Annotated in this window: 47 protein-coding genes and 1 pseudogene (2 of these 48 running past the window's edge); 25 read left to right on the top strand and 23 right to left on the bottom strand. The window is 72.5% G+C overall.

The genetic code is table 11. The features are described from left to right. On the top strand, positions 1-171 hold the 3' end of the coding sequence (locus IE260_RS06475; protein ID WP_189869504.1) for a bacterial proteasome activator family protein. It extends 384 nt beyond the left edge of the window; 171 of the gene's 555 nt are visible here — the last part of the coding sequence; its start codon lies beyond the left edge, outside the window; it ends in the stop codon at positions 169-171. An 87-nt stretch (positions 172-258) separates the two neighbouring features. Here the strand turns inward: IE260_RS06475 and IE260_RS06470 are convergent, their stop codons facing one another. Further along, positions 259-1,911 carry a Stk1 family PASTA domain-containing Ser/Thr kinase gene (locus IE260_RS06470; protein WP_189869503.1) on the bottom strand — a complete coding sequence of 551 codons (1,653 nt, stop codon included), beginning with the start codon at positions 1,909-1,911 and terminating at the stop codon, positions 259-261. Between the two features lie 339 nt (positions 1,912-2,250). Here IE260_RS06470 and IE260_RS06465 point away from each other — a divergent pair, with 339 nt between their 5' ends. Further along, positions 2,251-3,876, top strand: a complete 1,626-nt coding sequence (locus IE260_RS06465; protein ID WP_189869502.1) for a protein kinase domain-containing protein — start codon at positions 2,251-2,253, stop codon at positions 3,874-3,876. A gap of 22 nt (positions 3,877-3,898) precedes the next feature. On the opposite strand, the gene IE260_RS06460 is transcribed toward IE260_RS06465, so the two are convergent. From IE260_RS06460 to IE260_RS06450, 3 genes are all read right to left on the bottom strand, one after another. Further along, a complete protein-coding gene (locus IE260_RS06460; protein ID WP_189869501.1) occupies positions 3,899-4,957 on the bottom strand; it encodes a phosphotransferase in 1,059 nt (352 codons plus the stop codon). Positions 4,958-5,043: 86 nt separating this feature from the next. After that, the gene (locus IE260_RS06455) at positions 5,044-5,466 is read right to left on the bottom strand and encodes a pyridoxamine 5'-phosphate oxidase family protein (protein WP_189869500.1); all 423 of its coding nucleotides are present in this window, start codon (positions 5,464-5,466) and stop codon (positions 5,044-5,046) included. Between the two features lie 124 nt (positions 5,467-5,590). Further along, a complete protein-coding gene (locus tag IE260_RS06450; protein ID WP_189869499.1) occupies positions 5,591-6,247 on the bottom strand; it encodes a response regulator in 657 nt (218 codons plus the stop codon). Between the two features lie 322 nt (positions 6,248-6,569). Here IE260_RS06450 and pdhA point away from each other — a divergent pair, with 322 nt between their 5' ends. Genes pdhA through IE260_RS06435 form a run of 3 tightly spaced genes read left to right on the top strand, consistent with a single transcriptional unit; the run spans position 6,570 to position 10,147 of the window. Then, positions 6,570-7,760: a pyruvate dehydrogenase (acetyl-transferring) E1 component subunit alpha gene (pdhA, locus tag IE260_RS06445; protein WP_189869498.1), complete on the top strand. Its 1,191-nt coding sequence runs from the start codon at positions 6,570-6,572 to the stop codon at positions 7,758-7,760. A 16-nt stretch (positions 7,761-7,776) separates the two neighbouring features. Beyond that, positions 7,777-8,742, top strand: coding sequence for an alpha-ketoacid dehydrogenase subunit beta (locus tag IE260_RS06440; RefSeq protein WP_189869715.1), 966 nt, complete (start codon positions 7,777-7,779; stop codon positions 8,740-8,742). A gap of 19 nt (positions 8,743-8,761) precedes the next feature. Further along, entirely contained in the window at positions 8,762-10,147 is a 1,386-nt protein-coding gene (locus tag IE260_RS06435) for a dihydrolipoamide acetyltransferase family protein (protein ID WP_189869714.1), read from the top strand. Between the two features lie 67 nt (positions 10,148-10,214). Here the strand turns inward: IE260_RS06435 and IE260_RS06430 are convergent, their stop codons facing one another. Then, positions 10,215-11,117, bottom strand: coding sequence for a D-alanyl-D-alanine carboxypeptidase family protein (locus IE260_RS06430; RefSeq protein WP_189869497.1), 903 nt, complete (start codon positions 11,115-11,117; stop codon positions 10,215-10,217). Positions 11,118-11,339: 222 nt separating this feature from the next. Here IE260_RS06430 and IE260_RS06425 point away from each other — a divergent pair, with 222 nt between their 5' ends. Both IE260_RS06425 and IE260_RS06420 read left to right on the top strand, forming a co-directional pair. Beyond that, complete coding sequence (locus tag IE260_RS06425; RefSeq protein ID WP_189869496.1) at positions 11,340-11,990, top strand: GntR family transcriptional regulator; 651 nt, start codon at positions 11,340-11,342, stop codon at positions 11,988-11,990. Next, on the top strand, positions 11,987-13,297 hold the full coding sequence (locus tag IE260_RS06420; protein ID WP_189869495.1) for an MFS transporter: 1,311 nt from the start codon (positions 11,987-11,989) through the stop codon (positions 13,295-13,297). The genes IE260_RS06425 and IE260_RS06420 overlap by 4 nt, the downstream gene beginning before the upstream one ends. 124 nt (positions 13,298-13,421) lie before the next feature. Here IE260_RS06420 and IE260_RS06415 read toward each other — a convergent pair whose 3' ends face one another. Next, positions 13,422-14,246 (bottom strand): maleylpyruvate isomerase family mycothiol-dependent enzyme, encoded by an 825-nt coding sequence (locus IE260_RS06415; protein ID WP_189869494.1) that lies wholly within the window; start codon positions 14,244-14,246, stop codon positions 13,422-13,424. Between the two features lie 218 nt (positions 14,247-14,464). On the opposite strand from IE260_RS06415, the gene IE260_RS06410 reads away from it, so the two are divergent. Beyond that, positions 14,465-15,259 (top strand): carbon-nitrogen family hydrolase, encoded by a 795-nt coding sequence (locus tag IE260_RS06410; protein ID WP_189869493.1) that lies wholly within the window; start codon positions 14,465-14,467, stop codon positions 15,257-15,259. Between the two features lie 10 nt (positions 15,260-15,269). Here the strand turns inward: IE260_RS06410 and IE260_RS06405 are convergent, their stop codons facing one another. Both IE260_RS06405 and IE260_RS06400 read right to left on the bottom strand, forming a co-directional pair. Next, the gene (locus IE260_RS06405; RefSeq protein ID WP_189869492.1) at positions 15,270-15,776 is read right to left on the bottom strand and encodes an LURP-one-related/scramblase family protein; all 507 of its coding nucleotides are present in this window, start codon (positions 15,774-15,776) and stop codon (positions 15,270-15,272) included. After that, positions 15,773-16,777: a GlxA family transcriptional regulator gene (locus tag IE260_RS06400; protein WP_189869491.1), complete on the bottom strand. Its 1,005-nt coding sequence runs from the start codon at positions 16,775-16,777 to the stop codon at positions 15,773-15,775. The genes IE260_RS06405 and IE260_RS06400 overlap by 4 nt, the downstream gene beginning before the upstream one ends. Positions 16,778-16,829: 52 nt before the next feature. On the opposite strand from IE260_RS06400, the gene IE260_RS06395 reads away from it, so the two are divergent. After that, positions 16,830-17,234, top strand: coding sequence for a cupin domain-containing protein (locus IE260_RS06395; protein ID WP_189869490.1), 405 nt, complete (start codon positions 16,830-16,832; stop codon positions 17,232-17,234). Between the two features lie 94 nt (positions 17,235-17,328). Next, complete coding sequence (locus IE260_RS06390; protein ID WP_189869489.1) at positions 17,329-19,194, top strand: NHL domain-containing thioredoxin family protein; 1,866 nt, start codon at positions 17,329-17,331, stop codon at positions 19,192-19,194. 20 nt (positions 19,195-19,214) lie between these two features. Here IE260_RS06390 and IE260_RS06385 read toward each other — a convergent pair whose 3' ends face one another. The 3 genes from IE260_RS06385 to IE260_RS06375 form a co-directional block, all read right to left on the bottom strand. Beyond that, entirely contained in the window at positions 19,215-19,469 is a 255-nt protein-coding gene (locus tag IE260_RS06385; RefSeq protein WP_189869488.1) for a DUF6458 family protein, read from the bottom strand. A 127-nt stretch (positions 19,470-19,596) separates the two neighbouring features. Then, positions 19,597-20,895, bottom strand: a complete 1,299-nt coding sequence (locus IE260_RS06380) for a M18 family aminopeptidase (RefSeq protein WP_189869487.1) — start codon at positions 20,893-20,895, stop codon at positions 19,597-19,599. Between the two features lie 111 nt (positions 20,896-21,006). After that, positions 21,007-22,833 (bottom strand): acyl-CoA dehydrogenase, encoded by a 1,827-nt coding sequence (locus IE260_RS06375; protein WP_189869486.1) that lies wholly within the window; start codon positions 22,831-22,833, stop codon positions 21,007-21,009. Positions 22,834-22,976: 143 nt separating this feature from the next. Here IE260_RS06375 and IE260_RS06370 point away from each other — a divergent pair, with 143 nt between their 5' ends. The 3 genes and pseudogenes from IE260_RS06370 (at position 22,977) to IE260_RS06360 (ending at position 25,466) form a co-directional block, all read left to right on the top strand. Next, positions 22,977-23,444: an SseB family protein gene (locus IE260_RS06370; protein WP_188184587.1), complete on the top strand. Its 468-nt coding sequence runs from the start codon at positions 22,977-22,979 to the stop codon at positions 23,442-23,444. 134 nt (positions 23,445-23,578) lie between these two features. Next, positions 23,579-24,283 (top strand): annotated as a pseudogene (locus tag IE260_RS06365) (pirin family protein); the annotation flags it as partial. 109 nt (positions 24,284-24,392) lie between these two features. Next, positions 24,393-25,466 carry an AI-2E family transporter gene (locus IE260_RS06360; protein ID WP_189869485.1) on the top strand — a complete coding sequence of 358 codons (1,074 nt, stop codon included), beginning with the start codon at positions 24,393-24,395 and terminating at the stop codon, positions 25,464-25,466. Here the strand turns inward: IE260_RS06360 and IE260_RS06355 are convergent. After that, entirely contained in the window at positions 25,409-27,553 is a 2,145-nt protein-coding gene (locus IE260_RS06355) for an ATP-binding SpoIIE family protein phosphatase (protein WP_189869484.1), read from the bottom strand. The genes IE260_RS06360 and IE260_RS06355 overlap by 58 nt on opposite strands. A gap of 144 nt (positions 27,554-27,697) precedes the next feature. Here IE260_RS06355 and aspS point away from each other — a divergent pair, with 144 nt between their 5' ends. Beyond that, on the top strand, positions 27,698-29,461 hold the full coding sequence (gene aspS / locus IE260_RS06350) for an aspartate--tRNA ligase (RefSeq protein WP_189869483.1): 1,764 nt from the start codon (positions 27,698-27,700) through the stop codon (positions 29,459-29,461). A gap of 67 nt (positions 29,462-29,528) precedes the next feature. Here the strand turns inward: aspS and IE260_RS06345 are convergent, their stop codons facing one another. From IE260_RS06345 to IE260_RS06325, 5 genes are all read right to left on the bottom strand, one after another. Then, entirely contained in the window at positions 29,529-30,956 is a 1,428-nt protein-coding gene (locus IE260_RS06345; RefSeq protein ID WP_229880461.1) for a VCBS repeat-containing protein, read from the bottom strand. A gap of 20 nt (positions 30,957-30,976) precedes the next feature. After that, entirely contained in the window at positions 30,977-34,102 is a 3,126-nt protein-coding gene (locus IE260_RS06340; RefSeq protein ID WP_189869481.1) for an FG-GAP-like repeat-containing protein, read from the bottom strand. 117 nt (positions 34,103-34,219) lie between these two features. Beyond that, positions 34,220-34,585 carry a PH domain-containing protein gene (locus tag IE260_RS06335; protein ID WP_189869480.1) on the bottom strand — a complete coding sequence of 122 codons (366 nt, stop codon included), beginning with the start codon at positions 34,583-34,585 and terminating at the stop codon, positions 34,220-34,222. Positions 34,586-34,700: 115 nt separating this feature from the next. Continuing rightward, positions 34,701-36,317, bottom strand: a complete 1,617-nt coding sequence (gene metG, locus IE260_RS06330; protein WP_189869479.1) for a methionine--tRNA ligase — start codon at positions 36,315-36,317, stop codon at positions 34,701-34,703. Between the two features lie 121 nt (positions 36,318-36,438). Beyond that, a complete protein-coding gene (locus tag IE260_RS06325) occupies positions 36,439-38,160 on the bottom strand; it encodes a VWA domain-containing protein (protein WP_189869478.1) in 1,722 nt (573 codons plus the stop codon). A 276-nt stretch (positions 38,161-38,436) separates the two neighbouring features. Between IE260_RS06325 and IE260_RS06320 the strand changes: the two genes are divergently transcribed. Continuing rightward, positions 38,437-40,515: a PhoX family protein gene (locus IE260_RS06320; protein ID WP_189869477.1), complete on the top strand. Its 2,079-nt coding sequence runs from the start codon at positions 38,437-38,439 to the stop codon at positions 40,513-40,515. A gap of 38 nt (positions 40,516-40,553) precedes the next feature. Here IE260_RS06320 and IE260_RS06315 read toward each other — a convergent pair whose 3' ends face one another. From IE260_RS06315 to IE260_RS06300, 4 genes are all read right to left on the bottom strand, one after another. Then, positions 40,554-41,561 carry an endonuclease/exonuclease/phosphatase family protein gene (locus IE260_RS06315; protein ID WP_189869476.1) on the bottom strand — a complete coding sequence of 336 codons (1,008 nt, stop codon included), beginning with the start codon at positions 41,559-41,561 and terminating at the stop codon, positions 40,554-40,556. A gap of 102 nt (positions 41,562-41,663) precedes the next feature. Beyond that, positions 41,664-42,023, bottom strand: coding sequence for an ADP-ribosylation/crystallin J1 (locus IE260_RS06310; protein ID WP_189869475.1), 360 nt, complete (start codon positions 42,021-42,023; stop codon positions 41,664-41,666). Between the two features lie 62 nt (positions 42,024-42,085). Then, positions 42,086-42,997 (bottom strand): hypothetical protein, encoded by a 912-nt coding sequence (locus IE260_RS06305; RefSeq protein ID WP_189869474.1) that lies wholly within the window; start codon positions 42,995-42,997, stop codon positions 42,086-42,088. 96 nt (positions 42,998-43,093) lie between these two features. Next, positions 43,094-43,537: a hypothetical protein gene (locus IE260_RS06300; RefSeq protein ID WP_189869473.1), complete on the bottom strand. Its 444-nt coding sequence runs from the start codon at positions 43,535-43,537 to the stop codon at positions 43,094-43,096. 67 nt (positions 43,538-43,604) lie between these two features. Between IE260_RS06300 and IE260_RS06295 the strand changes: the two genes are divergently transcribed. The 5 genes from IE260_RS06295 to IE260_RS06275 all read left to right on the top strand — a co-directional run bounded on the left by IE260_RS06295 (position 43,605) and on the right by IE260_RS06275 (position 50,940). Next, entirely contained in the window at positions 43,605-44,831 is a 1,227-nt protein-coding gene (locus IE260_RS06295) for a PP2C family protein-serine/threonine phosphatase (protein WP_189869713.1), read from the top strand. A gap of 615 nt (positions 44,832-45,446) precedes the next feature. After that, entirely contained in the window at positions 45,447-46,514 is a 1,068-nt protein-coding gene (locus tag IE260_RS06290) for a serine/threonine-protein kinase (RefSeq protein ID WP_189869472.1), read from the top strand. 115 nt (positions 46,515-46,629) lie between these two features. Then, positions 46,630-46,992, top strand: a complete 363-nt coding sequence (locus tag IE260_RS06285) for a hypothetical protein (RefSeq protein ID WP_189869471.1) — start codon at positions 46,630-46,632, stop codon at positions 46,990-46,992. Between the two features lie 4 nt (positions 46,993-46,996). Then, positions 46,997-49,573 carry a caspase family protein gene (locus IE260_RS06280; RefSeq protein ID WP_189869470.1) on the top strand — a complete coding sequence of 859 codons (2,577 nt, stop codon included), beginning with the start codon at positions 46,997-46,999 and terminating at the stop codon, positions 49,571-49,573. Beyond that, entirely contained in the window at positions 49,573-50,940 is a 1,368-nt protein-coding gene (locus IE260_RS06275) for an extracellular solute-binding protein (protein WP_189869469.1), read from the top strand. The genes IE260_RS06280 and IE260_RS06275 overlap by 1 nt, the downstream gene beginning before the upstream one ends. A gap of 3 nt (positions 50,941-50,943) precedes the next feature. Here IE260_RS06275 and IE260_RS06270 read toward each other — a convergent pair whose 3' ends face one another. After that, positions 50,944-51,213, bottom strand: coding sequence for a hypothetical protein (locus IE260_RS06270; RefSeq protein ID WP_189869736.1), 270 nt, complete (start codon positions 51,211-51,213; stop codon positions 50,944-50,946). Between the two features lie 95 nt (positions 51,214-51,308). On the opposite strand from IE260_RS06270, the gene IE260_RS06265 reads away from it, so the two are divergent. From IE260_RS06265 to IE260_RS06250, 4 genes are all read left to right on the top strand, one after another. After that, on the top strand, positions 51,309-52,652 hold the full coding sequence (locus IE260_RS06265; protein ID WP_189869468.1) for a helix-turn-helix domain-containing protein: 1,344 nt from the start codon (positions 51,309-51,311) through the stop codon (positions 52,650-52,652). Positions 52,653-52,723: 71 nt separating this feature from the next. Beyond that, a complete protein-coding gene (locus IE260_RS06260) occupies positions 52,724-53,743 on the top strand; it encodes a permease (RefSeq protein WP_189869467.1) in 1,020 nt (339 codons plus the stop codon). Further along, a complete protein-coding gene (locus IE260_RS06255; RefSeq protein WP_189869712.1) occupies positions 53,740-54,465 on the top strand; it encodes a TIGR03943 family putative permease subunit in 726 nt (241 codons plus the stop codon). The genes IE260_RS06260 and IE260_RS06255 overlap by 4 nt, the downstream gene beginning before the upstream one ends. Positions 54,466-54,898: 433 nt before the next feature. Beyond that, positions 54,899-55,639, top strand: a complete 741-nt coding sequence (locus IE260_RS06250; RefSeq protein WP_229880455.1) for a GAF and ANTAR domain-containing protein — start codon at positions 54,899-54,901, stop codon at positions 55,637-55,639. 461 nt (positions 55,640-56,100) lie between these two features. Here IE260_RS06250 and IE260_RS06245 read toward each other — a convergent pair whose 3' ends face one another. Further along, positions 56,101-56,868 (bottom strand): hypothetical protein, encoded by a 768-nt coding sequence (locus tag IE260_RS06245; RefSeq protein ID WP_189869466.1) that lies wholly within the window; start codon positions 56,866-56,868, stop codon positions 56,101-56,103. Between the two features lie 277 nt (positions 56,869-57,145). On the opposite strand from IE260_RS06245, the gene IE260_RS06240 reads away from it, so the two are divergent. Beyond that, a protein-coding gene (locus tag IE260_RS06240) for a nucleoside hydrolase (protein WP_189869465.1) crosses the window boundary here: on the top strand, positions 57,146-57,477 show its start. 628 nt of this gene lie beyond the right edge of the window; 332 of the gene's 960 nt are visible here — the first part of the coding sequence; the start codon lies at positions 57,146-57,148; the stop codon falls past the right edge of the window.

The following is a 57,477-nucleotide window of genomic DNA, read 5'->3' as shown; positions in this document are numbered from 1 at the left end:
CTGGAGGGCCTGTTCCACGGGATCCAGACCACGCTGTTCGCCCAGCAGATGGCCGCACGCGCCCAGCTGGAGCAGATGCGCCGCGCCCTGCCCCCGGGCATCGGCCACGACGGCGACGAGGGCCAGGCGGGTGGCCGCTCGGCCGGCCGCTCGGGCGGCCCGTACCTGTAACCACCACGGCCGAAGTACCTGTAACCACCCCGGTCGAAGCGGAAGGGCCCGGCAGCACCGGCTGCCGGGCCCTTCGCCGTGCACGGGTCAGGACGACGCGGGATTGCCCGTCGAGACCTTGAGCTGGATCTCGGGCATGTCCTCGGGGTCGACGTCCGTACCGGGCGCGGGGAACTGGTCCCGGATCGAGCCCTCGCCGTAGGTGTTCTCGTCGACGTCGACGACCTTCATCGTCCAGCCGGCGGCCTGGAAGCACTCCTTGACCGAGCCGATGTACTTGAAGGTGAAGTCCGGCACCTTGATCTTGTCGGGGTCGTTGTACGACTCCTCCGGCTCGGTGCACTCCTCCTTCTCGATCGTCTTCGTCGTGTCCGGCCCGCGATAGCCCGCGGCCTTCGACGGCGAGGCGGACGTGCCGGCGGTGCTGCCGCCGCCCTGGGGATCGTCCCCGCCGCCGTTGTTCATCAGCAGGGCCCCGATCAGGCCCCCGACCGCCACGACGGCGACCACGATCGAGCCGATGATCACCGGCTTGTTGCTCCTGCCACCGCCGCCGGAGCCGGAACCCTGGGACGCGGGCGTGATGTTGTACGGCGGCGGCGTCGACGCGCCCTGCTGCGGCGCGTACGCCGACGCGGCCGGTGTCTGGTAACCGCCCTGCTGCGGATAGCCGTACGCGGGGGAGGGCGCCGCCGGGGCCGGGGTGCCGTACGGGTTCGGGGCCGGAGTCGGCTGGTACGGCGTCTGGACGGGGCCGGTGGGTGCCGGGGCGGACTGGTCGACCGGCGGGAACACCGCGGAGCCGACGCCCGCGCCGCTCGGCGTGTGGGCGCCGGGCACGATACTCGGCGGGGCCGCGTGGAAGGACTGCGCCACGCGCAGGCACTCGTCGCGCATGGCCTCGGCGCTGGGGAAACGCTCGTTGGGGTTCTTCTTCAGCGCGCGGGCCACCAGCGCGTCCACGGCCGGCGGCAGGGAGCGGTTGACGGAGGAGGGGGCGACCGGCTCCTCCTGCACGTGCGCGTACGCGATGGCCAGCGGCGAGTCCGCGTCGAACGGCAGCCGTCCGGTGACCAGCTGGAAGAGCATGATGCCGACCGAGTACAGGTCGGAGCGGGCGTCCACACCGCGGCCGAGGGCCTGTTCCGGCGAGAGGTACTGGGGGGTGCCGACGACCATGCCGGTCTGTGTCATCGACGTCACACCGGACTGCATGGCGCGCGCGATGCCGAAGTCCATGACCTTGACCACGCCGCGCTTGGTCATCATCACGTTGCCCGGCTTGATGTCCCGGTGGACCAGGCCCATCTCGTGGCTGATCTCCAGGGCCGCGAGCACGTCCGCGGTGATCTTCAGGGCCTTGTCGGCGGGCATCGCCCCGAACTGCCGGACGTCCTCGTCGAGCACCGAGCCGAGCGGCCGGCCCTCGACGTACTCCATGACGATGTACGGCGTCGTCATGCCGTTGAGGTCGTCCTCGCCGGTGTCGAAGACGGAGACGATGTTGGTGTGCGTGAGCTTGGCCACGGCCTGGGCCTCGCGGCGGAAGCGCTCGCGGAAGGCCTGCTCCCGGCCCAGCTCGGTGTGGAGCGTCTTGATGGCGACCTGACGGTCCAGCACGGAGTCGTACGCCAGGTGCACCGAGGCCATGCCGCCCTCGCCGAGCAGGTCGCGCAGTTGATAACGGCCGCCGGCCAGTGCCCGCCCCGCGTACCGGCCCTGTCCGCCGTCCTGGCTCATGTCTCTGCGTCCCCCATAGGCGCCGGCGGCAGCGGCCCGAGCGCACGTTGATCCAAAGTGTTATTCCCGGCCAAGTCTGCCCCAGGGCACTGACACGTCAAGCGCGGTGCCCGTTCCGTGACCGTACGCGAAAGAAGCGTCGCGCAAGCGTTACAGCGGGCGTACGGCCGGTACACAGAATTTGCACGACAGTACGGAACCAGGGTTTCATGACCGGTCCGTCTCGTGCCGGTCGGGGCGCCCATCTCGGACCGGAGGCTTGCGCCAAGGCTGTAGCGTGGCCGACGGAGACCGTAACAACACCGCGCGCACCGCGGGCAGAAACGACGGCGAGGACTGATGGCACAGCAGCAGCGCGCTCAGGGCCCGTCCGACCCCGAGGCGACTGGCGGCGGTATGTCGGACGCGCCGGAGACCTGGGGCAACGGCGGGCTTGTCGGCGACGGCCGGTACCGGCTGACCCGCAGGCTCGGGCGGGGCGGCATGGCCGAGGTGTTCGCGGCCGAGGACGTCCGGCTCGGACGCACCGTGGCGGTCAAGCTGCTGCGCGCGGATCTCGCCGAGGACCCGGTGTCCAAGGCGCGCTTCACGCGCGAGGCGCAGTCGGTGGCCGGGCTCAACCACCACGCCATCGTGGCCGTGTACGACTCCGGCGAGGACTTCGTCGGCGGCCAGTCCGTGCCGTACATCGTGATGGAGATCGTCGAGGGCCGCACCATCCGCGACCTCCTCCTCAACGCCGAGGCACCGGGCCCCGAACAGGCGCTGATCATCGTCTCGGGCGTCCTGGAGGCGCTCGCCTACTCGCACCAGCACGGCATCGTGCACCGCGACATCAAGCCGGCGAACGTCATCATCACGCACAACGGCGCGGTGAAGGTGATGGACTTCGGCATCGCCCGCGCCCTGCACGGGGCGTCGACCACGATGACGCAGACCGGCATGGTCATGGGCACCCCGCAGTACCTCTCCCCGGAGCAGGCCCTCGGCAAGGCCGTCGACCACCGCTCCGACCTGTACGCGACCGGCTGCCTGCTGTACGAACTGCTCGCGCTGCGTCCGCCGTTCACCGGCGAGACACCGCTGTCGGTGGTCTACCAGCACGTGCAGGACATCCCGACGCCCCCGTCCGAGGTCTCCGACGCGTCCCCGCCGGAGCTCGACGGCCTCGTGATGCGCTCGCTGGCCAAGGAGCCCGACGACCGTTTCCAGACCGCCGAGGAGATGCGCGGTCTGGTGCAGTACGCCCTGCAGATGCTGTACGACCAGGGCGGCCACACCGGCACCTGGAACACCGGCCCGGTCGGCATGCACGACGGCCGGCACACCCCGGCGGCCGGGATGGCGGGCACGACCGTGCTGCCGCACCCGGACCACGCCTCGGGCACCCAGCAGATCCCCCAGCCGATCCTGCCCAACGGATACGGCGGTGGGGACGACGGCGGCTTCGAGGGCCACGGCAACAAGGGCAGCGGCCGGGGCAAGTTGTGGATCCTGGCCGTGCTCGCGGTCATCGCCGTCGCCGCGGGCGTGGCGCTGGCCCTGAACGGCGGCGAGGAGGGCAAGGGCGGCGACCCCGGCACCAGCCAGTCGCCCACCACCGCGCCGAGCACCGAGGACAACTCCCCCAGTGAGTCGCCCAGCGACGAGGCGACGCAGGAGACCACCGACCCGGGCACGGACGAGGACAACAGCGGCGGAGGCACGGGCGACGACGACTGGTCGCCGCCGTACACGCCCTCGTACACGCCTTCGCAGAGTGTGACGGAGGAGCCGACCGGCGACCCGACGGGCGACCCGACGACGGACCCGACGACGCCGACGGGCGACCCGACGGGCGACCCGACCGGCGAGCCGACGGGCGGCACCGACGGCGGCGCCACCGGGGACCCGACGGGCGGCACCGACGGCGGCAGCACCGGGGACGGCGGCCTGACCAGCGGCACGGTGGGCCAGGGCGGCTGACCGGACCCGGGCCCGCCCGCGGTCACTCCACGAACGCGTCGCGCACCGCGTCGTACTCCCGTGTCCACCACACCGCCAGCGCGGAGGCGGCCGGGAACTGGGGGTCCGCGCGGGTGTCGCCGCGCTCGTAGTGCCAGCGCAGCATCCAGAAGTCGTTGAGCCGTTCCCACCACACGCGGTGCACGGCCGCCGCCAGTTGGGAGGGCGTCGCCCCGGCGGTCCGCCGGTACGCGCGCGCGTAGGCCCGTACCCTCGGCAGGTCGAGCGGGCCGCCCGGCCGGACGAAGAAGATCGCGGCGGCTCGTACGGCCTCTTCCGCGCGGGGGCGCACGCCGAGCCGGTCCCAGTCGACGATGGCGGCGGGCGCGTCGCCCTTGTAGAGCAGGTTGAAGGGGTGGAAGTCCCCGTGCACCCAGCCGACCGCGCCGCCGCGCGGTGGACGCCGGTCCGCGTGGCGGGCCAGCAGCGCGCGGCGTTCCAGGAGCCGGTGGCGGGCGAGTTCGTCGAAGGAGTCGGCGGGGCGGTGCCGGCGCACCCGGGCGAGCAGGTCGTCGATCAGCGCGAAGGTGTCGGCGGGGTCGGCGCTCTCGGCCGGGTCGGCACCCGAGGTGCCCTCCGCACGGGCCGCGGGCGCCCTGCCGTGCGCCGGCATCACCTGTTCGAGGCCCGCGTGCACGGCCCCGAGCAGCGCGCCGAGCCGTCCGCACTGGGTGGGGGTGAGCTGGCCGCCATGGCGGTGCCGGCCGTCGATCCACGGGTGCAGGGCGTAGGCGTGCCCGCCGACCACGGCGACCGTGCGTCCGTCGCGGCCGGGCAGCGGCGGGGCGACCGGGACACCCAGGTCGGCGAGGCGCCGGGTGGCCCGGTGCTGCCGGTCGATCGCGGCCGGGTGGGCGGTCTCGGGGTCGAAGTGGTGCTTGAGGAAGTAGCGGCCGCGGGTCGTGCACAGGCGGTAGCCGCGGTTGAGCAGGCCCTGGTCGACGGGCTCGCACGTGAGCGCGGAACCGGCGCGGTAGTGGCGGAGGAGGGCGCCCAAGGGGGGCGCGTGAGGTACAGGGGGTGGTACACGTAAGCGCGGCACGCGGCAGATGCTAGGGCACGGAACGATGCTGTGAGCTGGGCGTTGTCACAGACAGTCGCCAGTGGTCGCTTTCGGTCGCGTGGTCGTCACACGGCGCCCTGGAAGTGGCGTCCGAGGCTGCCGTCCATGGCGTGCACGGTGCCGAACCGCGGCTCGATGCGCAGGTAGACGGGCTCGAACGGCACCCCGTCCACGGCGCGCGGTGCGGGACCGAACCGCTCGATCTCGGCGGCGGTCGGGTCGTGGGCCTCGCACGTGCCGACGACCTGCACGGCCCACAGCCTCTCGCCCGGCCGGGCGGAGTCGAGGTTGTCGGACCCGTACGCGACGACGCTCCCGGCGCACGCCCGGTGGTACCCGGAGCTCCGGGGCATGCGCAGCAGGACCCGGCCGTCGACCACGATGTGGCGTGCGAACGCCAGGAAGGGCAGGGCACGCATGCTGGTGGCCGCCCGGCCGTGGTCGGTGCGGCCGAGGAGGCCGACGGCGAGCTTTTCGTCGGTGGACATGCCCTTACTGTGCGGGAGCGGAAAAAGGGGGGAACAGAGTCGCCCGCCCCGGTTCGACGGGACGTAAGTCCCGAATAAATGTGCGCGGCCCGATGAGCGCGCCGCGCGGACACAGGGTGTTTTCTCAGCGGTTCCCGGCCTGCAGCCGCGCCACGTAGGCGGCGGCCTGGGAGCGGCGCTGCATGCCGAGTTTCGCCAGCACACTCGACACGTAATTCTTGATCGTCTTCTCGGCGAGGTGCAGCCGCTCGCCGATGGCGCGGTTGGTCAGGCCCTCGCCGATCAGCTCCAGGATCCGGCGTTCCTGTTCGGTCAGGCGGGAGAGCCGGTCGTCGGTCCTGGCCCCGCCGTCGCGCAGCCGCTCCAGCACGCGCGCGGTGGCCATCGGGTCGAGCAGCGACTTCCCGGCGGCCACGTCCCGTACGGCGGTCAGCAGCTCGGCGCCCCGTATGTCCTTCAGGACGTATCCGGAGGCGCCGGCCATGATCGCGTCGAAGAGGGCCTCGTCGTCGGCGAAGGACGTCAGCATCAGGCACCGCACGGACTCGTCCTGGGAGCGGATCTCGCGGCACACCTCCACACCGCTGCCGTCCGGGAGCCGGACGTCGAGCACCGCGACGTCCGGACGGGTGGCGGGGATCCGGGCCAGCGCGTCGGCCGCCGTGCCGGCCTCGCCGACCACCTCGATGCCGTCCTCGCCCGACAGCAGCTCGTGGACGCCCCGGCGGACGACCTCATGGTCGTCGAGGAGAAATACCCGGATTTTTCCGTCTTCACCCACGCGCTCAGTCTCACACACGAACTCTTCCCGTGCCCGGGGTGCCCGGGATAACGTGCCGTTGTTCCGGCCCCCTGCGAGGCTGTGACCAGTAAGACTTCCTTACTTTCGCGATTTACTTGGAAACCCAAGTAAAAACGCAGGTCAGGAGGGGTTTCACAGAAATGTGGAGCACTGGGTAACGTGCCTTTTGCAGGACGCTCGCCGGGGCACCTGTCACGCCTGTTCCCGACCGGGCCGCACCCACCCTGTGCGACCCAAGGGCCACAGGTGAGCCGCACTGGCACCCGGCGAACCCGGGGGCCGGACCGACGGAGGAGCACACGTGACCGTGGAGAGCACTGCCGCGCGCAAGCCGCGACGCAGCGCCGGAAGCAAGGCCGGCACCACCGGCACCAAGCGCACCACTCGCACCACCAAGAAGGCACAGGGCACCGACCCGGAACTCGTGCAGCTGCTGACGCCCGAGGGCGAGCGCGTCGAGAACGCCGAGTACGACGGCTACGTCGCCGACATCACCGCCGACGAGCTGCGCGGCCTGTACCGCGACATGGTGCTCACCCGCCGCTTCGACGCCGAGGCCACCTCCCTGCAGCGCCAGGGCGAGCTGGGCCTGTGGGCGTCGCTGCTCGGCCAGGAGGCCGCCCAGATCGGCTCCGGCCGCGCCACCCGTGAGGACGACTACGTCTTCCCGACCTACCGAGAGCACGGCGTCGCCTGGTGCCGCGGCGTGGACCCGACCAACCTCCTCGGCATGTTCCGCGGTGTGAACAACGGCGGTTGGGATCCCAACGGCAACAACTTCCACCTCTACACCATCGTCATCGGCTCGCAGGCGCTGCACGCCACGGGCTACGCGATGGGCGTCGCCAAGGACGGCGCGGACTCGGCCGTGATCGCCTACTTCGGCGACGGCGCCTCCAGCCAGGGCGACGTGAGCGAGGCGTTCAACTTCGCCGCGGTGTACAACGCCCCGGTGGTGTTCTTCTGCCAGAACAACCAGTGGGCGATCTCCGAGTCCAACGAGAAGCAGACCCGCGTGCCGCTCTACCAGCGCGCCCAGGGCTTCGGCTTCCCCGGCGTCCGCGTCGACGGCAACGACGTGCTGGCATCCCTCGCGGTGACCCGCTGGGCCCTGGAGCGCGCCCGGCGCGGCGAAGGACCCGCGCTGATCGAGGCGTACACCTACCGCATGGGCGCCCACACCACCTCCGACGACCCCTCCCGCTACCGCCACGACGACGAGCGGGCCGCCTGGGAGGCGAAGGACCCGATCCTGCGCCTGCGCCGCCATCTGGAGGCCGCAAACCACGCGGACGAGGGATTCTTCGGGGAACTGGAGGCGGAGAGCGAGGCGTTGGGCAAACGAGTGCGCGAGGTGGTCCGTGCCATGCCGGACCCGGACCGGTTCGCCATCTTCGAGAACGTGTACGCGGACGGGCACGCGCTCGTCGACGAGGAGCGAGCCCAGTTCGCCGCCTACCAGGCGTCGTTCGCGGACGCAGAGGGGGTCTGACATGGCAGTGGAGAAGATGGCTCTGGCCAAGGCGATCAACGAATCGCTGCGCCACGCCCTGGAGGCCGACCCCAAGGTCCTGATCATGGGCGAGGACGTCGGCAAGCTCGGCGGTGTCTTCCGGGTCACCGACGGCCTGCAGAAGGACTTCGGCGACGACCGCGTCATCGACACCCCGCTGGCCGAGTCCGGCATCGTCGGCACCGCCATCGGCCTGGCCCTGCGCGGCTACCGCCCGGTGGTGGAGATCCAGTTCGACGGCTTCGTCTTCCCGGCCTACGACCAGATCGTCACGCAGCTGGCGAAGATGCACGCCCGCTCGCTGGGCAAGGTCAAACTGCCGGTCGTCGTCCGCATCCCCTACGGCGGCGGCATCGGCGCGGTGGAGCACCACTCCGAGTCCCCCGAGGCGCTGTTCGCGCACGTGGCGGGGCTGAAGGTGGTCTCCCCCTCGAACTCCTCGGACGCCTACTGGATGATGCAGCAGGCCGTCCAGAGCGACGACCCGGTGATCTTCTTCGAACCGAAGCGCCGCTACTGGGACAAGGCCGAGGTCGACACCGAGGCCATCCCCGGCCCGCTGCACGGCGCGCGCGTGGTGCGCGAGGGCACCGACCTCACGCTGGCCGCGTACGGCCCGATGGTGAAGCTCTGCCAGGAGGTCGCCGACGCGGCCGCCGAGGAGGGCCGCTCCCTGGAGGTGCTGGACCTGCGCTCCATCTCCCCGGTCGACTTCGACGCGATCCAGAGCTCGGTGGAGAAGACCCGCCGCCTGGTCGTGGTGCACGAGGCGCCGGTGTTCTTCGGGTCGGGCGCGGAGATCGCCGCCCGCATCACCGAGCGCTGCTTCTACCACCTGGAGGCCCCGGTGCTCCGGGTCGGCGGCTACCACGCCCCGTACCCGCCGGCCCGCCTGGAGGAGGAGTACCTGCCCGACCTGGACCGGGTGCTGGACGCCGTCGACCGCTCGCTGGCGTACTGAGGAGAGGGTCGTGACGACGATGACTGAAGGGTCCGTACGCGAGTTCAAGATGCCCGACGTGGGCGAGGGACTCACCGAGGCCGAGATCCTCAAGTGGTACGTCCAGCCCGGTGACACGGTCACCGACGGCCAGGTGGTGTGCGAGGTCGAGACGGCGAAGGCCGCCGTCGAACTCCCCATCCCCTACGACGGAGTGGTGCGCGAGCTGCACTTCCCCGAGGGCACCACGGTCGACGTGGGCACGTCGATCATCGCGGTCGCCGTGGGCGACGCGGCGGCCGGCGAGCAGGAGCCGGCGCAGGCGCCCGTGGAGGACGTGCCCGCACAGCCGCAGGAGCCGAAGCCGGAGGGCCGCCAGCCGGTCCTGGTGGGCTACGGCGTGGCCACCTCCTCGACCCGCCGCCGCCCCCGCAAGGGTCCGGAGGGCCCGGCCCAGGAGGTGGCGGCCGCGATCCAGTCCGAGCTCAACGGCCACGGGCAGGTCACCCGTGGGCGTCCACTGGCCAAGCCTCCGGTGCGCAAGCTCGCCAAGGACCTCGGCGTCGACCTGACGACGGTCACCCCGACCGGTCCGGACGGCATCATCACGCGCGAGGACGTCCACGCGGCCGTGGCGCCCCCGCAGGCCCCGGAGCCGGCGGAGGCACCCGCCGCGGTCGCCCCCGCGGCCACGGTCCCGGCGCCCGCGGTGTCGTACGACACGGCGCGCGAGACCCGCATCCCGGTCAAGGGCGTCCGCAAGGCGACGGCGGCGGCGATGGTGGGCTCGGCGTTCACGGCGCCGCACGTCACGGAGTTCGTGACGGTCGACGTGACGCGCACGATGAAGCTGGTCGAGGAGCTCAAGCAGGACAAGGAGTTCGCGGGTCTGCGGGTGAACCCGCTCCTGCTGATCGCCAAGGCCCTGCTGGTCGCGATCAGGCGCAACCCGGACGTCAACGCGTCCTGGGACGAGGCGAACCAGGAGATCGTGGTCAAGCACTACGTCAACCTGGGCATCGCCGCGGCGACCCCGCGCGGTCTGATCGTGCCGAACATCAAGGACGCCCACGCCAAGACCCTGCCGCAGCTGGCCCAGTCCCTGGGCGAGCTGGTGTCGACGGCCCGGGAGGGCAAGACCTCCCCGGCGGCCATGCAGGGCGGCACGGTGACGATCACCAACGTCGGCGTCTTCGGCGTCGACACGGGCACGCCGATCCTCAACCCGGGCGAGTCCGCCATCCTCGCGGTCGGCGCGATCAAGCCGCAGCCGTGGGTCCACAAGGGCAAGGTGAAGCCGCGTCAGGTGACCACGCTGGCGCTGAGCTTCGACCACCGTCTGATCGACGGGGAACTGGGTTCGAAGTTCCTCGCCGACGTGGCGGCGATCCTGGAGCAGCCCAAGCGGCTCATCACCTGGGCCTGACCGGCCGTGAGCGGCCTGCGAGGGGGCCGGCCGGCGCCGACCGGCCGCCCCCCTCGCGCGTCGGGCGTCAGCCCGCCGTGGCGAAGCCGTGGTCCAGGAGCTTCTTCGCGTCCGTCGCCCGCTGGGCGGCGGACGAGGAGGCGAGGACCGTGCCGATGACGGTCTTGCCCTTCCGCGTGGCGGCGAAGACGAGGCAGTACTTGGCCTGCGGGCCGGAGCCTGTCTTCACGCCGATGGCGCCGCTGTAACTGCCCAGCAGCGTGTTGGTGTTCGTCCACGGCGCCATCGTCCGGGTGCCGCCGGACTTGGTCGTCGTCTTGGCGGTGTACGACTTGGTCTTGACGATCGTGCGGAACGTCGAGTTCTTCATCGCGCTGCTCGCGATCTTCGTCAGGTCGCGCGGCGTCGAGTAGTTCTTGCCGTTGCCGATGCCGTCGAACGAGTCGAAATGGGTGTTCTTCAGGCCCAGGCTCTTGGCGGTGGCGTTCATCTTGCCGATGAACGACTTCACCCGGTCGGCCCGCGTCTTGCCGGTGCCGAACTTGTCGGCCAGCGCGTACGCGGCGTCGCAGCCGGACGGCAGCATCAGGCCGTAGAGCAGCTGCCGGACGGTGACCTTGTCGCCGACGATCAGGCGGGCCGACGAGGCGTTCTTCGACACGATGTAGTCGCTGTACGCCATCTGGATCGTGACCTTGGCGTCCAGGTTCAGCTTGGGCTGCGCGAGCACCACCTTGGCCGTCATGATCTTGGTGGTGGAGCCGGTGGAGAGCTTGGTGTCCGCGGCCTTGGTGTACAGCGACTTGCCGTTCGCGTCGTTCATCGCGTAGCCGCCCTTGGCCACGATCTTGGGCGCGGCGGCGGCCTGCGCGGGCGCGGTGGAGAGGGCTCCGGTCGTGAGCACGGCGCCGGTGGTCACGGCGACGGCGACGGCTCTGCGGAGGCGGATGCCCTGAATGCCGTTTATCAAGTGAGATACCCCGATTGTATTGAATGCCCCGATCCTGCGGCCGAGTTGTGGTCGATACGGCATGGGGCTGCGTCTGTGCGACTCGTAAGTAGCACGGATGGTTGTGCGGTCGGTGGGAGCGAGGGCGGTGCGTCCCTCTTATGGGTGGCCGTGTCGGGTCGGGGCGCGTCCGCATGCTGGACGGGGTCCCCCTTGCGTTCCTGTTGTATCTATCCTGTGGGCATGACCATGGCCGTGAAGCAACCTCCCGCCGCCGACCGCGTCTACACCCACGTCAAGCAGGGCGTCCTAGAACGCCGTTACGAGGGCGGGACCCTGCTCACCGAGGGCGAGCTCGCCGACGCCGTGGGGGTCTCGCGCACGCCGGTGCGCGAGGCACTGCTGCGGCTGGAGGCCGAGGGGCTGATCCGGCTCTACCCGAAGAAGGGCGCGCTGGTCCTGCCCGTCTCCGCGCAGGAGATCGCGGACGTGGTGGAGACCCGGCTGCTGGTCGAGGAGCACGCGGCGCGCAAGGCCGTACCGGCCCCGGCCGGACTCATCGAACGGCTGGAGGAACTGCTCGCCCGGCAGAAGGAGCAGGCCGCCGCCGGCGACCTGACCGCGGCCTCCGTCACCGACCGCTGCTTCCACGCCGAGATCGTCCGCAGCGGCGGCAACGAGATCCTCTCCCGCCTCTACGACCAGCTGCGGGACCGTCAACTGCGCATGGGCGTCGCCGTCATGCACTCCCACCCGGACCGCATCGCCAAGACCCTCGCCGAACACGAGGAGATCCTCGAAGCGCTGCGTTCGGGGAACGCGGAGGCGGCGGTCGGCGTCGTCAACCGGCACGTGGGCTGGTTCTCGAACCTGGCCCGGGGGGAGGTCCGATGAGTTCGCCCGCGCCAGGCAGGAACGCGCTGCCCGGTGACCCGCCGGGCGGCCGGCGCGCCATCGCCGTCTGGAGCATCGGCGTCGCCGTCTACTTCGTCGCCGTCATCTTCCGTACGTCCCTCGGGGTGGCCGGGCTCGACGCCGCCGACCGCTTCCACGTCAACGCCTCGGCCCTGTCCACCTTCTCCATACTCCAGCTGCTCGTCTACGCCGGCATGCAGATACCCGTCGGCCTGCTCGTCGACCGGCTCGGCACCAAGAAAGTGCTGGGCATCGGCGTGGTGCTGTTCACGGCGGGGCAACTGGGCTTCGCGTTCTCGCCGTCGTACGGCATGGCGCTCGCGTCGCGGGCGCTGCTGGGCTGCGGTGACGCGATGACGTTCATCAGCGTGCTGCGGCTGGGCACCCGCTGGTTCCCGGCCCGGCGCGGGCCGCTGGTCGCCCAGCTCGCCGGGCTGGTCGGCATGGCGGGCAACCTGGTCTCCACGCTCGTCCTGGCCCGGCTGCTGCACGGCATCGGCTGGACGGCGGCGTTCGCGGGCAGCGCGCTCGCCGGGGTCGTCGTGCTCGTCCTGCTGCTGCTCTTCCTGAAGGACCACCCCGAGGGCCACGAGCCGGAGCCGGTGCCGCACCAGGGGGCCGCCTACGTGCGGCGCCAGATCGCCACCTCCTGGCGGGAGCCGGGCACGCGGCTCGGACTGTGGGTGCACTTCACCACTCAGTTCCCCGCGATGGTGTTCCTGCTGCTGTGGGGGCTGCCGTTCCTGGTCGAGGCCCAGGGCCTGTCCCGCGGCACGGCCGGCGGGCTGCTCACGCTCGTCGTGCTGTCCAACATGGCCGTCGGCCTGGTCTACGGGCAGATCATCGCCCGGCACCACGGGGCGCGGCTGCCGCTGGCCCTCGGGACCGTGGGCACGACGGCGGCCCTGTGGGCGGCGACGCTCGCCTACCCGGCCGAGCACGCGCCGATGTGGCTGCTGGTGGTGTTGTGCGTGGTGCTGGGCGCCTGTGGCCCCGCGTCCATGATCGGCTTCGATTTCGCTCGGCCGGCCAACCCGCCCGAGCGGCAGGGCACCGCGTCCGGGATCACGAACATGGGCGGCTTCGTCGCGTCGATGACCACCCTGTTCGCGATCGGCGTGCTGCTCGATGCCACCGGGGACGACTACACCGTCGCCTTCTCGTCCGTGTTCGTGCTCCAGGCGCTGGGCGTCACGCAGATACTGCGGCTGCGGAAGCGGGCGGCTCGGCGGGAGCGGGAGCGGTTGGTTGCGAGCCGGGTCGAGACGGTGCACGTCCCTGCGTAGGCGCCCGGGGCGGGGGTGGGTCGCGCGGCCCGGCGTCACGGGGTGCCGCTGCGCCCACCCGTGCCGCCCCTGGGGTTACCTCCCAGGCCGTTCAGGCACTTGGGGGAGGCACGACTGCCCGCAGCTAGGGCGTCACCGTGAAGTTCCTGAGGATCGCCGCCGTCAGGTCCGGGTCGCCCTCCGTCTTGATGCGGTCGGCCGCCGCCTCCGGGGTGACCCGTCCGCAGGCAAGGCGGACGTAGGTCTCCCAGTCGAGGGTGAGGGTGGCGGCCGGGCCGAGCGCGGGGGCCGTCTCCAGGGTGCCGCGGCCCTGGATGTCGACGCGGATCGTGCGCAGGAACTCGACCGGTCCGTGGACGTCGAAGACCACGGCCGAGCTGCGCGGCGCGTCCGCCTTCTCGGCGACGACGTGCGGGAGCTCGGCGAGCAGCACGTCACGGGTGACGTGCGCGCCGGGGGAGTCGAGGTTGCCGGGGCGGCCGAGGGCCGTGCGCAGGTCCTGTTCGTGGACCCACACGTCGAAGGCGTGACGGCGCATGGACTCCGCCAGGGTCAGCTCGGTGCCGAGCGGGCCGCGCACCTTCGTGTCCGGGTCCCGCGACTCGTTCCGCAGCTGCCGGTTGCGCCGGATGACCATGTACTCCAGCTCGGACGTCATCTCCGGCGCCGTGTGGTGGCGGCGGACGTCGACCTGCATCTCCATGTAACGCTGGTGGTCGTTGGTGACGTGGAACAGGTCGCGCGGGAGGGTGTGGATGGGGCGCGGGTCGCCGAGCATCTCGGAGTCCAGGCCCATGACGTGCGAGACGACGTCCCGCACCGACCAGCCCGGGCAGGGAGTGCGGCGGTTCCACTCCGCCTCCGCAAGGGGCTGGACCAGCTCGGATATCGCCTCGATGGAGTGAGTCCAGGCGTCGGCGTAGGGCTGGAGGGTGGGATGCAGACTCACGGAACGGGACCCCTCGGCGGTCGGTACACGGGCAGGTTGTGGCGGCGGTGCCAGTGGGAGGTGGCTGCGGTCGGCGCGGTCTTGGGACTCCCCCAGCTCTCGGCTGTGCTCGAGCCGGCGGGACCCCCAAGTTACGCTGCTGTGCGGCACCCCGGCAGTGCTTTCGTGTGACGATCGTAGGCCCGTGTGGACGGCTCGAATGCCAGGACGGTGGTAGTGTGCGCGCCTCTTTGATCCAGATCGCCGTGAACGAGGACGAAACGGTTGAAGCGCGCCGCCTACGGGTGGCGTCGCTGGTACGTCAGCAGGAGGGCGCCGATCTCGTCGTCCTGCCGGAGCTGTGGACCACGGGTGCCTTCGCCTTCGAGGAGTTCGGTGCCGAGGCCGAGGCGCTTCGGGGCCCGACGTTCGAGGCGATGGCCAAGGCCGCGAGTGACACCGGCGTGTGGCTGCACGCGGGGTCCGTCCCCGAGCGCGCCGCCGACGGACAGCTCTACAACACCTCCCTCCTCTTCTCCCCCTCCGGCGACCTCGCCGCCGCCTACCGCAAGATCCACCGGTTCGGCTTCGACAAGGGCGAGGCCGTGCTGATGGGCGCGGGACACGAGCTGGTGACGGTCCGTCTGCCCCGGACCACCCTCGGCGTCGCGACCTGTTACGACCTCCGCTTCCCCGAACTCTTCCGCGGCCTCGTCGACGCCGGTGCCGAGACCCTCGTCGTCCCGGCGGGCTGGCCGGAGCGCCGCCGGTCCCACTGGACACTCCTGGCCCGGGCACGGGCGGTGGAGAACCAGGCGTTCGTCCTCGCCTGCGGAACGGCCGGGACGCACGCCGGGGTTCCGCAGGCCGGTCACTCGATCGTGGTCGACCCCTGGGGCGAGGTGCTGGCGGAGGCCGGCCCGGACGAGGAGGTCCTCACCGTGGAGTTCGACCCGGCGAAGGTGGCGAAGACCCGGGAGCAGTTCCCGGCGCTGAAGGACCGGGTGCTGGGCCTGGAGCCGCCGCGCCGGTGAGGGCGCCGGCTCAGCCGTCCTCAGCCTCCTTCTCCCGCTCCTTCTCCGACAGGTGGATCACGCACACCGTCAGGGCGATCAGCAGCGCCGGGTCCGCGTCGTCCCGGACGACGTCCACGCCGTAGGTGTCCCGGACGGTCAGCCACCGCCGCGAGGCGACGGCCAGCAGCTCACCGTCGTACTCGATGGCGAACTCGCGGTCGAGGATCCGGCCGCTGACGTCCAGCTCGGTTCCGTCGGCCAGCAGCACCCGGTAGTGGTTGCGCAGCAGGGAGAGCCGCTTCCGCCTGATCGTCGCCAGCGGCTCACCGCCCCGCTCGATCACCATGGTGTCCCGCAGGGCGAACATCTTCTGGTGGATGTCGATCAGTACCCGCCCCTGGGCGTCCTTCAGCTCCCAGGTGTCCCGCAGCCGCATCGCCTTGCCGTCGACGAGGTACGCCTTGTTGCCCTCGGCGTCCTCGATCCAGTAGTCGTCGCCGAAGCCCAGGAGCCGGTCGTACACGAGGAATCTCATGACGTGACCGGTTCCCCCGTGCCCGCCCCGAAACGCCGCCGGTAGGCCGACGGGCTGAGCCCGGTCTCGCGTCGCAGCCGCGCCCTGAGGTTCGCGGCGGTCCCCAGCCCACTGCGGGCCGCCACCACGTCCAGCCGCTCCTCCCCCCGCTCGATCAGCCGCCGCGCGAGGGTCACGCGCTCGGCGGTCAGCCAGGCGAGGGGCGTGGTCCCCAGCTGCGCCCGGAACCGCCGGTGCAGCGTCGCCGGGGACACCGCCGCGCGCGCCGCCAGATCCGCCACGGTCAGCGGCTCGCCCAGCCGCTCCTGCGCCCACGCCAGCAGGGGCCCGAGCGACTCGTCCGGCACCTTTGGCACCGGCCGCTCCACGAACTGCCGCTGGCCGCCGTCGCGGTGCGCGGCGAACACCAGCCGCCGGGAGACGGCGTTCGCGATCTCGGCGCCGTGGTCCCGGCGCCAGATGTGCAGCCCGAGGTCCAGTGCCGCCGCGCTGCCCGCGGCGGTGAGGACGTCGCCGTCGTCCACGAACAGCACGTCGGGTTCGAGCAACACGCGCGGGTGCAGCCGGCGGAAGGAGTCCGCCCACAGCCAGTGCGTCGCGGCCCGCCGCCCGTCCAGGAGCCCGGCCTCGGCGAGTGCGAAGCTGCCGGTGCACAGGCTCATCACACGGGCGCCGCGTGCGTGCGTGCGCCGGATCGCGTCCAGCACGGCGGGGCCGCGCGGCACGACGTTGTCCGGCCGGCCAGGCACGACGAGCGTGTCCGCGTCGTCCACGGCGTCCAGTCCCGGCACGTCGGTGAGCGTGAAGAACCCGTGGTTCATCCGCACCCGCGGCGTCGGCGTGCACAGCGTCACCTCGTACAACGGTCCCGGGAGCCCCAGCTCGGGGCGTGGCAGCCCGAACATCTCGGTGGCGCAGCCGACCTCGAACGGGTTGGTGCCCTCGTCGACGATCACGGCGACGCGGTGCGGGCGGACGGGATGAGAGGATCCTTGCGGCATATGCGATTCCTAGCACTCGTACGAGTGGCGCGGCATCCCCGACGATGACCGCATGACCCAGGAACCGATCTCGCTCGCCTCCGCCCTCGCCTCCTTCACGGAGCAGTGGAGCCCCCGTGTCGTCACCGCCGTCAACGACTACGACGTCCGCATCGCCAAGGTCGAGGGCGACCATGTCTGGCACGTGCACGACCACACCGACGAGTTCTTCCTCGTCCTCGACGGCGAGCTCCACATCGCCCTGCGCGAGCCGGCCGGCGAGCGCTCGGTCGTCCTGCCGAAGGGCTCGGTCTTCACGGTCCCGCGCGGCACGGAACACAAGCCGTACGCCCCCGTCCCCACGGCCATCCTGCTGCTCGAACCGACCGGCACCCTCACCGTCGGCGACCGGCACGAGGAGGTGCCGGACCATGTGGACGCGACGACCGGACACGCGCTGGCCCAGGGTGCTTCCTGAGAGGCCCCGTGCCCACCGGCCGCCCGCCGCGCTGCGCTTTTCGGCCGCGGGACCGTGATCCGGTCGGTCACGACCGGATGGCACCCTTGGAACCATGAACGATGCCGCCCCGGCGCCCGCGCCCGCTCCCCGACGTGTCCGTGTCCGTGCCCCCGAGCTGATCGGCAAGGGCGGCTGGCTGAACACCGGAGGCACCGAGCTCACCCTCGCCGACCTGCGGGGCAAGATCGTCGTCGCTGATTTCTGGACCTTCTGCTGCATCAACTGCCTGCACGTCCTCGACGAGCTCCGTGAGCTGGAGGAGAAGCACCGGGACACGGTCGTGATCGTCGGTGTGCACTCGCCGAAGTTCGTGCACGAGGCCGAGCACCAGGCGGTCGTCGACGCCGTCGAGCGCTACGGGGTGGAGCACCCGGTGCTGGACGACCCGGAGCTGGCCACCTGGAAGCAGTATGCGGTGCGGGCCTGGCCGACGCTGGTCGTCATCGACCCGGAGGGGTACGTCGTCGCCCAGCACGCCGGCGAGGGGCACGCGCACGCCATCGAGCGGCTGGTGGAGGAGCTGGAGGCCGAGCACGCGGCGAAGGGCACCCTGCGGCGCGGTGACGGGCCGTACGTGGCGCCGGAGCCGGAGCCGACCAGCCTGCGCTTCCCCGGCAAGGCGCTGCTGCTGCCGTCCGGGAACTTCCTGGTCAGCGACACCACCCGGCATCAGCTGGTGGAGCTGGCCGCGGACGGGGAGAGTGTCGTGCGGCGCATCGGGTCCGGGGCGCGCGGCTTCGTTGACGGCTCCGCGGAGTCCGCAGCCTTCAGCGAGCCGCAGGGTCTCGCCCTCCTAGAGGACGGTTCGGTGGTCGTCGCCGACACGGTCAACCACGCCCTGCGCCGCCTCGACCCGGCCTCGGGCGAGGTCACCACCCTGGCCGGCACCGGCCGTCAGTGGATGCAGGGCGAGCCCGCGTCGGGACCGGCGCGGGAGGTCAGCCTCTCCTCGCCCTGGGACGTGGCGTGGTGGAACGGCAAGGTGTGGATCGCCATGGCCGGCGTGCACCAGCTCTGGGCGTACGACCCCGCTGGGGGCACCTCCCAGGCTTCCGGCACTGGGGGAGGGACCGTCGCCGTCACCGCGGGCACGACCAACGAGGGGCTCGTCGACGGCCCCGGCGGCGAGGCCTGGTTCGCGCAGCCGTCCGGGCTCGCGGCCACGCCCGAGCGGCTCTGGGTCGCCGACTCCGAGACGTCCGCCCTGCGCTGGGTGGACCCCGACGGCGCCGTGCACACGGCCGTCGGCACCGGCCTGTTCGACTTCGGGCACCGGGACGGCGCCGCCGAGCAGGCGCTGCTCCAGCACCCGCTGGGCGTCACCGCGCTGCCCGACGGCTCGGTGGCCGTCAGCGACACCTACAACCACGCCCTGCGCCGCTACGACCCGGCGAGCGGCGAGGTCACCACGCTGGCCACGGACCTGCGCGAACCGAGCGACGCGGTCCTGGCCGGCGACGACATCGTGGTCGTGGAGTCGGCCCGGCACCGGCTGACCCGGCTGCGGCTGCCGGAGGAGGCGGTGCGGGTGGAGGCGGTCGCCCACCGCACCCAGCGGACGGCGACGGAGGTCGCCCCGGGCACGCTGCGGCTGGACGTGATCTTCCATGCGCCCGCGGGCCAGAAACTCGACACCCGCTACGGCCCCTCGACCCGCCTCCTGGTCTCGTCCACCCCGCCGGAGCTGCTGCGCGCCGGCGAGGGCGCGGGGACCGATCTCTCCCGCGACCTCGAACTCGACCCGGCCGTACCGGAGGGCGTCCTGCACGTCTCGGCGATGGCCGCGTCCTGCGACGACGATCCTGCCGGCGAGTACCCCGCCTGCCACGTGCACCAGCAGGACTGGGGCGTGCCCGTCCGCCTCACGGAGGCGGGGGCGGACCGTCTGCCGCTGGTCCTGGCCGGCCTGGACGGCTGACACCCGCGGGTCCGCGGGCGTCAGACGCCGTAGCCGTCGCTGTAACCGTCACGGCGGTGGTGGTGGGTCGCCGGGTCGTCGACGACCGGTGTCGTCGGCGGCACCACCACGCGGCGGCGCCGGGCGATGCTGCTGAAGGTCGCCACTCCGATCAGGCCGACGATCATGAAGATGACGCCGACCAGGTCGAGGTTGACCCCCTGCATGTCCCAGTCGGTCGCGAACGTGAGGATGGCTCCCACGGCGATGAGGATGATGCACCCGCCGAGGCCCATGAGTGTCGCCTCCCTGTAGGTCCGGTCGGTCCGGGCTTTCCGGTCGATCCGGTTCCGATCGGGTACCCCGGGTGTCAACCCCCATGCCGCGGCGGGCCGTTCCAGGTCCTCGTCCGCCGGACGGGCCCTACCCCTGCAGGAACGCCACCAGGGAGTTCGCCAGCAGGTGCGGGTCGTCGGCGCCGCACAACTCCCGGGCGCTGTGCATCGACAGGATGGCCGCGCCGATGTCGACGGTGCGGATGCCGTGCCGGGCCGCGGTGATGGGACCGATCGTCGTGCCGCAGGGCATGGAGTTGTTGGAGACGAAGGTCTGGAAGGGCACGCCCGCCTTCTCGCAGGCGGCGGCGAAGACCGCGCGGCCCGAACCGTCCGTGGCGTAGCGGTTGTTGACGTTGACCTTGAGGAGGGGGCCGCCGTTGACGCGCGGGTGGTGCGTCGGGTCGTGCCGCTCCGCGTAGTTGGGGTGCACGGCGTGCCCGGTGTCCGACGACAGGCACACCGTTCCCGCGAACGCCCTCGCCCGGTCCTCGTACGAGCCGCCCCGCGCGAACACCGAGCGTTCCAGCACGCTGCCGAGCAGCGGTCCGTCCGCGCCGGTGTCCGACTGGGAGCCGGTCTCCTCGTGGTCGAAGGCGGCGAGGACGGGGATGTACGACAGCTCCGTCCCGGTCGCCGCCACCGCCGCGAGCGCGGCCACACCGGCGTGCACGGACAGCAGGTTGTCCATGCGCGGCCCGGCGACCAGATCCCGGTCCCGTCCCAGGTACGCCGGGGGCTCCACGGAGTGGGTCATCAGGTCCCAGCCGGTCACCTCGCCCGGCGTGAGTCCCGCCTCCTCCGTCAGGAAGGCGATCAGGTCGCCGTCGCGCACGGTCTCGCCCAGGCCCCAGACGGGCTGGAGGTGGCGCTGCTTGTCGAGCTTGAGGCCCTCCGCGGACACGTTGCGGTCCATGTGGATGGCGAGCTGGGGAACGCGCAGGAGGGGCCGGTCGACGTTCACCAGGCGCGTCGAGCCGTCGCGCAGGCTCAGGCGGCCGGCGAGGCCCAGGTCGCGGTCGAGCCAGGAGTTCATCAGCGGCCCGCCGTAGATCTCCACGGCGACCTGGCGCCAGCCGTGCGCCCCGCTGTCGGGGCGCGGCTTCACGCGCAGGTTGGGGGAGTCGGTGTGCGCGCCGACGATCCGGAAGGGGGTGTGCGGCGCGGCGCCCTCCGGGACGTACCACGCGATGATCGCGCCGCCGCGCAGGACGTACTTGCCGCCGCTCGTCCCCTCCCAGGCCTCCGTTTCGGCGACCTGCCGGAAGCCGGCCTTCTCCAGCCGGTCGGCGGCGTTCGCCACGGCGTGGTACGGCGTGGGGCTCGCGGCCAGGAAGGACATCAGGTCGTCGGTGTGGCCGCGGTCGAAACGAGGAGGTTCGCTCATGGGGTTCACCTTAACGACGGACGAGGGCCCGCTTCCCGTCAGACGGGAAGCGGGCCCTCGCAGGGGTGTGGGGGGTCTGTGGAGGGACCCCCGGGGCTTTGGCCCCGGTGTCTAGAAGGCCGCCTCGTCCAGCTCCATCAGGTCCAGTTCGACGCCCTGGGCCACCTTGCGGGCCAGGGTGACGCCGGGCAGGACCTCGGCGGCGAAGAACTTCGCGGCGGCGATCTTGCCGGTGTAGAAGGCCTTGTCCTTGGCGGAGGCCGTCGGCAGCTTCTCGGCGGCGACTGCCGCGCCCTTGAGGAGCAGGTAGCCGACGACGACGTCGCCGGAGGCGAGCAGCAGGCGGGTGGTGTTGAGGCCCACCTTGTAGATGTTCTTGACGTCCTGCTCGGTGGCGGCGAGGTCGGTGAGCATCAGGCCGACGATGGCCTCCAGCTCGACGGCGGCCTTGGCGAGGTGCTCGCGGGCGCCGGCCAGCTCGTCGCCGCCGGTCGCGAGGGCCAGGAACTTCTTGATGTCCTCGGCGAGCGAGTTCAGCGCGGCACCCTGGTTGCGGACGATCTTCCGGAAGAAGAAGTCCTGGCCCTGGATCGCCGTGGTGCCCTCGTACAGGGTGTCGATCTTGGAGTCGCGGATGTACTGCTCGATCGGGTACTCCTGCAGGAAGCCGGAGCCGCCGAAGGTCTGCAGCGACTGGGCGAGCTGCTCGTAGGCCTTCTCCGAGCCGTAGCCCTTCACGATCGGCAGGAGCAGGTCGTTGAGGGCGTGCTCGGTGGAGGCGTCCTCGCCGTTCGCCTCCTTGACCTGGATCTCGTCCTGGACGGACGCGGTGTACATGACGAGCGCGCGCATGCCCTCCGCGTACGCCTTCTGCGTCATCAGCGAGCGGCGCACGTCGGGGTGGTGCGTGATGGTGACCTTGGGCGCGGTCTTGTCCATGAAGTTCGCCAGGTCCGGGCCCTGGACGCGCTCCTTGGCGTACTCCAGGGCGTTGAGGTAGCCCGTGGAGAGGGTGGAGATCGCCTTCGTGCCGACCATCATGCGGGCGAACTCGATGATGCGGAACATCTGGCGGATGCCGTCGTGCTTGTCGCCGATCAGCCAGCCCTTGGCGGGGTGCTGGTCGCCGAAGGTCATCTCGCAGGTGTTGGAGGCCTTCAGGCCCATCTTGTGCTCGACGTTGGTGGCGTAGACGCCGTTGCGCTCGCCCAGCTCGCCGGTCTCGAAGTCGAAGAGGTACTTCGGGACGAGGAAGAGGGACAGGCCCTTGGTGCCGGGGCCGGCGCCCTCGGGACGGGCGAGCACGTAGTGGAGGATGTTCTCCGACATGTCGTGCTCACCGGAGGTGATGAACCGCTTCACGCCCTCGATGTGCCAGGAGCCGTCCTCCTGCTGCACGGCCTTGGTGCGGCCGGCGCCCACGTCCGAGCCGGCGTCCGGCTCGGTGAGGACCATGGTGGAGCCCCACTGCTTCTCGACGGCGATCTTCGCGATGTGCTTCTGCACCTCGTTGCCCTCGTCGAAGAGGATGCCCGCGAAGGCCGGGCCGGAGGAGTACATCCACACGGCCGGGTTGGCGCCGAGGATCAGCTCCGCGTAGGCCCAGATCAGGGAGCGGGGAGAGGTGGTGCCGCCGATCTCCTCGGGCAGGCCGAGGCGCCAGTACTCGGAGTCCATGAAGGCCTGGTAGCTCTTCTTGAAGGAGGCGGGGACCGGCGCGGTGTTGGTCTCCGGGTCGAAGACCGGGGGGTTGCGGTCGGCGTCGGCGAAGGATTCGGCCAGCTCGTTCTCGGAGAGGCGGGTCAGCTCCTCGAGGATGCTCTTGGCGGTGTCGACGTCCATCTCCGCGAACGGGCCGGTGCCGTACAGCTTGTCGCGGCCGAGCACCTCGAAGAGGTTGAACTCGATGTCCCGGAGATTCGACTTGTAGTGCCCCATGGCGACGGCTCCGTTGAGAGATCGGCGAGGCACTGGCTCCTCGCACCTGTTACGCGTACCAACTAGTAGCTAAGATGATGCTACCCGTCGGTAATAAGAAGCAACCCCGAGCCGGTCATCTGTGACTCGTTACTCTTTGCGGCATGTACGGCTACGACCAGACCGCGGGTCCCCAGCAGCAGCAGTACGCCCCGCCCCAGCAGCCGATGTCCGGCGGATACGGGCAGCAGCCGCCGCTGTACCCCGAGCCGTCCCCGCCCTCGCTCGCGGACGCGGTCCGTGCCTTCACGACCGGGCAGATGTCCGCCGAGGACTTCCAGCAGGTCTTCGCGACCTCGAAGGTCTACTGCCCGCGCGGCGACAACCCCGGCTTCCTCGCCCTGCACAACACCCAGCAGCCGGTGATCCCGATGTTCACCTCGCTCAAGGAGCTGCGCCGGTACGCGGGCAAGGAGTCCAAGTACTTCGTGATCACCGGCGCCGAGGTGATCGACCTGCTGCCGACCGGCTACGGCTTCGTGCTGGACATGGAGGGCGAGCACCGGATGGTGTTCGACGCGAAGGCCGTCGAGCAGATGGTCGATTTCGCGATGCGCCGCATGTACGGCTAGACGCGCTTGCCTCGCAGACGGCCGGCCGATGCCGGCGAACCCGTGAGCCCGGAGGGAATGCCTTCCGGGCTTTCTCCGTTAGGGGTGGCAAGAAGTTCAACGCTCAACTAAAGTGGGCGTACCCGAGGAGGTACATCGACGGGACCTTCGACCACCAGGACAGCCACGGCGGTGGCGGTACCATCACCAACGGCGACACCCAGTGGATGACCGCCGGCAGCGGCCTGCTGCACATCGAGGCGCCGCCGGAGTCGCTGGTGATGTCCGGCGGCCTCTTCCACGGCCTCCAGCTGTGGGTGAACCTCCCGGCCAAGGACAAGATGATGGCCCCGAAGTACCAGGACATCCGCGGCGGCAGCGTCCAGCTGCTCACCTCCCCCGACGGGGGCGCGCTGATCCGCGTCATCGCCGGTGAGCTGGACGGCCACCAGGGCCCCGGCAGCACGCACACGCCGATCACGATGATCCACGCGACGCTCGCGCCGGGCGCCGAGGTCACCCTGCCCTGGCGGGAGGACTTCAACGGCCTCGCGTACGTGCTGGCCGGGCGCGGCTCGGTGGGCGCCGAGCGCCGTCCGATCCGTCTCGGGCAGGCCGCCGTCTTCGGCGCGGGTTCCTCGCTGACCGTCCGCGCGGACGAGACGCAGGAGTCCCGGACCCCGGACCTGGAGGTCGTCCTGCTCGGCGGCCGCCCGATCCGTGAGCCCATGGCCCACTACGGCCCGTTCGTCATGAACACCAAGGACGAGCTGATGCAGGCCTTCGAGGACTTCCAGAAGGGCCGTCTGGGCACCGTTCCGGCGGTGCACGGCATGTCGGCCGAGGGCCCGGACGCCTGACGGTCCCCCAGGGACCGGTCACCCGCCCGGAGCCGCCGAGCTGACGGCGCATCACCCGGGCGGGCCGTCCGCGCAGGACAGCCCGCCCGGCGCGTGATCGGCTGGAGCCGTGCAGCTGCTTCCCGGTCCGGTACGCCGTCTCGGCGCCTGGTGCGTCGTCGTCCTCCTCGTCACCGGCGTCGTCTACGTCGGGATCCGGCTCTGCGTGGAGCTGCGCACCGCGGTGACGCCGGTGCTGCTCGCGCTGCTCGGCACGGCCCTGCTGGGCCCGCTGCACCGGCGGCTGGTGCGGGTCGGCGTGCAGCGGTCGCTGGCCGCCGGACTGACCTGCGTCGCCGTCGTGGCCGTGGTCGGCGGCGCCGTGTACATCGTGGTCGCCGCCCTCATCGAGAGCGGTGACCAGATCATCGCCTCGCTCAGGCGGGCGGCGCAGGACATCGCCGAACACTTCGGGGCGGCCGGCACCTCACTGCACGACCTCGCCTCCAACGCGCGCGAGCTGCTCGGCAAGTTCGGCGGGACCGCCGCCTCGGGCGTCATCAGCGGGGTCAGCGTGGTCGGCGAGACCATGGCCCTGGCCGTCCTCGCCCTGCTGCTGGTCTTCTTCTTCCTGCGCGACTCCGACCGGGCCGCCGCCGCCCTGCGCGGGATCACCCCCCGCGACAGCGCCGACACCGTCGAGGCGATCGCGCGGCGGGCCTACGGTGCCGTCGAGGGTTTCATGCGCGGCACCACCCTGATCGCCCTCATCGACGCCCTGTGCATCACCATCGGACTGCTCGTGCTCCGCGTGCCCGGTGCCGTCGGGCTCGGCGCGCTGGTCTTCGTCGGCGCCTACATCCCCTACCTGGGCGCCTTCATCTCCGGCGCCGTGGCCGTGCTGGTCGCGCTCGCCGACCGCGGGTTCGCCATCGCGCTGTGGGCGCTGGGTGTGGTCCTGGCCGTGCAGGTGCTGGAGGGGCATGTGCTGCAGCCCATGATCCAGAGCCGTACGGTGCACATGCACCCCGTGGCCGTGCTGCTGGCGATCACCGCGGGGGCCTCGGTCGCCGGGATCCTCGGCATGCTGCTCGCGGTGCCGCTCACCGCCGCCGGTTTCGGCGTCTTCCACGAGCTCCAGGCGCGTTACGGCTCCTCGGAAGGGGCCACCGCGACCCCCGCACCCGAGCCGCCGGACTCGTAGAACTCGAACCAGATGCTCTTGCCCTCGCCGCGCGGGGCGACCCCCCAGGCGTCCGCGAGCAGCTCGATCAGCATCAGGCCACGCCCGGAGGACGCCATCTCGCCCGGCCGGCGCTTGTGCGGCAGGTCCTCGCCGGTGTCGGTGACCTCGACGCGGATCCGCCGCTCGCCGGGCTCCCCGGTGACGTCGGTGACCAGCAGGGCGTCCGTGTCGGTGTGGACCAGGACGTTCGTCAGCACCTCGGAGAGGAGGAGCACCGCCGAGTCCCTCTGGTCCTCGTCGGGCCAGTCGTGCAGCAGCCCGCGCAGTTGCTGCCGGGCCTCGGAGATGCGCTCCGGTTCGGCCTGCGCGACCGTCATCATCGTGCGGCGCCCCGGCGGCCGGGCACCGACGTAGTCCCCGCTCTCCCGGCGCAGCAGCAGGAGCGCGATGTCGTCCTCGCGGCGGTCGGGGAGCGGCCCGGTCGTGTGGTGGGAGGACGGTCCGAGAACGGCCTGGACCAGCGCGTCCGCCAGCTCGTCCATGCTGTCCCAGCGGTCCTCCAGCACAGTGCGCAGCCGCCCCCAGCCGGTCCGCAGGTCGTGGCCGCCGGTCTCGACCAGGCCGTCCGTGCAGAGCATCAGCGTCTCGCCGGGCTCCAGGGCGTGCCGGGTCGTCGGGTAGTCGGAGTCCGGGTCGATGCCGAGGGGCAGCCCGCCCGCCGTGGCGCGGATCAGCGCCGTGCCGTCCGCCATGCGGACGACCGGGTCCAGGTGCCCGGCCCGGGCGCTCTCCACGGTGCCGGTCGCCGAGTCCACCTCGGCGTAGTAGCAGGTCGCGAAGCGCACGTCGCCGGGGTCCCCGTCACAGTCCGCCTGGGTGAGGCCGTGGAAGAAGTGGGAGGCACGGGAGAGCACGGCGTCGGGGCGGTGACCCTCGGCGGCGTACGCGCGCAGGGCGATGCGCAACTGCCCCATCAGCCCGGCCGCCCGTACGTCGTGTCCCTGGACGTCCCCGATGACCAGGGCGAAGCGCCCACGGGGCAGCGGGATCACGTCGTACCAGTCGCCGCCGACCTGGAGCCCGCCACCGGTGGGCACATAGCGGGCCGCGATGTCCATGCCCGGGATGTCGGGGCCCACCACGGGCAGCATGGAGCGCTGCAGCCCGTCGGTCAGCTCCCGCTGGGTCTCGGCCGCGCCCGCCCGGCTCAGCGCCTGCGCCAGCATCCGCGCCACGGTGGTCAGCACCGACCGCTCGTCCGGGGTGAACGCGACCGGATAGGCGAAGGCCGCCATCCAGGCCCCCATGGTGCGGCCCGCCGCGGTCAGCGGCAGATAGGCCCAGGAGCGCCGTCCGAAGCGCTCGGCGAGCGGCCAGGTGACCGGGTAGCGGGAGCGGTACTCCTCGGGCGAGGAGAGGTACACGGCACGGCCCGTGCGGACCACCTCGGTGGCCGGGTAGTCGGTGTTCAGCGGCATCCCCGAGAACGGCCCCTCCTCGTCCTTGCGCTGGCCGTGATGACCGATGATCGTCAGCCGGTCGCCCTCCACGCCGAACACCGCGAGCCCGTCCGGCGAGAAGCCCGGCATCGACAGGCCCGCCGCGACCCGCAGCACCTCCTGCGTCGACCGCGCCTCGGCCAGCGCCCGGCCCGCGTCCAGCAGGAAGGCCTCCCGCGAGCGGCGCCACTCGCCGGTGACCGCGCTGCGTCCGGCGGGCGTCCCCGGCGTCGGCTCGGCGACCTCCTGCAGGGTGCCGATCAGCTCGTACGCCCTGCGCTCGGGATCGAAGGACGGCTTGGAGCGGCTGCGGACGACCCGGACCACCCGGCCCCGCCCGTCCATGATCCGGATCCGTACCTCGGCGAGCGTGCCCTCGGTGACGGCGAGCTGAACCACACCGGTGATCTCGTTCCAGTCCTCGGGATGCAGCCGGGACCGTACCTGGGCCTCGGTGAGCCGGGTCTCCCGGGCGGGGAGCCCGAGCAGCCGTGCCGCCTCCGCGTCGACCTCGACCTCTCCGGCGGCGGTGTTCCAGTGCCACAGGCCGGTCGCCAGAGCGGCGAGGATGTCCCCCACCTCGGGCAGGGGCTCACCAGTGCGCATTGCCCCACTGTAAGAAGAGGTGATCGGGGACTGCCACCGCTCGCCGGGGCCGTAATGGTGGGAAGTCGACAGCGGGTGCCCGGTACGCTGGGGTTGTTTCACGTGAAACACAGACCCCGATTCGCGAAGACTGGATGAACGACGATGCATCGGTACAGGTCCCACACCTGCGGCGAGCTCCGCGCCTCTGACGTCGGCACCGACGTCCGGCTGAGTGGCTGGCTGCACAATCGGCGCGACCTGGGCGGCATCCTCTTCATCGATCTGCGTGACCACTACGGCATCACGCAGCTTGTCGCCCGTCCGGGTACCGAGGCGTACGAGGCGCTGGACAAGCTCTCCAAGGAGTCGACGGTCCGCGTCGACGGCAAGGTCGTCTCCCGCGGTGCCGAGAACATCAACCCCGACCTGCCCACCGGCGAGATCGAGGTCGAGGTCGGCGAGGTCGAGCTGCTCGGCGCCGCCCAGCCGCTGCCCTTCACGATCAACACCGAGGACGGGGTCAACGAGGAGCGGCGCCTGGAGTACCGCTTCCTGGACCTGCGCCGCGAGCGCATGCACCGCAACATCATGCTGCGCACGGCCGTCATCTCGGCCATCCGGCACAAGATGACCGCGCTCGGCTTCAACGAGATGGCGACGCCGATCCTGTCCGCCACCTCGCCCGAGGGCGCCCGCGACTTCGTGGTCCCCTCCCGGCTGCACGCGGGCAAGTTCTACGCGCTCCCGCAGGCCCCGCAGCAGTTCAAGCAGCTGCTGATGATCTCCGGCTTCGACCGCTACTTCCAGATCGCGCCCTGCTTCCGCGACGAGGACGCGCGCGCGGACCGCTCGCCGGGCGAGTTCTACCAGCTCGACGTCGAGATGAGCTTCGTCGAGCAGGAGGACGTCTTCCAGCCGATCGAGCAGCTCATGACCGAGCTGTTCGAGGAGTTCGGCAACGGCCGCCACGTGACCTCTCCGTTCCCGCGGATCCCGTTCCGCGAGGCGATGCTGAAGTACGGCTCCGACAAGCCGGACCTGCGCGCCAAGCTGGAGCTCGTCGACATCACCGACGTCTTCGAGGGCTCGGAGTTCAAGGCCTTCGCCGGCAAGCACGTCCGCGCGCTGCCGGTCCCGGCCGTCCAGGACCAGCCCCGGAAGTTCTTCGACCAGCTCGGTGACTTCGCCGTCTCGCTGGGCGCCAAGGGCCTGGCCTGGGTACGCGTCGCCGAGGACGGCTCGCTGACCGGCCCGATCGCGAAGTTCCTCACCGAGGAGAACGTCGCCGAGCTGACCAAGCGCCTCTCCCTGGCCGCCGGCCACGCCGTCTTCTTCGGCGCGGGCGAGTTCGACGAGGTCTCGAAGATCATGGGCGCGGTGCGGGTCGAGGCCGCCAAGCGCGCCGGGCACTTCGAGGAGGGCGTCTTCCGCTTCTGCTGGGTCGTCGACTTCCCGATGTACGAGAAGGACGAGGAGACCGGCGCGATCGACTTCTCGCACAACCCCTTCTCGATGCCGCAGGGCGGTCTGGAGGCCCTTCGGACCCAGGACCCGCTGGACATCCTGGGCTGGCAGTACGACATCGTCTGCAACGGTGTCGAGCTGTCCTCCGGCGCGATCCGGAACCACGACCCGGAGATCATGCTCAAGGCCTTCGAGATCGCGGGTTACGACCGCGAGACCGTCGAGGAGAAGTTCGCCGGCATGCTGCGCGCCTTCCGCTTCGGTGCCCCGCCGCACGGCGGCATCGCCCCTGGCGTCGACCGCATCGTCATGCTGCTGGCCGACGAGCCCAACATCCGCGAGACGATCGCCTTCCCGCTCAACGGCAACGCCCAGGACCTGATGATGGGCGCCCCGACGGAGCTGGACGAGGCGCGGCTGAGGGAGCTGCACCTGTCGGTGCGCAAGCCGCAGCCGAAGTAGGCGGCACATCGCGCGAAGCGGCCCGGTCCCCTGGTGGGGTCCGGGCCGCTCCGCGTCGGTGGCGGGGTCAGAGCAGGGGCAGGCTGTCGCCGCCGAGCAGTTGGTATCCGCTCGCCGGGAGTCCGAACTGCGAGGTGGTGAACATCCTGCTGCCCGTCCCGGTGGGCCGGGTGTTCCCGCCGGGCAGCACCCAGGCGGCCCCCGCGTAGTTGTTCTCCCCGACCGCGGAGACGATCAGTTCGGGCTTCCCGTCGCGGTTCACGTCGCCCGCGGACAGGTTCGTGCCGAAGCGGTCCCCCGGCTCGCTGCCGCCGGGGACGTCCGGGGTTTCCTGGCCGTAGGTGTAGGAGCCGGCGCCCGGGGTCCCGGTGCGGGTGCCGGGGATGACGGTGACCATGCCGGCGGAGCCCACGGTGCCCAGCTTCTCGTTGGGCGAGCCCACCGCGATGTCGGCGACACCGTCGCGGTCGAAGTCCGCGACCACCACGGAGGCGCCGAACTCGTCGTCCTTCTCCCCGGCGCCCGGGAGACCGGGGCTGTCCTGGGAGATCACGGTCGGCTCGGTGTCGTCGGCCACGCCCCCCGGGCCACCGTAGTAGATCAGCACCCGCCCGCCGAGCTCGCCGTCCACACCGCGCTGCTCGGGCTCGTCGGGGTCACCCGCGACGATGTCGCCATAGCCGTCGCCGTTGACGTCACCGACGGCGGCGACGAGGGCGTCGCCGTTGTCGAGGGGATCCTCCAGCATGCCCGCGGGGTTGATGGAGATCAGTCCACCGGTGTGGCCTCCCGCGCGTCCGGAGACCGGAATCAGGTCGGCGTGGCCGTCCCGGTCGAGGTCACCGGCCGTGACGGACCCGAACCACATGCCCATTCCGGGTTCCGAGGAGGCGGGATCCTGGGTACGGGTGAAGGGGCCACCGAAGACCTGTGTGCCGTTCCAGCCCCCCGCCGAGACCAGGCTCGTCGACGAGGACTCCTTCCCGGCGGCGGCCACGTCGCGGCCGAAGCGGTCCTGGTCCGCCGGCGTCGGCAGGGTCCGCCCCGACACCAGGCCCGAGCGGCTGCCCCACAGGACCGTGACCATGCCCTTGTCCACGCCCTCGGCGAGATCCTCGTACGGCGAGCCGACGATCAGGTCGGCGAAGCCGTCGCGGTCGAGGTCGGCGGAGGCGGTGGACGCACCGAAGTAGTCGCCCCGTTCGGCACCGCCGGGGACTCCCGGCGAGTTCTGGGTGATGAACGCCCGGGACGTCGCGGAGAGTCCGGAGGCCGAGCCGTACAGGACGATCACGGCACCGGCCGCCTCCTGTCCGGCGACCGCGGCGGCGGGCACCCGCAGGACGGCGTCCCGGTAGCCGTCGCCGTTGAAGTCGGCGGGCACGGTGTCCCCGGCCGCGTGCGCGGCGGTCGGCACCAGGGCGCCGCCGCCGAGCAGACCGGCGAGCAGGACGGCGGCGATTCTCCGGCGTCCGCCCACGGAGTCGTGCTTCATGACCATGCGAGCTCCTTCACTCAGGTCAGGAACCGGTAGCCGCCCCAGCCGGTCGAGATCTGCGACCGGGCGCCGAACGAGCCCTTGCCGTCCCCGTTGTTGCGCCACAGGGTGCCGCTGCTGTCACGGGAGACCAGGTCGGCCTTGCCGTCGTCGGTGAGGTCGCCGACGACGAGGACGGCGTTGTAGGTGGCGCCCCAGTTGCCGAACACCTTGGCGCGGGCGGCGAAGGTGCCGTTGCCCCTGCCGTTGTAGCGGTAGAGGGTGTTGGCGGTGTCCTGGACGAGGAGGTCGCCGATGCCGTCGCCGTTGAGGTCGCCGGTGCCGACGATCTTCTTGTACGCCTTCCAGTTGTCGGCCAGCTTCACGCGGGCGGACAGCTTGCCGGTGCTGGTGGCGGTGTAGAGGTAGATCGCGCCGGTGGAGGCGTCGCGCGCGATCAGGTCGGCGCGTCCGTCGCCGCTGACGTCGCCGGGTGAGGTGAGGACGTCGTACTGGTTCCAGCCGCCGGTGCCCACGACGGTGTACGTCGTGGCGGGCTTGGCCGCCGCTCCGCAGGCCGGCTTGTACAGGCGCAGGGAACCGTCGCTCGGCCGTACGAGCAGGTCATTGCAGCGGTCCCCACTCATGTCGGCGACCGGGACGGCCCTGATGTTCGTCGCCCAGCCGCTCGCGGACACCTTGGTGCCGAACCCGCCGGTTCCGGTGCCGCTGTGGAAGGTGAGGCCGCCGGAGGAGTTCAGGGTGAGCAGGTCGCCCCGTCCGTCCGGCCCGTCGGGGCTGACGTGGTCGTGGGGCACGGGCGCGCCCCGCAGCAGGTAGCCCTTGCCGGTGGCCACGGTGACCGGGGTGGTGGTGCCGAGGCCGGTGGCCTTGAGCGTCCACGTGTAGGCGCCGTTGGGGAAGTAGGCACCGCTCGCCGTCCGGCCGTTCCAGGTCGCCGAGACCTCGCCGGTGGTGGCGCCGCCGGTGACGGTCCGGGTGGCCCTGCCGGTGGTGCCGCTCTGCACCGAGGTGAAGGTCAGCGACCATCCGGCTGCGGGCCGGGACAGCTGCCAGTGGCCCGCCCACGGCTCCGACGAGGGCGGTTCGACGAGGTACCCGGCCTCGGTGCGGAAGACGGTCGGCGCGGACGGAGTGATGCCGGTGGTGGCGACGTGCGTGCGCTCGTACGCGTCGAACCAGGCGACGAGGCCGGTGTACTCGTCGACGGTCCACCGGTAGCGCCGGTCGGCGGCGAGGCCGGTGTCCTTCAGACCGGAGGCGATCACGCGGGCGGTGCCGGTGGCCGCGTCGGTGAGGACGAGGGTGCGGGCGGCGCGGTCGTGGCGGACCGTGAAGCCGTCGCCGAGCAGCACGTCCCCGGGGGCGACGGTGGTCGACGTGGCGGCCTTGGTGTCGTACACGCCGGCCGAGGCCGTGCCGCAGGACCAGTACACCCAGCGGCCGGCCGCCTGGAGCTCGGTCGGCACGCAGCCCAGCTTCGGAACCGTGACCGTGGTGAGGGTCTTGCGCTGGGTGAGGCTGTACGAGGTGAGCGTGCCGGCCGTGGTGGTGGCGCTCCACAGGGTGGAGCCGTTCAGGGCCGCGGCGCGCACGGAGCGCTTCATCTGCTGTCCGTAGCCGAACTCGCCGACGTACTGCATCGGGGATGCGCCACCGGAGTTGTAGACCGCGTAGCCGTCGGAGACGTCGACGATCTCGCCGCCCGCGGTACCGAACGCCAGGCTGCTGTTGGACCATCCGTCGAGGGTGGCGACCAGCCGGTCGGCGTCCGCCAGGCCGCTGCCGCCGTCGTAGTAGGTCTCGAGGTGGACGTCCTCGGGGTCGGTTCCGGTGTTGCCCCACAGCGCCGAGCAGGCGGTGCCCGGGTAGGGGCACTCGGCGGCGATCGCGTCGCCCGCCTCGGCGTCCGAGGCGCTCAGTGTGGCTCCGCCGTCGGTCGTGAGGGTGCGTACGGACGTGGTGTCCATGACGCTGTTGCCCGGGTCGTCCTCGGCGACGCGCAGGCTGCCGCGGCTGAGGGCGATACCGGTCTTGGCGTTCTCCACGGCCGGGACCTGGTGCAGCTTCTCCAGCTTCGGTGAGCCGTCCGCGGCGAGACTGACCCGCTGCACCCACCAGTCGGTGGCACCGGTGCCGCCCGTGACCAGGGCGGTGTCGCCGGGAGCGGGGGCCGTGTACGCGCCGGCGGAGTTCAGCAGCGTCCTCGTCGAGCCGTCGGTCACCGAGACAGCGAGCAGCTTGGACGTGGCGGTGTCCGTGTCGCGGGCGAACAGCAGCCAGTCGCCGATCAGGACCGGCTTGCCGTCGAGGACGGTGGGGCCGGGCACGGTGACGACCTTCTCGGGGGCGGCCAGGTCGGTGCGGGACTTCAGGTGCAGCCGACCTGACTCGTACCAGCCGATCCGGTCCTCGCTCATCACGAAGTGGGTGGCGTAGCCCGTGCCGGCGGACACCTCGGTGTTCACCGCCGAGTCCAGATCGACGTACCTGAGCGCCGCACCGCGCTCGAAGAGCACGCCCTCGGGGTCCGCGGCGACGATCTCCTTGTCCCGGATGTCGGCGGGCGCGCCGGTGATGGGGCGTCTGCGCTGTTCGCCGTCGACGACGTCGATGAGGCTGTCGCTGGTGACGACGGTGTCACCGGCCAGCGCCCGGTAGTAGTCGTACGCGTCACCGGTGGTCACGTTCGTCCGCCGGTCCGTCGCCGGATCCCAGAGCGTGACGGAGTTGCTCGTCAGGGCCGGCGGAAGGGCGACCAGGTCGGTGTCGGTGCCGTACCAGGCGGTGCGGCACTCGGCGCCGATGACGTCGCATCCGGCGCCCGGGGTGTAGACGCTGCCGTCGGCGTTCCTCACGGTGACGGTGGTGCCGTCGGCGGGGTTCGTCCACAGCATGCCGGGCACCCCGCCCGACCGGTGCAGGAACCCGCTCGGGCCGGCGGCGTACGGCCGCTCGGCGCGCGGTGTCGTGGAGCCGGGGTCCGGCAGTGTGATCTCCGTGGTGGCGGAGGCCGCCGTGGTGGCGGCCTCGGCCGTACCGTCGCCGTCCGGCAGGACGACGAGGGAAGCGGCCGCCACGGCGACCGCGAGCGAGGAGACGGCGGCGGCTCGACCGCCCCGTCCCTGGGCGTGTCTGCCCACTGAGGTTCCCTCCCCGCGAGGGCCCCTGCCCTCGCACAAGTGGCCGGATGTTATCAGTCCTCGTGCGAGGGCGGGCGGGGCTTTTCGCCCAGGTGGGAGCCGACTCCGGGGCCGGCCCTAGCGCGCCACGAACTGGGTCAGGATGGCCTGGACCTCGTAGATGTCGACGCCCTTGGTGAAGGTCTTCTCGACCGGGGTCGGGCTGCCGGAGATCCAGATCTTCAGCTCGGCGTCGAGGTCGAAGGTGCCGGCCGTCTCGACGGCGAAGTGGGTGATGCTGCGGTACGGGATCGAGTGGTACTCGGTCTTCTTGCCCGTGATGCCCTGCTTGTCGACCAGGATCAGCCGGCGGTCGGTGAACAGGATGGTGTCGCGGATCAGCAGGTACGCGGCGTGCACCTGCTCGCCGTGGCCGAGCAGGCGCGCGTAGTCCTGCTGGGCCTGGGCCGGGTCGATGCTGTGCGCGTTGCCGAACAGTGCCATGGAATCCCCCCACGTGAGTGGCGACGGCCGGCCGGCCGTCTTGACGGGATCTTCGCAGAACGAGGGGCCGGGGAGAAGATCTTGCCCTCCCCGGCCCCTCGCTGTGGCAGACGCGTTACGCGGTCGGCTTCTCCTCGAGACGCGGGAAGAGGACCGCGCCCTTGGTGACCGTCGAACCGGCCGGCAGCCGGCCCCAGTCCGCCGCCTCCTGGACCTTCTGGTCCGCGAGGCCGCCGAGGCTCGCCTCCGCGCCGAGGGAGTCCCAGAGCTTCTGGGACGTCTCCGGCATGACCGGGTTCAGCAGGACCGCGACCGCGCGGAGCGACTCCGCGGCCGTGTAGAGGATCGTCGCCAGGCGGGCCTTGCCCTCCTCGGACGTGTCCTTGGCGACCTTCCAGGGCTCCTGCTCGGTGATGTAGCCGTTGACCTGCTTGACGAAGTCGAAGACGGCCAGGATGCCGCCCTGGAAGTCCAGCTCCTCGCCGATCTTACGGTCGGCCTCGGCGACGGCCTTGGCCAGACCGTCGTGGATCGCCTTCTCGGCCTCGCCGTCGGCCGCGGACTCGGGCAGCGTGCCGCCGAAGTACTTGCCGACCATGGCCGCCACACGGGAGGCGAGGTTGCCGTAGTCGTTGGCCAGCTCGCTGGTGTAGCGGGCGGAGAAGTCCTCCCAGGAGAAGGAGCCGTCCTGGCCGAAGGCGATCGCGCGCAGGAAGTACCAGCGGTAGGCGTCGACGCCGAAGTGCGAGGTCAGGTCCTGCGGCTTGATGCCGGTCAGGTTGGACTTCGACATCTTCTCGCCGCCGACCATCAGCCAGCCGTTGGCGGCGACCTTCCCCGGCAGCGGCAGGCCCTGCGCCATCAGCATCGCGGGCCAGATCACCGCGTGGAAGCGGAGGATGTCCTTGCCGACCAGGTGCACGTCGGCCGGGAAGGTGGCCTCGAACTTCTCCTGGTTCTCGTTGTAGCCGACCGCCGTGGCGTAGTTCAGCAGTGCGTCGACCCACACGTAGATGACGTGCTTGTCGTCCCAGGGGATCGGGATGCCCCAGTCGAAGGTCGAGCGGGAGATGGAGAGGTCCTGCAGGCCCTGGCGGACGAAGTTCACGACCTCGTTGCGCGCGGACTCGGGCTGGATGAAGCCCGGGTTGGCCTCGTAGTGGGCGAGCAGCTTCTCGCCGTACTCGCTCAGCTTGAAGAAGTAGTTCTCCTCCGCGAGGATCTCCACCGGCTTCTTGTGGATCGGGCACAGCTTCTGGCCCGCGTACTCGCCCTCGCCGTCGAGCAGCTCGCCCGGGAGCTTGTACTCCTCGCAGCCCACGCAGTACGGGCCCTCGTAGCCGCCCTTGTAGATCTCGCCCTTGTCGTACAGGTCCTGCACGAACTCCTGGACGCGGTCGGTGTGCCGCTTCTGCGTGGTGCGGATGAAGTCGTCGTTCGCGATCTCCAGGTGTTCCCAGAGAGGCTTCCACGCCTCCGTGACGAGCTTGTCGGCCCACTGCTGCGGGCTGACGCCGTTCGCCTCCGCGGTGCGCATGATCTTCTGACCGTGCTCGTCCGTGCCGGTGAGGTACCACACCTTCTCGCCGCGCTGACGATGCCAGCGCGTGAGCACGTCCCCTGCGACGGTCGTGTAGGCGTGGCCCAGGTGAGGAGCGTCGTTGACGTAGTAGATGGGGGTGCTGACGTAGAACGCCTTGCCACCCTGCTTCTCGGTTCCAGTGGCCGCCATGGTCGAAATCCTACTGGGCGCACGAAGATCGACTCACACGCGTTTCGCGGGGTGGACGAGGGGGTGGACCGGGGCGGGCCCGGGGCGGCGCCGGGGCGGCTCTGTCCACCCCCCTCGTGGCCTACGGCCGCCAGGACGCCAGTACGCCCTCGTAGAGCTCCGTGTCCGTCAGCTCGCGGGGGGTCTCGCCGGCGAGGAAGTGGGACGTGTTGTCCGTCCTCAGCTTGCGGAGGTAGTCGAACGCCTTGTTCTCCGGGTCACCGAAGGCGACGAAGGCGAAGAACACGGACGGGTGGTTCTTCGCGGCGTCCGTGAGGGACTGGGTGGCGGGGGTCTTGGCGTCCGGGGCGCCGTCCGTCTGGAAGACCACCAGGGCGGGGGTGCCGGCGGTTTCCTTCTCGTGGTGGGCGAGGACCGCCTCGACGGCAGCGTGGTAGCTGGTGCGGCCCATGCGGCCGAGGCCGGCGTGCAGCTCGTCGATCTTGTTCTCGTGGTCGGTGAGGGTCAGCTCGCCGGTGCCGTCCACTTCCGTGGAGAAGAACGTGACGTGGACCGTGGCCTCGGGGTCCAGGTGGGCGGCGAGGGCGAGGGTCTGCTCGGCGAGCGCCTGGGCGGAGCCGTCCTTGTAGTACGGGCGCATGGAGGCGGAGCGGTCCAGGACCAGGTAGACCTTGGCGCGGGTGCCGGTGAGGGAGTGCTTCTTGAGGGTGGCGCCGGCGGCCTTGTAGGCGGTCGTGAGGCCGGGGGCGCGGGAGCGGATGCGGGTGGCGGGGGTGGCGGGTTTCGGGGCTGCGGCCTCGGCTTCGCCTTCGGCCTTCGTGTTCCCACCCGCACCACCCGTGCTGCTTTCGTCGTCGGGTGCGGGCGGCCCCTGTGGGGCGTCCTCGCCGTCGGCGGCTGTCGCGGGTTCGGGGGCGGGGGTGGTCGCTGCCGGCTCGGGCTGCGGTTCCGGCTCGGGCGTCGCCTCCGGGGTCGTCGCGGGCGGCGCTGTGGTCGCCTCGGGTTCCGGGGCGGTTTCAGGGGCGGGCTCCTGGGGGGCCTCCGCTGCCGGCTCCGGCTCCGGCTTCGACTCGGTCCCTGCCGTTACCTCCGGTTCCGGTTCGGCGGGTGCTGCCTCCGGCTTCGGTTCGACAGCCGTTACTTCCGCCTTCGGTTCGGCGGCTGCTGCCTCCGGCTTCGGTTCGGCGGGTGCTGCCTCCGGCTTCGGTTCGGCAGGCGCTGATTCCGGTTCCGGCTCGGCAGCCGTTACTTCCGCCTTCGGTTCGGCGGCTGCTGCCTCCGGCTTCGGCTCGGCGGGTGCTGATTTCGGTTCCGGCTCGGCAGCCGTTACTTCCGCCTTCGGTTCGGCGGCTGCTGCCTCCGGCTTCGGTTCGGCGGGTGCTGCCTCCGGTTCCGGTTCCGGCTGCGTAGAGGCTGCCTCCGGCTTCGGCTCGGCAGGTGCCTCTTCCACCTGCGGGTCGGCAGGCGCTGCCTCCGGTTCCGTAGAGGCTGCCTCCGGCTGCTGGTCCGGTGTGGTCCTCGAAGAGTCCTGGGGCGGTTCGGCCGTCGTTCGTTCGTCGGGGGACTGGGACGGCTTCGGGACCGTGACGTTGTCGAAGGCCGCGGCGACGAGTTCGTGTTCGTCGCCGGTGGCCGTGCGGGGCTCGGGGACGTGGGCCTTGGGCGCGGGCTCGGTGGGTTCGGGGGACGTGGCGGGCTGGGCCGGGAGCTTCGGTTCCGGCGTGGCCGGCGCCGTGTCCTGGGCGGCCGGCGTCGCCGTCTCCCGCGGCGCATCCTCCGCCTGGGCGGCCCGTGCTCTGCGTGACCGCCCGAACGCGTTCCGCAGGAGAGTGAGAATGCCCATGTGCGCAACCCTTCGCGTGAGTTGATGCCCGTCAATCCCTGGCCAGGACGGACACGTAAGGTTAGCGGCCCCGGCTTGTGATCTTGTGCAGGGTCTGCCATGAATGTCCGGACGCGTCAAGGGACGGATCGAGCCGCCGGAGGCGTCGCGGCGGGGGTGGTTGGCAATTCCCTTACGGCTGCTGCGGGTTCACCCGGTGTTCATCCCACCGCCCGTCTCCCGCACATATGTGCTCCTACGGTCGCGCTGACACCAAGGGCATCCAAGGAGAGCAAAGTGGGCAAGCTGCTGCCGTTGATCGGAACGCCGTCCGGTTCGCATCCCGGCGGCCGGTCCGCCATGACCTGTCGATTCCGGTGTGGTGACGCCTGCTTCCACGAGGTGCCCAACACCAGCTCCAACGAGTACGTCGGTGACGTCATCGCGGGCGCCCTCAGCCGCCGTTCGATGATGCGCGCCGCCGCCGTCGTGACCGTCGCCGCCGCGGGCGCGGGGGCCGTGGGCGTGGCGGGCGCGCCGTCGGCCCGGGCGGCCGCGGCGGCCGGAAAGGGCCACGGGCACGGCAGCACGCCGACGGGTGCGCGCGGGCTGCGCTTCACGCCCGTGGCGCCCAACACCGAGGACGCCGTCGTCGTACCGGAGGGGTACCGCCAGGACGTCGTCATCCGCTGGGGCGAGCCGATCCTGCGCGGGGCGCCCGCCTTCGACCCGGAGAAGCAGACCGCCAAGGCGCAGGCCGGGCAGTTCGGATACAACAACGACTTCCTCGCGCTGCTGCCGCTGCACGGTGAGCACGGCCGGCAGCTCCTCGTGGCCAACCACGAGTACACCGACGAGGTGCTGATGTTCCGGGGCTACGACCCCGCCAACCCGACCCGTGAGCAGGTCGAGATCGCGTGGGCCGCGCACGGCCTGTCCGCCGTGGTGGTGGAGGAGGACCGCAGGAGCGGGAAGCTGACGCCCGTCCCCCGTCACCACCTCAACCGGCGCGTCACCGCCACCACCGAGTTCCGGCTCACCGGGCCGGCCGCCGGGTCGGACCTCGTCAAGACCTCCGCCGACCGCAGCGGCACGAAGGTGCTCGGCACCCTCAACAACTGCTCCGGCGGCACCACCCCCTGGGGCACGACCCTGCACGGCGAGGAGAACTTCAACCAGTACTTCGCCAACAGCAGCCGGGCGACGGACAAGCGGTACGGCATCGGCACCGGCGCCACCGAGCGCAAGTGGGAGCGCTTCGACAAGCGGTTCGACGTCGCGCAGGAGCCGAACGAGGTGCACCGCTTCGGGTACGTCGTCGAGCTGGACCCGTACGACCCCACCTCCACGCCCCGCAAGCACACCCTCCTCGGACGCTTCAAGCACGAGGCGGCGACCGTGCGGCTGACGCAGGACGGGCGTCCCGTCGTCTACACCGGTGACGACGAGCGGTTCGACTACTTCTACAAGTTCGTCGGCAGCAAGCGGATGAAGCGGGGCAACAGCCGCAGCGTCCGCGAGCACAACCTGTCGCTGCTCGACGAGGGCACCCTCTACGTCGCCAAGCTCACCGGCGACTCCGCGGCCACCGACATCGACGGCAGCGGAAAGCTCCCGGCCGACGGCGAGTTCGACGGCAGCGGCCGGTGGATCCCGCTGGTGACCGCCACCGAGGACGGTGCCGTCTCGCACGTCGAGGGCATGACCGCGGAGGAGGTCTGCGTCTTCACGCGGCTCGCCGGTGACAAGGTCGGCGCGACGAAGATGGACCGCCCGGAGGACATCGAGCCCTCCCCGCACACCGGCAAGGTGTACGTCGCCCTCACCAACAACTCCAACCGCGGCGTCGGTTCCAACGCCAAGGCCGACGAGGCCAACCCGCGCAACGCCAACAAGCACGGCCACGTCCTGGAGCTGACCGAGCGCTGGAACCGGGCGGAGAGCACCACGTTCGCCTGGTCGCTGTTCCTCGTGGCCGGTGACCCCGAGGACCCGTCGACGTACTTCGCGGGCTTCCCGAAGGACGCCGTCAGCCCGATCTCCTGCCCGGACAACGTGGCCTTCGACGACCACGGCAACCTGTGGATCTCCACCGACGGCAACGCCCTCGGCACCCACGACGGCCTCTTCGGCGTGGCGACGAAGGGCGACCGGCGCGGTGAGCTGAAGCAGTTCCTGACCGTCCCCAACGGTGCGGAGACCTGCGGCCCGGTCATCCAGGACCGGCGCGTCCTGGTAGCCGTGCAGCACCCGGGCGAGATCGACGGCGCCTCGGTGGAGAAGCCGGCCAGCACCTGGCCCGACGGGCCGGGGAAGATCGTGCGCCCGGCGGTCGTGGCGGTGTGGCGCGCGGACGGCCGCGACATCGGCGTCTGAGCGTGACGCCCGGCGCCGTACGGCGGTACGGCGCCGGGTCACTCACCTCCGTGCAGCGTGAGGTCGACGACCAGGGCACGGTGGTCGGTGCCGGCCAGGTCGAGGAAGCGGGCGCGGTGCGCGGCGAAGTCCTCCGACACCAGTACGTGGTCGATCTGCACACCGAGCGTCGGCGCGGTCCTGGACGGCCAGGTGGGCGTCCGGTCGGCACCGGCCAGGCGGGCCGCGTCGCGCAGGCCGGTGTCGAGGATGCGGCGGAAGGCCGCGTGGTCCTGGGAGGCGTTGAAGTCGCCGGCGAGGACCGTGGGGGTCCCGGTGTCCTCGGCGGCGACGTCGCGCAGGGCGTCCAGCTCGTCGCGCCACAGCCCTACCTGGTCCGGCAGCGGTGGCATCGGGTGGGCGAGCTGGAGCCGCACGGCGTGGCCGCGGACGTCGGCGACGGCTCCGGGCATGCCCATGGTGGCGGGGACCCCGGGACCGGCCTTGAGCGGGAATCTGCTGAGGATGACGGACCCCTCGGAGCCGCCGCCCTCGACGGCCCGGCGGTGGGGGTAGTCGGCGGTGAGTTCCCGCCGTAGCGCCGCGTCGCAGGTGTACTCGCACTCCTGTACGAACAGGATGTCCGGTTTCTCGCGGCCCACCGCGGCGATCAACGAGCTCGTGCCCTGTCCGAACTCGACGTTCGAGGTCAGTACCCGCACCTCGGCGACGGGAGGCCCGGCGGGCTCTCCCGTCTTGCCGTACGGCTCGATGAACCAGGCCAGCAGTCCGAGCAGGACGACTCCCCACACCGCCCCGGTCCACCACCGGGCGAGCAGCGTCAGCAGCAGCCCGGCCCCGGTCGGCACGAGCAGCCACGGCAGGAAGGCGAGCAGTTGCGGCACCGGCGTGATGCCGTCGCTGTCGGCGATCCGGCAGCCGACGATCACACTCACCCCGGCGAACAGCAGCCCGGCGCACCGGGCCCCGAACCGCCGGCCGGCCCGCCGCCCCCGGGCAGGGGCGCGCGAGTCCGTCCGCTCACCGGTCACCGTGTCCGTGTCCAAGTCCCGGCCTTCCGCTCGCGAGGGGCGACGCCCACACCTGAGATGCCCGAATCCTCCCTCAAAGACGGGGCGCACGGGCGGAAAGTTGCGCCTCGGGGCCGCTCAGGACGAGGCGTCCGCGTGGAACTCCCGCACGACCTCGATACGCCCCACGATGTGCCGGTTGAACTCCGCCAGTTCCTCGGCCGGCACCCACAGCTCCAGGATCGTCTGACCGCCGGCCTGACGTACGGGGTAGCGCTCCAGGAACTCCGCGTCGACCTCGAAGCGCGTGACGTAGCCCGAACCGGACGCGGGGACGTTCCAGTCACGGGCGATGCGGACGGCGTAGTCCTCGTTCAGGACGGGATAGAAGATCGGCTGCTCGGGCAGGCGGGGTGGCCAGGCCGTCCAGCCGGAGGCCTGCACCAGGGCCAGTTCCTCGGGGCCGGTGGGGCGCCAGAGGGTCGTCGTCGTGCGCATGGACGGTGACGTTAGCCGCGGGCGCGGCGCCGGGCGACGGGATTATTACCCCGCCGTGCGGCTCAGAGCCGGGCCCGGGTGGGCCGCGGTGCCGTCGGGTCCGCGGGCTGCGCGGGTACTCGGCGGCGGCGCAGGGCATGGCCGTACCGGCCCGTGAGCCAGGAGGCGAGGGCGACGGTCAGGCCGAGGGCGACCAGCAGCCAGGAGGCCGCGCGCAGCGTGGCGGTGAGGGCGTCGTAGACGGCGCCCGCGGCCGGGCCGTGCACCGTGCCGGGCAGTTCGGCGAGGGTCAGCCGACGGCCCACCATGACGGCGACGGCGAGCAGCGCGCCACCGACGGCCGTGCCGATCCCGGTGGCCGTGACGGCGCGACGGCGGCAGGCGGCGACGGCGATGCCGGCGACCGCGAAGACGACCGCCGTGAGCGGCAGCCAGAAGGCGGCGACGGCGAGCACGTCGTAGCCCTTCCGCAGCCGGTCCACCTCCTGGGCCGGGAGCACGGTGACCGCGGTGTGCCGGACCGGGATGCGGTGCGCGAAGGGCACGTGGTCCCGGGCCAGCTGGTCCTTGACCCGCGCCGTGACCGGGGCCAGGTCCACGGTGACGGCGCCGCCGTCCGCCCGTTCGTCGCGCAGGGCACGCAGCACGGCGTCGTGGACGGTCCGGTTGGCCGCGTCCCAGCCGGCGCGGAAGGCCTCGGTGCGGGTGAACGACCGGGTCGCGTCCTGCACGAAGACCCGCAGGGTGCCGTCCGTCGCGCCGGCGTCCATCTCGGCCATGACCCCGTCGCCCACCCTGTCGGCGACCGCGTCCCGCACGTCCGGGTCGGCGGCGAGCGGCGCCATGGCGGAGACGTACCGGCCGGTGTCGGCCAGCCCGTACGCCGCCCAGGCCGCCAGCGTGCCGCACGGCGCGAGCAGGCAGGCGAGGGCGATCAGGACGGCCGACAGGGCACTCCGAAGACGTGGGGGCACGTTTCCAGGCAAGGCCCCCCGGACGGGGTGCGCGAGCGGCGTGACTGCATATGGGCGTACACCGCGGACCGAACGGGCGGCACGGCTCGCCGTTCGTCAGGAGACGCGGCGGCCCTCCGCGTCCTCGTGCGTGTAGTAGCGGTAGAACAGCACCGCGAACAGGGCTGCGCCGATCACCAGCGACAGGCCCGTGGACTTGAGCACGCTCGCCCCGGTCTGGCTGTACAGGAAGCCGAACGCGATCCCGGCGAACGCCGCCCACGCGACCGCGTGCAGTTCGCGGCGCAGCCGCTGGGCGATCGCCCGGACCGCGACGTACAGCACGGCGAACACGAGCGCGGTCAGGAAGCCGAACAGCAGGTTCCACCCGGTGATGGGCCCGGCGTCACGCCGGTTGGCCGCGGCCCAGTAGCCGTAGACGAGCCCGAGGACGACAGGTACCGCCCACCTCGCGACCGCGTGGACCCCGGGGCCGAAGACGTCGGGTGTCGAAGGGCCTGGCCTGGTCGTGCCGCCGATCGCGGGTGCCGTGTGAGCCATGGGAGCACTCCTCTCTCCTCGCCCCGACTACCAGCGGACACCGGGGCGGCCCGGCAGGCAAGTCAGGATGCGGGCCGGACCGGGCCGTGTTTCGCTGAGGCTCGTGAGGGGTCGCGTCCTGAGGCCGGTGAGCGGCCGACCGGGGCGGCCCGGCCGGCCGCTCGGCACGGGTGCCGAGGACGTCGCGTACCGGCGGCAGTTCCTGCGCGTCCGCGGCCGGAGCGTCGCCTGGGTGCCCCCGCTGCTGCTGTTCGTCGGCATCGTGCTGGCCGACCTCGGCACCGGTGGCGGCTTCCGGGTGATCTCCTGGATCGTGCTGGTGCCCGGCATCTCCGCCGCGATCTGCGGGGTCTGGGGCACGGTCGCCTTCGGGGTGCTCGCGGTCCTCGGCTACGTCGCCGTGGACGGCGCGTGGCCGCACGAGTACCAGAGCGGGCTGCCCGACTTCATCCTCGTCGCCGTGGGCAGTGTCCTCGCCGTGCTGGCCTGCGTGGTCCGGGTCAGCGGGGAGTCCCGCATGCTGCACATGCGGGACATCGCCGACACCACCCGCCGCACCGTGCTGCGCCCGTTCCCGCCCGGCTGGGGCGGCCTCGACCATGCCGGTGTCTACCTCTCCGCGGACACCGAGGCCCGGGTCGGCGGGGACTTCTACGACATCCAGCCCGGCCCGCACGGCACCCGCGTCCTCATCGGCGACGTGCAGGGCAAGGGGCTGGGCTCGGTGGAGACGGCTGCCGCGCTGCTCTGCACCTTCCGCGAGGCCGCCTACCACGAGCCGGACCTCGCCACGGTGGCCGAGCGGCTGGAGATCCGTATGGTGCGCCACCGCGGGCACACCGCGGCCCTGGGCCGCTCCGACGGCGACCGCTTCGCGACCGCCGTGCTGATCGCCTTCCACGAGGACCTGCCCGACGCGGTCGAGGCGGTCGTCTTCGGCCACGAGCCGCCGCTCGCGGTCGGCCCGCAGGGAGTCCGGTCCGTGCCGGCCCGCAGTGGGCTGCCGCTGGGCCTGCGGGAACTCGTCCCCGGGTCGTCGGCGCCGGTGCAGCGGGTGGCTCTCGCCCACGACGAGACGCTGCTCATGGTCACCGACGGGGTGACCGAGGCCCGCGACGCCACGGGATGCTTCTACCGGCACGCCGACGCGGTCGCCCACGCGGTCGCCGCCGACCCCGGCAACGCCGAACCGCGGCGACTGGTCGACCTCGTCCGCGACGGCACGCTGCGGCACTGCGGGGGCCGGCTGGCCGACGACACGACGGTGTTCGCGGTACGACGACTGGCGGGCTGACCACCTGGTGGGGCCGGGCGGGCGCCTGGGGGCGTGGCGTCGTCGGGTGTCGTCGGGGCTGGTCGAGGGTTGCCTCGGTCTTGTGCGGGGTGGGTGCCCTGGTGCCTGGTGGGTTCGGGTGGGCGACTGAGGCCGTGGTGTCGTCGGGGCTGGTCGAGGGCTGCCTCGGTCTTGTGCGCGGTGGGTGCCTTGTTGCCTGGTGGCCGGGCGGGTGCCTGGGGGCGTGGCGCTGTGGAGCCGGCCCGGTGCCTGGAGGCGTGGCGTCGTGGGGCTGGCCCGGTGCCTGGGGGCGTGGTGTCGCCGGGTGTCGTCGGGGGCTGGTCGAGGGACGCCTCGGTTCGTGCTCGGCGGGGTATCGGTTGCCTGGGCGCCTGGTGGGATCGGTCGGGCGTCCGAGGGTCTGGTCGGGGGTCCACCTCGACCTCGCGCTCGGTGGGGTGTCTGGGTGCCTGGCGTGTTCGGCCGGGCGGCGGGGCGGAGCGTACGGCCGGGTGGCCGGGGGTGTCGGTGTGGTCGCTCGGGTGCCCGGTGGGGCGGCGAGTATCAGCCGGGGGCCCCTCTTTGCAGCCGCAGCGGTTACGGTGCTGCCGTACGTGATCGACAGGGGGAGGGGACATGCCCGGAACCGTGCTGCTGCTCGCGGCATCGCCCGTGGGCAAGGGGTGCCTGGTGGACGCGGCGTCGGTGCTTCCCGTCCTCGCGGCCGTGCCGCCCGCCGTGCTGTCCGGCACGGACACCGCGAACGTCGTCGAACTGGCCGACCCGCTGGAGCCGCAGGCGGTCCTCACCCGGCTGCGCGCCGCGGCGACGGCCCCCGGCCCGCTCACGGTGTACGTCACCGGACAGCTCCAACTGGACCGCCGCCAGCGCCTGCCCCACCTGGCGCTGGCCCGCACGACCCCGGCGACGGTCCGCTACACGGCCCTGCCCTGGCACTGGATCCGCGAGGAACTGCGGCTGCGTCCGACCGGGGCGACGACGCTGCTGCTGGACCTGCACGCGGACCGGGAGACCTGGGAGTGGCTGCGCGCGCACCCGCTCGACTCGGGGCGCAACAACGCCGTTTACGGTCGCATCGCGCCGCCGCCGTCCCGGCGGACCGTGGCGGGACCGGCGTACATGCGCAACATCGCGACGATCCTGCGCAGCGGGCACCGGCCGCCGCCGGAGCAGCTGCACCAGCAGGCTCTGGCCCGCGTCGCGGCGGAGGGCGGGGCCACCGGGGCCGACCTGGTGCTGACCGCGCCCGGGCCCCTGCCGGACGATCCGCACGCCGTCATCGCCGACGCCGTCCGGTCCGGGCGGCACGCCGACGCCGAGGCGCTCGCCGCACACCACGAGCGGGCCGCCGCGCAGGCGCACGGTCCGGCGTCCGAGGACGCTCTGCACTGGACGGAGGTCCGGGCGGACCTGGCGATGTTCGCGGGAGACCCGGTGCGCAGCTGCCGCGCCTGGCTGGCGGTGGCCACCGCCCGGCTGAACGCCGGACAGGCACCGGACGCGCCCGCCGTCGAGGCGGCCGTCGACCGGGCCCACCACCAGTGGGGGCGGATCGGCGACGCGGCAGCGGCCCGTGAGCTGGGTGCGGCACTCGCCGAGCTGCGCGGCCGGGTCCCGGGCAGACGCGAGGGCGCGCTGGACCACGTGCAGCGCGAACTGAACCGGCTTCAGACACAGGGCTGACGCCGCCCTCCCCGTACCGATCCCCATCGAGCCCGACGGCGCGCCCGCGCGCGCACCGTGCACGAGGCGTACGGACCCTCCCTTGTGCGCAACGGCGGTGTCATGATGGTGAGTTATGGCTGAGGGGGACAGTGTGGCGAACCGCGGCATACGGGTGCGTCTGGACGACACCGCGACCGAGAGCGACATCGGCGCCCTGCGCAAATGGCTGGAGCGGGAGAAGCCGCTCGACGAGCTCGTCCGCGCGGGCGAGCTGCGGATCCACGAGCAGCGCCGGACCGACGAGACCGGGAGCCCGATGGGCGCCGGCATGGACATCGTCATGGTGCTGACCGGGGCGGCCGCGAGCACGGTCTTCCAGGAGGTCCTGGACCGGGTCAAGCGGGCCGTGACGGCATGGCGGGACAACCGCCGCGAGGTGGAGAACGGGGAGTCGCCCGGGGCCCGTGTCGAGCCGGTGAACACCGACGACAGGTGACCCGGTGGCAGACGTCGACCCGCGTGGGCTGGTGAACCGGGCGCTGCTGGTCGGGGTGTCCGAGTACGACCTCACGGAGCCGCCGCACGGTGTGCCCGGCGACCTCCCCGCGGTGAAGCACGACCTGAACCGGCTGCAGGAGGTGTTGCAGCGGGGCGGGGTGTTCGGCGAGCGGGAGATCACCGTCGCGCGGTCGCCGTCCCTGGACGAGTTCAGCCGGGCGCTGCGCACCGCCGCCGACGAGGCCGAGGGCCTGCTGCTGCTCTATTTCGCCGGGCACGGCGCCATCCCCAGTGCGGGCGACGAGCTGTTCCTGCAGATGCGCAACGCGAGTGTCGTCGCGGGCGGGCACGCGGTGTTCCCCGGCGCCGAGATGTTCACCACCGTTCTGACGGTGCTCGCCACCAGCCGGGCCCGGAGGGTCGTGGTCGTCCTCGACTGCTGCTTCGCGGGCAACGCGGCCTGGATCTGGGAGACCTTCCCCGACAAGCGGCGCGTGCTGCTGCTGATGAGTGTGCAGGCCAACCACCGTATCGACGCGGGCGACCCGCGGACGCCGACCCCGTTCACCGAGGAGCTGTGCCGGCTCCTCGACGTGGACGGAGAGGTGCGCTTCAGCCATCTCGCCGACGGGCTGCGCAGACGGATGGCCGAGGCGGGGCGCAAGACCGTGCGGGGCGACGACTGGGAGCCGCAGAGCCGGAGCGTCCCCGACGAGGACGTGCTGGTGTCGGCACGGGCGGCGCGGCCGCCGGGACGGACACCAGCACCGCCCCCGCCCCCGCCGCCCCCGCCTCCCTGGTCCGGCACCGCCGCCCGGCTCCGCGCGTGGGCCGCGGCGGGTGCCGCCCTCCTCCGCCGCGTCCTGCCGAGCGGTCCGCCCCGCCCGCCCACGCTCCGCGCCGCCCTGCTGAGCGCACTGGCCGTCGCCGCCGTGGGCGTGGGGTACGGCATCGTCGTGTCAGCCGGCGACGACGCGTCCTGCGCCCCGCCCCTGGAACTGCGCGTCCTGACCGACCCCGACCTGGAGCCGACCGTCCGGGCCGCCGCCGACGCCTACCTCACCTCGGACGGGAACACCTCCGGCGCCGGCTGCCGCCGCAGCGGCATCACCGTCTACAGCGCGGGTGCCGCCGACGCGGTCACGACCCTGCGCGGGCAGACCGGCGCCTGGCAGGAGCCGCACGACGACGACGTCAACCCGCAGCGTGACGTCGGTCCGCAGCCGGACGTGTGGATCCCCGCCTCCCGCGCCGACGTGGCCCGGGTCGTCCAGGGACAGGACACGGACGCGGTGGCCGCCCTCCAGGCGGACGACGACCCGCTCGCCTACTCCCCGATGGTGCTGGCGGTCCCGCAGAACCTCGCCGCCGAGTCGCTCGACGAACGCCGCGGCCCCACGCTCAACGCGATGATCGACGCCCTGCGCGAGCGCGACGAGCAGGCCGAGGTGCGGCGCCCCGACCCGGAGTTCACCGACACCGGGCTGCTCGCCACCATCGGCCTGTACCGCACCGACCCCCGGGACCCGGGCCGCGCCGAACGCCGCGTCGTCCAGCCGGGCCCGCCCTCCCCCACCGCCGCCGACCTGCTGTGCACGTTGCCCGACGACGACGCCGTGGACGACCGCACCGCGGCCCTGGTCCCCGAGTTCCTGATGAAGAGCGGCATCGGCTGCGACAGCGCGCGGCGCACCCCGCGCATCGCCCAGTACCCCGTCGACGTCCCCGGTCTGGAACCCGTCTTCGTCCGTGTCCGCTGGCAGGGCGCCGAACGGGACGAGGCCGACCGGGACGAGGCGGCCGGGCGGTTCCGCAGCTGGCTGACGGGGGAGCGGGGGCAGGAGGTGCTCGCCCGGGACGGCTTCCGCTCGGCCTCGGGCGAACGGCCGCTGCTGGACACGGAGGACGTCGCCGAGGGGGTGCTGCGCGATCCGTCCCCGCTCACCGAACCCGCCGGCCGGGACGCGATGGAGGCGGCACTGGCGGGCTACCGGGGTGCCAACGGGCCCGGCCGGGTGCTCTTCCTGCTCGACAGCTCCGGCTCGATGGCCGGCCAGTGGGACGGGCCGAGCGGCGGCCCGGGCCTGCTGAAGCAGTCACTCGGCGGGCTCGGCGACCAGGACCAGTACGGCGTGTGGGCGGTGTCGGGCACGGGCGAGGACACGTACGACACCGTGCTCCCCTTCGGCCACCACACCCGCAGGGACGCCGAGCGCGCCATCGACGGCCGGGCCGAGGTCGAGGACGCCGAGGCCGATCCGTACGGGGCGCTGCGCGCCGCTCTGGACGTCATGGAGCGGCGCGGCGCCGAGGAGGAGCGGCCCGACCTGGTCGTCTACGTCACCGACGACGAGGACGCGGCCCGGCTCACCGGCGACCGCCTCGACCTCGTCGTCGGCCAGGCCCGTGCCGCCGAGGTGCCGGTCACGATGGTGTCCCTCAAGAGCGGCGGCTGCGACCCGGGGAAGCCGGACGCCCGGATCTCCGGGGCCAGCGGCGGCCGGTGCCTGGACGCCGACGACGACCTCGGTGCCGCCCTGCACGACGAGGTCGCGCGCACCGGAACGGGGGAGGACTGATGCGCAGCCGACGGCTCGCGGCCCTGCTGGCGTCGCTGTTCCTGCTGCTGCCGGCCGCCTGCACCGGCGGCGGGGACGGGCCTTCCGCGGCCCCGTCCACCGACGTGCCCGGCGACATCGTGATCGCCAGCGGCCGCGACGTCACCGGCAGGAACGGCATCCGCGAGCGGCTCATCGAGGCATGGAACGACAAGTACGAGAAGGCCGGATACCGGGCCCGGCTGGTGGAACTCCCCGGCAGCGCCGACGAGCAGCGCAGCCAGCTGCTCGGCGCCCTGCAATCGGGCAGCGCCGCCTACGACGTGGTCAACCTCGACGTCACGTGGGTACCGGAGTTCGCCGCCGCGCGGCTGGTCCGCCCGCTGCCCGAGGAGCTGGTCGACGAGGACGTCATCGAGTCCGTGGCGAGCACGGCCCGGTGGGACGGCGACGTGTACGCCGTGCCCTTCAACAGCGACGTCGGGCTGCTCTACTACCGGCGCGACCATCTGCGGCAGGCGGGCGTCCACCGCACCGACCTGGACGGCGGCATGGACTGGCAGCAGCTCGAAGAGCTGATCAACACCCTCAACGACCACAAGCCCGCCGGGTACGAAAAGGGCTGGACGACCCAGCTGGCCGCGTACGAGGGCCGCACCGTCAACGCCGTGGAGGCGTTCGCGTCGACGGCCGAGGACTTCGCGCTCACCGACGGGGAAGGGCACTACGACGCCACCGTGGACGAGCTGGCGAAGGGCATCGACGAGCTGCGCCGCCGCACCGGTCAGCCCTACGTCCTCCCGGACGCGGTGCGCTCCGACGAGGCGTCCTCCCTCAGCGACTTCGCCGCGGGCCGCACCACGTTCCTGCGGCACTGGCCGTACGCCTACCGCACCCTGCACCAGTCCTTCACGGGTGACCGGCTCGGCGTGACCGCGCTGCCCGGCCGGGCGGTGCTCGGCGGCCAGAACCTCGCCGTGACGGCCGGCTCCCGGCGGGCGGACATGGCGACGAAGCTGATCGAGTACCTGACCGGCAAGGAGAGCGAGCGCTGCCTGCTGGACGCGGGGTTCGCGGCGACGCGCTCGTCGGCGTACACGCAGGACGGCGTGCGGTGCACGGTGGGTGCGGCGACCCCCTCGGCGACTCCGACGGGGGAGAGCCCGGACACCGTGCCCCGGGACCCCGCCGGGCGCCCGGCCTACGCACGCGGCACCCTGCTCCCCGCGCTCCGGCAGGCCGTGCCCCGCCCGCGCACGCCGCTGTACGGCGCGTTCACCCAGACCTTCACCGCGCAGTTGGGCGCCCTGTTCACCGAGCATCCGCCGGGCGATGCGGAGCTCGCCGAGGAACTGGACGAGGCGTTGCGCAGGGCGCTGCCGGACTGAGCACTACGGCCGCGAGGACCCGGCGCCGGCCGCCGGGACGAAGGACACCGACCGGACCGCGGGGGCGGTGGGAGCCGACGGGGCCGACGCGTCCGGTGCGCAGCGGTCGCGCGGACCACCGACGACCTGCTGCTGTCCGCCCCCGCCGGCCGGCCGTTCCTCCGCCGCCCGTGCCGGGCCCATGTTGGCGGCCAGCACCAGGGCGGCCACGGCCGCGACGCCGGCGGCGAGGCCTCGGGTGTACCGCTCGGCGGAGCGGATGCGATCGGGCACGGCGTCCTCTGCAACATCGTGTTAAGCGCGCTTAATCCGCGGTTTAACCTAGGGGCGTCGAAGCCGAACGGCAAGAGGCGCTGGGGGAGTTGGCAGTGGGGGACCGTGAAGACCGTGGAACCATCGGACGCCGGGTGCAGCGCCTGCGCGTCGAACGCGGGATGACGCAGCGGCAGCTGGCGGAGCCCGCGTACACGCCCGCCTACATCTCCACGCTGGAGGCCGGTCGCGTCCGTCCCTCCGACGAGGCGCTGCGGCATCTCGCCGAGCGGCTCGGCGTCGGCTACGAGGAGCTGGCCACCGGGCGTCCCGCACGGCTCGCCACCGATCTGCGCCTCAGGCTCACCGAGGCGCAGCGCACACTCGCCACCGGGGGCGCCGAACAGGCGGCGGAGCAGTACGGCGCGCTGCTCGCCGAGGCGGAGACGCACGGCCTCACCGAGGAACGGGCCGCCGCCCTGCTCGGGCTCGGGGAGTGCGCCGTGGAGACCGGCGAGCTGGTGGCGGGGCGGCGGTACTTCGAGCGGGCCGAGGAGTGCCTGGCCGACGCGCCGCTGCCGGCCCGCGTCCCGGCGCTGCGCGGGCGCGCCCTCGCCCACTACCTCGCCGGTGAACTCCGTTACGCCGTCTACCTGCTGGAGTCCACCCTCGACGAGCTCAACCGCGGCGGTCTGCACGACCCCGACGCGCTGCTGCTGCTCTACGCCAGCGTCATCGGCCCCTACATGGACATGGGCGCGCACGCGCGGGCCGCCCAGGCCGCCGAGCTGGCCCTCGCGCTGGCCCCCGGCGCGGGCGATCCGGCACTGGTGGCCCGCATGCACCGCTCCGTCGCCCGCACCCTGCTCGCCGAGGGCCGCCTCGCCGAGGCCGACGCCTCGCTCGCCAAGGCGGCCGAGCTGTACCGCACGCTCCAGCTGCGCACCGAACTGGCCAACTGCCACTGGATGCGCGGGTACGTCTGCGCCCAGAACGGTGAGCTGCCGCGGGCGGAGGAGGAGTTGCGCGAGGCCCTCGGCATGCTGTCCGCCAGCCGCGCCGCCCTCTACAGCAGCCAGGTCGCCGTCGAGCTGGCCGACGTACTGCACCGGCGCGGCAAGTCGGAGGAGGCCGCCGCGCTGCTGCACGAGGTGCTGGACGACCTGTCCTCCGAGCGCGGTGCGGTGCACGCCGCCGGCGCGCACCGGCTGCTCGGCATCATCGCCGAGGACGCCCGGGACACCGAGTCCGCCGAGGAGCACTACGTCCGCGCGCTCAGCCTGCTGGAGCGGGCGGGTGCCGCCGGCGACCTGGCCGACCTGTGCCGGCTGCTGGGAGACCTGCTGCGCCGCACCGGGCGGGTGGAGGCGGCCCTGGACGCGTACCGGACGGGGCTGGGGCACCGTACGGCCCCCGGCACCACGACTCTCGGCCCCGCGCCCGCACAGCCTCCCCTGTGAGGAGTCACAGGCGGGCCACAAGCGGCGCCGGTTACCTGTCACGGGCACACCGGACGAGCGGGACGAGGCGCGTGGACGATCAACGGACTGCGGCCGAGCGGACTGCCGACGGCCTGCGGCTCGCCCTGCGCGCGCTCGTGTACGCCGTGCTCGGCGGTGCCGCGCTGCTCGCCGTCGTGACGGTGGCGTCGGTGCTCGGCCCGACCCTGGCGCTCGACCTCTACACGCCGGCGGTGGCGGCCTGGTGGACCGTGTTCACCGCCGTCGTCGTCCAGGGCGTGCCCTTCCTGCTGCTCGGCACGGTCGTGTCGGCGGCGATGGGGGCGTTCGTGCCCGACCGGGTCTTCCGCCGCCTGCTGCCCCGCAACCAGGCCCTCGCCGTGCCGGTCGCGGGCGCGGCCGGGGTGGTGCTGCCCGGCTGCGAGTGCGCGTCGGTGCCGGTGGCCGGGAGCCTGATGCGGCGCGGCGTCGCCCCGGCGGCGGCCCTGGCCTTCCTGCTGTCGGCGCCCGCGATCAACCCGGTGGTGCTGGTGGCGACGTCGATCGCGTTCCCGGGACAACCGGCGATGGTCGCGGCCCGGCTGGCGGCCTCGCTCGCGGCGGCGGTGGTGATGGGCTGGCTGTGGGCCCGGTTCGGGCGCCAGGAGTGGCTGCGGCTGCCGAAGGGCCGCGCGTCCGGGCCCGCCGCGTCGGGCCTGGCCGGCTTCCTCGCCGGGCTGCGGCACGACTTCCTGCACGCCGGAGGCTTCCTGGTGGTGGGCGCCGGGGCCGCGGCCACCTTCGGCATCGCCGTGCCCCGGTCCGTGCTGGACGTCTTCACCGGCTCCGCCTGGGCGGGGGTGCTGCTGCTCGCGGTCCTGGCGGTGGTGCTGTGCGTGTGCAGCGAGGCCGACGCGTTCGTCGCGGCCTCGCTGAGCGGCTTCTCGCCGACGGCGCGGCTGGCGTTCATGGTGGTGGGCCCGATGGTGGACCTGAAGCTGATCGCGTTGCAGACCGGCACCTTCGGCCGGGCGTTCGCGGTGCGGTTCGCGTCGGTGACCTGGGTGGTGGCCGTGGCGAGCAGCGTCCTGGTGGGGTGGTGGCTGCTGTGAGGCGGTACGGACCTGCGGTCCTGCTCGCGCTGACCGGCGCGGCGGTGCTGCGCATCTCGCTCTTCGGCGAGCTGTACCTGCGGTACGTGCAGCCGGGGCTGCGGCCCTACCTGATCGTCTCCGGAGCCGTGCTGGTGCTGCTGGCGGTGGCGACCGCCCTCACCGCGCGGCGCCCGGCGACGGACGCCCAGGACGCGCACGGCCACGGCCACGGCCCCGCCGGTCCCCGTGTCGCCTGGCTCCTGACGCTGCCCGCCCTGGCCCTGCTGCTGTTCCCGCCGCCCGCCCTCGGCTCCTACAGCGCCGAGCGCGAGGCGGCCCGGCGTGCGGCGCAGGGGGTCGGGACCTTCCCGGCGCTGCCGTCCGGGGACCCGGTGGAGCTGACCCTCGCCGAGTTCGGCTCCCGCGCGATCTACGACAGCGCCCGGTCCCTGACCGGCCGCACCGTCCGCCTGACCGGCTTCGTCACCCACGGCGACGACGGCACCTGGTACGTCACCCGCCTCCAGGTCTCCTGCTGCGCCGCCGACGCCACGACGGGCAAGGCCGAGATCCGCGGACGGGCAGCGGCCGACGCCCCGCCCACCGACACCTGGGTCACGGTCACCGGCACCTGGCACCCCGAGGGTGGGCTCGGTACGGACGCCGCCTGGCCGCCGGTTCTCGACGCGACGGACGTCCGCCGGGTGGCCCAGCCGGCGAACCCGTACGAGAAGCGGTAGCGCCTGCCGCCGCCCGGTCGGTGACCGTCACCGGCACTTGGCGCGCTGAGGTTCGGCTCGGTACGGGCGTCGTCCGGCCGCCGATTCTCGACGTGGCGGACGTGCGTCGGGTGGTCCGGTCGCCCGGGGCCGTACGAGAAGCGATAGCGCCTGCCGCCGCCAGGGCGGTGACCGTCACCGGCACTTGGCGCGCTGAGGTTCGGCTCGGTACGGGCGTCGTCCGGCCGCCGGTTCTCGACGTGGCGGACGTGCGTCGGGTGGTCCGGTCGGCGGGGCCGTACGAGGGGGCGGTGAGGCCCGGTGTCGGAGCGGTTTCGCCCGGTCGGGCACGGGTAGTCGAGGCTCGTCTCCGGGCAGGTGACGCATCCCGTCGGCGTCCTGTTCCGGAAGCCCGTCGACGTGGCCGACCGCGGCAGCGAAGGAGGCGGTGGGCGTGCGGTCCAGCGACGACCCCCGGTGGACCCCTGACGTGGCGGGTGCCGCCGAGCTGATCGCCGAGGGGGTCCGGGGCACCCCGCCCCGCGAGGTGCCGGGACGGCTGTGCGCGATGGCGGTGCGGCTGCTGCCGGTGACCGGCGCCAGCGCGTCGCTGCGCAGCGACGGCGTCCCGGTACGGCTGTGCGCCAGCGGCGAGCGGGCCTCCTACCTGGCGGAGATCCAGGCGACCCTGGGTGACGGTCCCTGCGTGCGGGCCGGCGAGACCGGCGCCCCCGTGCTCGCCTGCGACCTGACCGCCGGGGCCGACGCCGGCCGCTGGCCCGTCTTCGCCCAGCAGGCGACGGCCGTCGGGGTGCGGGCGGTGTACGCGCTGCCGCTGGGCGACGACTCGGTGTGCGTGGGCACCCTCGACCTCTACCGCGACACCCCCGGCCGGCTCACCGGTGCCCAGTTGCGCACGGCACGGCTCGTCGCCGCCGTCATGACGTCTGCGCTGACGGCGCTGCCCCGCGGCGAGGAGTACGACCCCCTCGGCGGGGCGGGCTGGCTGAACGGGCTGGCCGACGACCACGACGAGGTCCACCAGGCCGTCGGCATGATCATGGCCCAGCTCGGTGTCGGAGCCGACGAGGCCCTGGCCCGGTTGCGTGCCCGCGCCTTCGCCGGGGGCCGCACCGCCCACGACGTGGCCCGCGAGGTCGTCACCCATCGCCAGAGATTCGACCGGGACGGCTAGCCGGGCGCCGACACCGGGGCCCGTACGCCGGGACCCCACGGTCAGCGGCCTGCCCGCCGGTGCCGGCACGGGACCCGCACGGCGCTACTCCCGCACCGGCGTCCGTACACCGAGCCCCTGCACTGCGGTCTCGTCACCGATGCAGGCCCCGCACGGCAGTCCGTACCGGTTCCCCTGAGGGTTCGCTGATCCTGCACTGGCGTTCCGTCATCGGTGCAGGTCCCGCACGGTGGTGGCCCGTGCCCGTTTCCTGGGGGTTGGTTCGCCGATCCTGCACTGGCGTCCCGTCATCCGTGCGGGTCCCGCACGGTGGTCCGGCGCCGGTCTCCGCGCCGGTCTCCCGGCACCCACGTCCGCGCCGGTACAAGGCCCGCATCGGGGGCGGCCCGTGCCGTTCCCCGGCATCCACGTCCGTACCGTTCCCGGACACCGGCGCCCCACCGGCGCAGGTCCCGCCCCCTCTACACCTGCACCCGTCCCTGCCGCCGGATCTCCGTCAGCCGTGCCGTGCCGACCTCCACGGCCCTCCAGACGGCCTCCTGCGTCACCTCGCCGACACCGCCGTTGGTCAGGCTGATCGCGTCGTCGCCGAGGCGTACGGCGGCGAGGTCCATGGTGAGGACGACGTCCTCGGCGTGCACCATCACCCGCAGGCCCCGGCCGACGTCCCCCACTTCCGGCAGGGGCATGTCGCTGACCTGCACCTCCAGGTCCTCTCCGCCCTCGGTCGTGGCGGTGAACCGCCCGCAGGTGCTCGACAGCGTCTCCAGCCAGGTCAGCGTCCGGTCGAGGTCCGCCGCGCGGTGGGCGGTGATCCGGTAGTGCAGCTGGGTGCCGTCGACGCCTTCGTCGAGGGCGGCCGTCGCGCGGGGATCCGGGGCGGCGGCGAAGACCTCCTCGGTGTAGAGGACGTCCAGCAGCCGCTGGCACTCGGCGTGGTCGGTGGTGGCCTTGAGCAGCTCGTCCCGCCAGGTCGCGGCGCCCTGCGTCTGTTCCCACGACCCCCCGAGGTCGGCCTCCGTGATCAGCGCGGCCCGCGCCTGGTCCCGGGTGAGGGCGGGCGGCACGGCGGGCGACGGGAGCGCGGCCGGGGACTGGGCGGTCGCCGGCGGGGTCGCGGCGGGGCGGGCGCTGTCCAGCCCCCCGGCGTAGCAGGCGGCCACCGTCAGGCCCAGGGCGGCCGACAGGGCGAAGGCGAGGAACGGGCGGGCGGCCGGGGTGCGATGCATCGGGGGGTGCCTCCTGGGGTGCCGGGACGGCCGGGGCCGGTCGAGACCGGTCAATATCGGACAAGTCATTCCACGGCAACACCACCTTCACCCCACCACCAGCGCGCCGATCCGCCCGGGCGGGCGACCACCGACCGGGCGAACGGCACGGGAGGCCGTGCGCGCGGCCCGGGCCGCGCGACCGGGCCCGGGCCGCGGCACCGAGCTGTGGGAAGCCGCCCGCGTCCGCGTAGGGTCACGGGAAAAGGCGCCCCGCGGCAGTGAAGGAGCCCTCGCCGTGACCACCGACCAGCCCGTACCGGTGATCATCGACTGCGACACCGGCATCGACGACGCCCTGGCCCTGCTGCTGGCGGTCCGCCACCCGGGCCTCGACCTGCGAGCGGTCACCTGCGTGGCCGGGAACACCGACGTGGACGGCGTCGTACGCAACACCCTGACCGTGCTGGAGCAGGCAGGCGCCCCCGAGATCCCCGTCGCCCGGGGCGCCGAACGCCCGCTGATCGAGGCCGTGCGCACCGCCCGGCACGTGCACGGACACGACGGCATGGGCGATCTCGGCCTGCCCGCGCCCGCCCGTACCCCGGCCGACGTGGACGCGGTCGCGCT

The sequence above is a fragment of the Streptomyces viridiviolaceus genome (assembly GCF_014650995.1).
Classification (GTDB): Bacteria; Actinomycetota; Actinomycetes; order Streptomycetales; family Streptomycetaceae; genus Streptomyces; species Streptomyces viridiviolaceus.
Note: the sequence above shows the minus strand (reverse complement) of the source record. Positions and strands in the feature narration are given on the sequence as shown.

What these genes read in the sequence shown, in the direction of transcription:
- IE260_RS06470 (WP_189869503.1), bottom strand. Translation starts at nt 1,911, where the DNA reads ATGAGCCAGGACGGCGGACAGGGCCGGTACGCGGGGCGGGCACTGGCC.
- IE260_RS06465 (WP_189869502.1), top strand. Translation starts at nt 2,251, where the DNA reads ATGGCACAGCAGCAGCGCGCTCAGGGCCCGTCCGACCCCGAGGCGACT.
- IE260_RS06455 (WP_189869500.1), bottom strand. Translation starts at nt 5,466, where the DNA reads ATGTCCACCGACGAAAAGCTCGCCGTCGGCCTCCTCGGCCGCACCGAC.
- IE260_RS06440 (WP_189869715.1), top strand. Translation starts at nt 7,777, where the DNA reads ATGGCTCTGGCCAAGGCGATCAACGAATCGCTGCGCCACGCCCTGGAG.
- IE260_RS06435 (WP_189869714.1), top strand. Translation starts at nt 8,762, where the DNA reads ATGACTGAAGGGTCCGTACGCGAGTTCAAGATGCCCGACGTGGGCGAG.
- IE260_RS06425 (WP_189869496.1), top strand. Translation starts at nt 11,340, where the DNA reads ATGACCATGGCCGTGAAGCAACCTCCCGCCGCCGACCGCGTCTACACC.
- IE260_RS06420 (WP_189869495.1), top strand. Translation starts at nt 11,987, where the DNA reads ATGAGTTCGCCCGCGCCAGGCAGGAACGCGCTGCCCGGTGACCCGCCG.
- IE260_RS06405 (WP_189869492.1), bottom strand. Translation starts at nt 15,776, where the DNA reads ATGAGATTCCTCGTGTACGACCGGCTCCTGGGCTTCGGCGACGACTAC.
- IE260_RS06400 (WP_189869491.1), bottom strand. Translation starts at nt 16,777, where the DNA reads ATGCCGCAAGGATCCTCTCATCCCGTCCGCCCGCACCGCGTCGCCGTG.
- IE260_RS06395 (WP_189869490.1), top strand. Translation starts at nt 16,830, where the DNA reads ATGACCCAGGAACCGATCTCGCTCGCCTCCGCCCTCGCCTCCTTCACG.
- IE260_RS06390 (WP_189869489.1), top strand. Translation starts at nt 17,329, where the DNA reads ATGAACGATGCCGCCCCGGCGCCCGCGCCCGCTCCCCGACGTGTCCGT.
- IE260_RS06385 (WP_189869488.1), bottom strand. Translation starts at nt 19,469, where the DNA reads ATGGGCCTCGGCGGGTGCATCATCCTCATCGCCGTGGGAGCCATCCTC.
- IE260_RS06380 (WP_189869487.1), bottom strand. Translation starts at nt 20,895, where the DNA reads ATGAGCGAACCTCCTCGTTTCGACCGCGGCCACACCGACGACCTGATG.
- IE260_RS06375 (WP_189869486.1), bottom strand. Translation starts at nt 22,833, where the DNA reads ATGGGGCACTACAAGTCGAATCTCCGGGACATCGAGTTCAACCTCTTC.
- IE260_RS06370 (WP_188184587.1), top strand. Translation starts at nt 22,977, where the DNA reads ATGTACGGCTACGACCAGACCGCGGGTCCCCAGCAGCAGCAGTACGCC.
- IE260_RS06355 (WP_189869484.1), bottom strand. Translation starts at nt 27,553, where the DNA reads ATGCGCACTGGTGAGCCCCTGCCCGAGGTGGGGGACATCCTCGCCGCT.
- aspS (WP_189869483.1), top strand. Translation starts at nt 27,698, where the DNA reads ATGCATCGGTACAGGTCCCACACCTGCGGCGAGCTCCGCGCCTCTGAC.
- IE260_RS06345 (WP_229880461.1), bottom strand. Translation starts at nt 30,956, where the DNA reads ATGAAGCACGACTCCGTGGGCGGACGCCGGAGAATCGCCGCCGTCCTG.
- IE260_RS06335 (WP_189869480.1), bottom strand. Translation starts at nt 34,585, where the DNA reads ATGGCACTGTTCGGCAACGCGCACAGCATCGACCCGGCCCAGGCCCAG.
- metG (WP_189869479.1), bottom strand. Translation starts at nt 36,317, where the DNA reads ATGGCGGCCACTGGAACCGAGAAGCAGGGTGGCAAGGCGTTCTACGTC.
- IE260_RS06325 (WP_189869478.1), bottom strand. Translation starts at nt 38,160, where the DNA reads ATGGGCATTCTCACTCTCCTGCGGAACGCGTTCGGGCGGTCACGCAGA.
- IE260_RS06310 (WP_189869475.1), bottom strand. Translation starts at nt 42,023, where the DNA reads ATGCGCACGACGACGACCCTCTGGCGCCCCACCGGCCCCGAGGAACTG.
- IE260_RS06300 (WP_189869473.1), bottom strand. Translation starts at nt 43,537, where the DNA reads ATGGCTCACACGGCACCCGCGATCGGCGGCACGACCAGGCCAGGCCCT.
- IE260_RS06295 (WP_189869713.1), top strand. Translation starts at nt 43,605, where the DNA reads ATGCGGGCCGGACCGGGCCGTGTTTCGCTGAGGCTCGTGAGGGGTCGC.
- IE260_RS06290 (WP_189869472.1), top strand. Translation starts at nt 45,447, where the DNA reads ATGCCCGGAACCGTGCTGCTGCTCGCGGCATCGCCCGTGGGCAAGGGG.
- IE260_RS06285 (WP_189869471.1), top strand. Translation starts at nt 46,630, where the DNA reads ATGGCTGAGGGGGACAGTGTGGCGAACCGCGGCATACGGGTGCGTCTG.
- IE260_RS06275 (WP_189869469.1), top strand. Translation starts at nt 49,573, where the DNA reads ATGCGCAGCCGACGGCTCGCGGCCCTGCTGGCGTCGCTGTTCCTGCTG.
- IE260_RS06245 (WP_189869466.1), bottom strand. Translation starts at nt 56,868, where the DNA reads ATGCATCGCACCCCGGCCGCCCGCCCGTTCCTCGCCTTCGCCCTGTCG.